Source organism: Gynuella sp. (genome assembly GCF_050297175.1).
GTDB lineage: Bacteria > Pseudomonadota > Gammaproteobacteria > Pseudomonadales > Natronospirillaceae > Gynuella.
The window spans coordinates 57,672-115,342 of sequence record NZ_JBNKSF010000057.1 but is presented as its reverse complement, the minus strand read 5'-3'; the positions used below and the strand labels follow the sequence as shown (position 1 = coordinate 115,342).

At 49.3% G+C, this 57,671-nt stretch carries 57 protein-coding genes (2 of these 57 cut by a window edge); 36 read left to right on the top strand and 21 right to left on the bottom strand.

All coding sequences use genetic code 11. From position 1 onward, the window contains the following. The 7 genes from ACQY6I_RS21755 to ACQY6I_RS21725 form a co-directional block, all read right to left on the bottom strand. Positions 1-22 carry the start of a tetratricopeptide repeat protein gene (locus tag ACQY6I_RS21755; RefSeq protein WP_428243638.1) on the bottom strand. Its footprint begins 545 nt before the window's first position, so 22 of the gene's 567 nt are visible here — the first part of the coding sequence; it begins with the start codon at positions 20-22; the stop codon falls past the left edge of the window. 450 nt (positions 23-472) lie between these two features. Further along, the gene (locus ACQY6I_RS21750; protein WP_428243637.1) at positions 473-1,729 is read right to left on the bottom strand and encodes an NAD(P)/FAD-dependent oxidoreductase; all 1,257 of its coding nucleotides are present in this window, start codon (positions 1,727-1,729) and stop codon (positions 473-475) included. Positions 1,730-1,827: 98 nt separating this feature from the next. Then, entirely contained in the window at positions 1,828-2,544 is a 717-nt protein-coding gene (locus ACQY6I_RS21745; protein ID WP_428243636.1) for an aspartate/glutamate racemase family protein, read from the bottom strand. A gap of 9 nt (positions 2,545-2,553) precedes the next feature. Next, entirely contained in the window at positions 2,554-3,369 is an 816-nt protein-coding gene (locus ACQY6I_RS21740; RefSeq protein WP_428243634.1) for an ABC transporter permease, read from the bottom strand. Position 3,370: 1 nt separating this feature from the next. Continuing rightward, a complete protein-coding gene (locus ACQY6I_RS21735; protein WP_428243633.1) occupies positions 3,371-4,234 on the bottom strand; it encodes an ABC transporter permease in 864 nt (287 codons plus the stop codon). Between the two features lie 70 nt (positions 4,235-4,304). Further along, on the bottom strand, positions 4,305-5,621 hold the full coding sequence (locus ACQY6I_RS21730) for an ABC transporter substrate-binding protein (RefSeq protein ID WP_428243631.1): 1,317 nt from the start codon (positions 5,619-5,621) through the stop codon (positions 4,305-4,307). Between the two features lie 20 nt (positions 5,622-5,641). Next, the gene (locus ACQY6I_RS21725) at positions 5,642-6,661 is read right to left on the bottom strand and encodes an ABC transporter ATP-binding protein (protein WP_428243630.1); all 1,020 of its coding nucleotides are present in this window, start codon (positions 6,659-6,661) and stop codon (positions 5,642-5,644) included. A gap of 243 nt (positions 6,662-6,904) precedes the next feature. On the opposite strand from ACQY6I_RS21725, the gene ACQY6I_RS21720 reads away from it, so the two are divergent. Continuing rightward, entirely contained in the window at positions 6,905-7,612 is a 708-nt protein-coding gene (locus ACQY6I_RS21720; protein ID WP_428243629.1) for a GntR family transcriptional regulator, read from the top strand. 74 nt (positions 7,613-7,686) lie between these two features. On the opposite strand, the gene ACQY6I_RS21715 is transcribed toward ACQY6I_RS21720, so the two are convergent. The 3 genes from ACQY6I_RS21715 to ACQY6I_RS21705 are packed head-to-tail and all read right to left on the bottom strand — an operon-like array spanning position 7,687 to position 11,399. Next, on the bottom strand, positions 7,687-8,856 hold the full coding sequence (locus ACQY6I_RS21715; protein ID WP_428243628.1) for an alanine racemase: 1,170 nt from the start codon (positions 8,854-8,856) through the stop codon (positions 7,687-7,689). A 1-nt stretch (position 8,857) separates the two neighbouring features. Beyond that, positions 8,858-10,144, bottom strand: coding sequence for a D-arabinono-1,4-lactone oxidase (locus tag ACQY6I_RS21710; RefSeq protein ID WP_428243627.1), 1,287 nt, complete (start codon positions 10,142-10,144; stop codon positions 8,858-8,860). A 55-nt stretch (positions 10,145-10,199) separates the two neighbouring features. Continuing rightward, positions 10,200-11,399, bottom strand: coding sequence for an MFS transporter (locus tag ACQY6I_RS21705; protein ID WP_428243626.1), 1,200 nt, complete (start codon positions 11,397-11,399; stop codon positions 10,200-10,202). 514 nt (positions 11,400-11,913) lie between these two features. On the opposite strand from ACQY6I_RS21705, the gene ACQY6I_RS21700 reads away from it, so the two are divergent. Together ACQY6I_RS21700 and ACQY6I_RS21695 are read left to right on the top strand one after the other, a co-directional pair. Next, positions 11,914-12,381: an N-acetyltransferase family protein gene (locus tag ACQY6I_RS21700; protein WP_428243625.1), complete on the top strand. Its 468-nt coding sequence runs from the start codon at positions 11,914-11,916 to the stop codon at positions 12,379-12,381. A 661-nt stretch (positions 12,382-13,042) separates the two neighbouring features. Beyond that, entirely contained in the window at positions 13,043-14,806 is a 1,764-nt protein-coding gene (locus ACQY6I_RS21695; RefSeq protein WP_428243624.1) for an enoyl-CoA hydratase-related protein, read from the top strand. A gap of 201 nt (positions 14,807-15,007) precedes the next feature. On the opposite strand, the gene ACQY6I_RS21690 is transcribed toward ACQY6I_RS21695, so the two are convergent. The 4 genes from ACQY6I_RS21690 to ACQY6I_RS21675 form a co-directional block, all read right to left on the bottom strand. After that, positions 15,008-15,865, bottom strand: coding sequence for a universal stress protein (locus tag ACQY6I_RS21690; RefSeq protein ID WP_428243622.1), 858 nt, complete (start codon positions 15,863-15,865; stop codon positions 15,008-15,010). Between the two features lie 10 nt (positions 15,866-15,875). Beyond that, entirely contained in the window at positions 15,876-17,873 is a 1,998-nt protein-coding gene (locus tag ACQY6I_RS21685) for a tripartite tricarboxylate transporter permease (protein ID WP_428243621.1), read from the bottom strand. Between the two features lie 67 nt (positions 17,874-17,940). Continuing rightward, positions 17,941-19,074, bottom strand: a complete 1,134-nt coding sequence (locus tag ACQY6I_RS21680; protein ID WP_428243620.1) for a Bug family tripartite tricarboxylate transporter substrate binding protein — start codon at positions 19,072-19,074, stop codon at positions 17,941-17,943. A gap of 116 nt (positions 19,075-19,190) precedes the next feature. Continuing rightward, the gene (locus ACQY6I_RS21675; protein ID WP_428243619.1) at positions 19,191-20,291 is read right to left on the bottom strand and encodes a 4-oxalomesaconate tautomerase; all 1,101 of its coding nucleotides are present in this window, start codon (positions 20,289-20,291) and stop codon (positions 19,191-19,193) included. 501 nt (positions 20,292-20,792) lie between these two features. On the opposite strand from ACQY6I_RS21675, the gene gcvA reads away from it, so the two are divergent. From gcvA to ACQY6I_RS21645, 6 genes are all read left to right on the top strand, one after another. Beyond that, complete coding sequence (gene gcvA / locus ACQY6I_RS21670) at positions 20,793-21,713, top strand: transcriptional regulator GcvA (protein WP_428243618.1); 921 nt, start codon at positions 20,793-20,795, stop codon at positions 21,711-21,713. A 290-nt stretch (positions 21,714-22,003) separates the two neighbouring features. Then, positions 22,004-22,150, top strand: coding sequence for a hypothetical protein (locus tag ACQY6I_RS21665; RefSeq protein ID WP_428243617.1), 147 nt, complete (start codon positions 22,004-22,006; stop codon positions 22,148-22,150). Positions 22,151-22,252: 102 nt separating this feature from the next. Next, complete coding sequence (locus ACQY6I_RS21660; RefSeq protein WP_428243616.1) at positions 22,253-23,695, top strand: methyl-accepting chemotaxis protein; 1,443 nt, start codon at positions 22,253-22,255, stop codon at positions 23,693-23,695. A 9-nt stretch (positions 23,696-23,704) separates the two neighbouring features. Next, on the top strand, positions 23,705-24,247 hold the full coding sequence (locus ACQY6I_RS21655; protein ID WP_428243615.1) for an SCO family protein: 543 nt from the start codon (positions 23,705-23,707) through the stop codon (positions 24,245-24,247). Between the two features lie 264 nt (positions 24,248-24,511). Then, entirely contained in the window at positions 24,512-25,279 is a 768-nt protein-coding gene (locus ACQY6I_RS21650; protein WP_428243614.1) for a hypothetical protein, read from the top strand. A gap of 80 nt (positions 25,280-25,359) precedes the next feature. Continuing rightward, positions 25,360-26,223: an LEA type 2 family protein gene (locus ACQY6I_RS21645; protein ID WP_428243613.1), complete on the top strand. Its 864-nt coding sequence runs from the start codon at positions 25,360-25,362 to the stop codon at positions 26,221-26,223. Positions 26,224-26,294: 71 nt separating this feature from the next. Here ACQY6I_RS21645 and ACQY6I_RS21640 read toward each other — a convergent pair whose 3' ends face one another. Together ACQY6I_RS21640 and leuA are read right to left on the bottom strand one after the other, a co-directional pair. After that, a complete protein-coding gene (locus ACQY6I_RS21640) occupies positions 26,295-27,356 on the bottom strand; it encodes a tartrate dehydrogenase (protein WP_428243612.1) in 1,062 nt (353 codons plus the stop codon). A gap of 265 nt (positions 27,357-27,621) precedes the next feature. Continuing rightward, positions 27,622-29,325 carry a 2-isopropylmalate synthase gene (gene leuA, locus ACQY6I_RS21635; protein ID WP_428243611.1) on the bottom strand — a complete coding sequence of 568 codons (1,704 nt, stop codon included), beginning with the start codon at positions 29,323-29,325 and terminating at the stop codon, positions 27,622-27,624. Between the two features lie 439 nt (positions 29,326-29,764). Between leuA and prlC the strand changes: the two genes are divergently transcribed. From prlC to ACQY6I_RS21600, 7 genes are all read left to right on the top strand, one after another. Continuing rightward, positions 29,765-31,780 (top strand): oligopeptidase A, encoded by a 2,016-nt coding sequence (prlC, locus tag ACQY6I_RS21630; RefSeq protein ID WP_428243610.1) that lies wholly within the window; start codon positions 29,765-29,767, stop codon positions 31,778-31,780. Positions 31,781-31,924: 144 nt separating this feature from the next. Further along, the gene (locus ACQY6I_RS21625; RefSeq protein ID WP_428243609.1) at positions 31,925-33,106 is read left to right on the top strand and encodes a glycosyltransferase family 4 protein; all 1,182 of its coding nucleotides are present in this window, start codon (positions 31,925-31,927) and stop codon (positions 33,104-33,106) included. 4 nt (positions 33,107-33,110) lie between these two features. After that, positions 33,111-33,938 (top strand): hypothetical protein, encoded by an 828-nt coding sequence (locus tag ACQY6I_RS21620; RefSeq protein ID WP_428243608.1) that lies wholly within the window; start codon positions 33,111-33,113, stop codon positions 33,936-33,938. 4 nt (positions 33,939-33,942) lie between these two features. Beyond that, the gene (locus tag ACQY6I_RS21615; protein WP_428243607.1) at positions 33,943-34,332 is read left to right on the top strand and encodes a hypothetical protein; all 390 of its coding nucleotides are present in this window, start codon (positions 33,943-33,945) and stop codon (positions 34,330-34,332) included. A gap of 11 nt (positions 34,333-34,343) precedes the next feature. Next, positions 34,344-35,516: a glycosyltransferase family 4 protein gene (locus tag ACQY6I_RS21610; protein ID WP_428243605.1), complete on the top strand. Its 1,173-nt coding sequence runs from the start codon at positions 34,344-34,346 to the stop codon at positions 35,514-35,516. A gap of 13 nt (positions 35,517-35,529) precedes the next feature. Then, complete coding sequence (locus ACQY6I_RS21605) at positions 35,530-36,129, top strand: hypothetical protein (protein WP_428243604.1); 600 nt, start codon at positions 35,530-35,532, stop codon at positions 36,127-36,129. Continuing rightward, positions 36,126-36,986: a hypothetical protein gene (locus ACQY6I_RS21600; RefSeq protein ID WP_428243603.1), complete on the top strand. Its 861-nt coding sequence runs from the start codon at positions 36,126-36,128 to the stop codon at positions 36,984-36,986. The genes ACQY6I_RS21605 and ACQY6I_RS21600 overlap by 4 nt, the downstream gene beginning before the upstream one ends. On the opposite strand, the gene ACQY6I_RS21595 is transcribed toward ACQY6I_RS21600, so the two are convergent. Further along, complete coding sequence (locus ACQY6I_RS21595; RefSeq protein WP_428243602.1) at positions 36,983-37,672, bottom strand: pseudouridine synthase; 690 nt, start codon at positions 37,670-37,672, stop codon at positions 36,983-36,985. The two genes, ACQY6I_RS21600 and ACQY6I_RS21595, sit on opposite strands and share 4 nt — an antisense overlap. 83 nt (positions 37,673-37,755) lie before the next feature. Here ACQY6I_RS21595 and ACQY6I_RS21590 point away from each other — a divergent pair, with 83 nt between their 5' ends. The 4 genes from ACQY6I_RS21590 (at position 37,756) to ACQY6I_RS21575 (ending at position 41,381) form a co-directional block, all read left to right on the top strand. Next, positions 37,756-39,396: a methyl-accepting chemotaxis protein gene (locus ACQY6I_RS21590; protein WP_428243601.1), complete on the top strand. Its 1,641-nt coding sequence runs from the start codon at positions 37,756-37,758 to the stop codon at positions 39,394-39,396. Between the two features lie 96 nt (positions 39,397-39,492). Next, positions 39,493-39,738 carry a YheV family putative zinc ribbon protein gene (locus tag ACQY6I_RS21585; RefSeq protein ID WP_428243600.1) on the top strand — a complete coding sequence of 82 codons (246 nt, stop codon included), beginning with the start codon at positions 39,493-39,495 and terminating at the stop codon, positions 39,736-39,738. 43 nt (positions 39,739-39,781) lie between these two features. Continuing rightward, positions 39,782-40,279 (top strand): 5-(carboxyamino)imidazole ribonucleotide mutase, encoded by a 498-nt coding sequence (purE, locus tag ACQY6I_RS21580; RefSeq protein ID WP_428243599.1) that lies wholly within the window; start codon positions 39,782-39,784, stop codon positions 40,277-40,279. Positions 40,280-40,289: 10 nt separating this feature from the next. Next, positions 40,290-41,381 (top strand): 5-(carboxyamino)imidazole ribonucleotide synthase, encoded by a 1,092-nt coding sequence (locus tag ACQY6I_RS21575; RefSeq protein ID WP_428243597.1) that lies wholly within the window; start codon positions 40,290-40,292, stop codon positions 41,379-41,381. A 49-nt stretch (positions 41,382-41,430) separates the two neighbouring features. Here ACQY6I_RS21575 and ACQY6I_RS21570 read toward each other — a convergent pair whose 3' ends face one another. Beyond that, positions 41,431-42,069, bottom strand: a complete 639-nt coding sequence (locus tag ACQY6I_RS21570) for a hypothetical protein (protein WP_428243595.1) — start codon at positions 42,067-42,069, stop codon at positions 41,431-41,433. A gap of 474 nt (positions 42,070-42,543) precedes the next feature. On the opposite strand from ACQY6I_RS21570, the gene coxB reads away from it, so the two are divergent. The 4 genes from coxB to ACQY6I_RS21550 all read left to right on the top strand — a co-directional run bounded on the left by coxB (position 42,544) and on the right by ACQY6I_RS21550 (position 46,801). Then, on the top strand, positions 42,544-43,686 hold the full coding sequence (gene coxB, locus ACQY6I_RS21565) for a cytochrome c oxidase subunit II (protein ID WP_428243594.1): 1,143 nt from the start codon (positions 42,544-42,546) through the stop codon (positions 43,684-43,686). A 9-nt stretch (positions 43,687-43,695) separates the two neighbouring features. After that, positions 43,696-45,282 carry a cytochrome c oxidase subunit I gene (ctaD, locus tag ACQY6I_RS21560; RefSeq protein ID WP_428243593.1) on the top strand — a complete coding sequence of 529 codons (1,587 nt, stop codon included), beginning with the start codon at positions 43,696-43,698 and terminating at the stop codon, positions 45,280-45,282. An 8-nt stretch (positions 45,283-45,290) separates the two neighbouring features. Continuing rightward, a complete protein-coding gene (locus ACQY6I_RS21555; RefSeq protein WP_428243591.1) occupies positions 45,291-45,848 on the top strand; it encodes a cytochrome c oxidase assembly protein in 558 nt (185 codons plus the stop codon). A gap of 83 nt (positions 45,849-45,931) precedes the next feature. Then, positions 45,932-46,801: a cytochrome c oxidase subunit 3 gene (locus ACQY6I_RS21550; RefSeq protein ID WP_428243590.1), complete on the top strand. Its 870-nt coding sequence runs from the start codon at positions 45,932-45,934 to the stop codon at positions 46,799-46,801. A gap of 10 nt (positions 46,802-46,811) precedes the next feature. On the opposite strand, the gene ACQY6I_RS21545 is transcribed toward ACQY6I_RS21550, so the two are convergent. Further along, positions 46,812-47,030 (bottom strand): DUF2909 domain-containing protein, encoded by a 219-nt coding sequence (locus tag ACQY6I_RS21545; RefSeq protein WP_428243589.1) that lies wholly within the window; start codon positions 47,028-47,030, stop codon positions 46,812-46,814. 73 nt (positions 47,031-47,103) lie between these two features. Between ACQY6I_RS21545 and ACQY6I_RS21540 the strand changes: the two genes are divergently transcribed. From ACQY6I_RS21540 to ACQY6I_RS21520, 5 genes are all read left to right on the top strand, one after another. Next, positions 47,104-47,772, top strand: a complete 669-nt coding sequence (locus ACQY6I_RS21540; RefSeq protein WP_428243588.1) for an SURF1 family protein — start codon at positions 47,104-47,106, stop codon at positions 47,770-47,772. Next, complete coding sequence (locus tag ACQY6I_RS21535; RefSeq protein WP_428243587.1) at positions 47,756-48,346, top strand: hypothetical protein; 591 nt, start codon at positions 47,756-47,758, stop codon at positions 48,344-48,346. The genes ACQY6I_RS21540 and ACQY6I_RS21535 overlap by 17 nt, the downstream gene beginning before the upstream one ends. Before the next feature lie 4 nt (positions 48,347-48,350). Then, positions 48,351-49,421, top strand: coding sequence for a COX15/CtaA family protein (locus tag ACQY6I_RS21530; RefSeq protein WP_428243585.1), 1,071 nt, complete (start codon positions 48,351-48,353; stop codon positions 49,419-49,421). Continuing rightward, complete coding sequence (gene cyoE / locus ACQY6I_RS21525) at positions 49,354-50,250, top strand: heme o synthase (protein WP_428243584.1); 897 nt, start codon at positions 49,354-49,356, stop codon at positions 50,248-50,250. Before ACQY6I_RS21530 ends, cyoE begins: the two co-directional genes overlap by 68 nt. Positions 50,251-50,444: 194 nt before the next feature. Beyond that, positions 50,445-51,077: an SCO family protein gene (locus tag ACQY6I_RS21520; protein ID WP_428243583.1), complete on the top strand. Its 633-nt coding sequence runs from the start codon at positions 50,445-50,447 to the stop codon at positions 51,075-51,077. On the opposite strand, the gene yihA is transcribed toward ACQY6I_RS21520, so the two are convergent. Further along, entirely contained in the window at positions 51,055-51,684 is a 630-nt protein-coding gene (gene yihA, locus ACQY6I_RS21515) for a ribosome biogenesis GTP-binding protein YihA/YsxC (protein WP_428243582.1), read from the bottom strand. The two genes, ACQY6I_RS21520 and yihA, sit on opposite strands and share 23 nt — an antisense overlap. Positions 51,685-51,962: 278 nt before the next feature. Between yihA and ACQY6I_RS21510 the strand changes: the two genes are divergently transcribed. The 4 genes from ACQY6I_RS21510 (at position 51,963) to ACQY6I_RS21495 (ending at position 55,398) form a co-directional block, all read left to right on the top strand. Further along, entirely contained in the window at positions 51,963-52,607 is a 645-nt protein-coding gene (locus ACQY6I_RS21510; RefSeq protein WP_428243581.1) for a c-type cytochrome, read from the top strand. A gap of 138 nt (positions 52,608-52,745) precedes the next feature. Continuing rightward, positions 52,746-53,378, top strand: a complete 633-nt coding sequence (locus ACQY6I_RS21505) for a thiol:disulfide interchange protein DsbA/DsbL (protein WP_428243580.1) — start codon at positions 52,746-52,748, stop codon at positions 53,376-53,378. A 51-nt stretch (positions 53,379-53,429) separates the two neighbouring features. Beyond that, positions 53,430-54,236 carry an endonuclease/exonuclease/phosphatase family protein gene (locus tag ACQY6I_RS21500; protein ID WP_428243579.1) on the top strand — a complete coding sequence of 269 codons (807 nt, stop codon included), beginning with the start codon at positions 53,430-53,432 and terminating at the stop codon, positions 54,234-54,236. A gap of 379 nt (positions 54,237-54,615) precedes the next feature. Beyond that, entirely contained in the window at positions 54,616-55,398 is a 783-nt protein-coding gene (locus ACQY6I_RS21495; RefSeq protein WP_428243578.1) for an MBL fold metallo-hydrolase, read from the top strand. A gap of 30 nt (positions 55,399-55,428) precedes the next feature. On the opposite strand, the gene ACQY6I_RS21490 is transcribed toward ACQY6I_RS21495, so the two are convergent. Then, the gene (locus ACQY6I_RS21490) at positions 55,429-55,836 is read right to left on the bottom strand and encodes a hypothetical protein (RefSeq protein WP_428243577.1); all 408 of its coding nucleotides are present in this window, start codon (positions 55,834-55,836) and stop codon (positions 55,429-55,431) included. 392 nt (positions 55,837-56,228) lie between these two features. On the opposite strand from ACQY6I_RS21490, the gene ACQY6I_RS21485 reads away from it, so the two are divergent. The 3 genes from ACQY6I_RS21485 to atpE all read left to right on the top strand — a co-directional run. Beyond that, positions 56,229-56,654, top strand: coding sequence for an ATP synthase subunit I (locus ACQY6I_RS21485; protein WP_428243576.1), 426 nt, complete (start codon positions 56,229-56,231; stop codon positions 56,652-56,654). A 19-nt stretch (positions 56,655-56,673) separates the two neighbouring features. Continuing rightward, positions 56,674-57,537, top strand: coding sequence for a F0F1 ATP synthase subunit A (atpB, locus tag ACQY6I_RS21480; RefSeq protein ID WP_428243574.1), 864 nt, complete (start codon positions 56,674-56,676; stop codon positions 57,535-57,537). A 100-nt stretch (positions 57,538-57,637) separates the two neighbouring features. Continuing rightward, on the top strand, positions 57,638-57,671 hold the beginning of the coding sequence (atpE, locus tag ACQY6I_RS21475) for a F0F1 ATP synthase subunit C (protein WP_044615776.1). It continues 206 nt past the right edge of the window; the window shows 34 of its 240 coding nt (coding positions 1-34); it begins with the start codon at positions 57,638-57,640; the stop codon falls past the right edge of the window.

Genomic DNA, 57,671 nt, shown 5'->3' with positions numbered 1-57,671 from the left:
TTCCAGAATTTGTTTCGACCATGTCTAAATCCTTTAACCTCCGTCTCATATGCTGAAATTGTTATCCCAGGCGGAATATGGCCCTAAAAAAGGCAGGCCATTATAGACAAGCTGTTGCTTCAATTCATAGCTGGAATTTACTTTTTTTTGTGCACGTTTGTTTCTCATAAAAGAGCTATTACAGTGATGCTGTCTCGAAAAAGGTTGGGAGCAAAACTAATATCAGCAGGGTATACAGAATATACCGATACAGAGTATCCGTCAGTTTTCCAGATGTCTGTTTTCAGCATCTCCGGTCTATAAATGATGAATCGAAGACTGACCAACGTGCGTCGGTGCTCCTTTTGTCAGTCAACATGAAATCAGAAGAACGGTTGAATCATCCAATAGTGATTCAATTGCATCGAACTGCATTCATCCTTCAGTGAAGTCCAATGTGGCGTTCATATACAGTGGGTTGTGAAGGTGTCAGTTACGGTTTTTTGAACCGTTCGGCCCTAAATCCGGACATATCGATGTCTGTCGTCTGGCCGGTCATCATGGCGGCCAGCAGTTTTCCGGTTGCCGGGCCCATGGTGAATCCCTGGTGACCATGGCCAAAAGCGCACCAGAGTCCTGGTGCGCCGGGCAACGGGCCAATAATCGGTTTCATGTCGGGAATACACGGTCTGGCTCCACGCCACGGTTCGGCATCGAGTCTTTCGCCCAATGGAATGAGCTTTCGGGCAATGGCTTCGGCGCGGTCGATCTGTACCGGCGTGGAAGGGGTATCGCGCAGGCCAAGTTCGGCACCGGTGCAGATGCGCAGGCCGGCATCCATCGGTGTCATCATGTAACCTTTCTCACTGTCCTGTACGGCTCGTGTCAGTCGGGGCTGTCCGGCTGGATATTGATAGTGCATGTGATAGCCGCGCTTGAAAAACATGGGCGGCCGGTAACCGAATCTGGCAGTGATTTCTGCCGACCATGGTCCGAGTGCGATGACGATTTCATCTACTTCGAGGAGGGTGTCCTGATGGTCGCGCAGCTGCCAGCTCTGCTGATGACTACGCTTCAGACTGCCGGCATCACCCTGCACAAATACGCCTCCCAGTTGTTTAAACAGGTTGGTGTAAGCTTTGACCAGTTGACCCGGATGCCCGGCGATCCACGGATCCTGCCAGTGCACGCCACCGGCATGATGGCCTTTGATAGCGGGTTCTATCTCTGCCAGCTCGTCACCGTTCAACACCTTGAAATTAACGCCCTGACGAGTATAGGCATCGAGTGTCCGGAGTCCTTTATGCCGGCCTTTTGCTGTGCGATAGAGACTGATCCAGCCAACTTTACGGATCAGTTGTTCTGCCCCGGCGGCGCTGATCAGCTCCTGATGGCAGGCCAGGGTCATATTGATAATGTGTCCGTATTCCTGGGCAATACTCTCATAGCGGCGAGGTGAGCAGTGCCGGAAATAGCTCCAGAGTGGCTGTATCAGCTTCGGTAGGGCTGTCAGGTGGTAGCGTACATCCAGACGCAGGTTGAATGCGGCCGGCAAAAGGACAGATGGTTCGTGTGGAAATTCATAAGGACGCACGGCTTCCTGTTGCAATAATCCAGCGTTGCCATAGGAGGTTTCTTCACCTGCATCGTTGCGATCCATCAACAGCACCGAACGGCCCTGTTGTAACAAGTGTATGGCCACGCAAACACCAACCATTCCAGCACCCAACACCGCGACATCGTATTTCAATTGCGAACCCCCTGGTTATCTGACAGTTGCACTATCTTCCATGACCGATTGTGTCAGCGCCAGTCTATCGCGGGCCTATTTGTCATGATGGATGATGCTTAATCATAGGTTTTGAGTTCTGGGTAACGATAGCTGCCTACCTTGCTGGTCATCAGTTTCAGGTCAATCAGAGACTCGGCGAATTTAATAGCAATACGCACGCCATCCAGCACTGGCATGCCCAAATCCTGCTCCATGGCACGAACCCATTGACTCATACCGGCGCAGCCGAGAATCAGTGCTTCACCGTGACTGTGCTGTAAGGTAGTTCTGGCGGCGGCCAGTACACGGTCATAGCTGTCGGGGTTGCTGTCCAGCTGCAGCACCGGAATGTTTGAGGCAAATACCCCGGCACAGCGATTGGTCAGGCCATATTGGTCAAGATTACGCTGCAGAATCGGTACTGAGCGCTGCAGTGTGGTCATAATACAGAAACGATGACTCAACAAACTGGCCGCGTGCATAGCGGCTTCGCCGATGCCGATGACCGGGCGGTTGGTCAGTTCTCTGGCCGCTTCCAGACCGGTATCATCAAAACAGGCGATGACGTAGGCGCTGGCATGAGAAGATTCGAGGTTGTTCTCGTAGGCACGGATTTTCTCCAGCAGATAGAACGTGGCGATAGCGCCATCACTATGACCTTCTATGCTACTGGGTGAACCGTTGCAGGTTTCGAAATATATTTCGTGGTGCAAACCGTCCAATTGCTGGCATTCCTGCTCCAATTGCCGGGTCATGGAGGTGGATGAATTCGGGTTGATGACAATGATCGCCATAGGATGTGCTCATACCGTTTTGGTCAGGCTGCGGCGCAACAGCCGCACCAGAATAATTGTGATTAAAATACAGGCCAGTGATACCAGTGTGGTTAGTGTGCCCAAGGCATAAAGTACTGGAGTGGTGACGTTGGTGGTCATGGCAAATAGTTCCAGCGGCAGGGTATTGAAACTGCCGGATGTCATCAGGGTGCGGGCGAACTCGTCGTAACTCAGGGTGAAGCCGAACAAGGCCACCCCCAACAGGCTGGGTGCCAGCAGTGGCAACAGAATAAAACGAAATGTTTGCCAGTCGGAGGCACCAAGATCAGCGGAGGCCATTTCATAGGCAGGGTTGAAACGGTTAAACACCGCAAACATGATTAACAGCCCAAAGGGCAGGGTCCAAGTTAGGTGAGAGCCAAAACCGGAACTGAACCACTGTGGTGTCAGATCCAGGCGGTCAAACATGAGTCCTATACCCAGACTGATTAAAATGGAGGGAATGATCAGGCTGGCCAGAGCCAGATAAAAGATCAGTGAGCTACCGGCAAAACGTTTTCGGAATGCCATGCCTGCCAGCAAAGAAAAAACCAGCGTAGTGATCATGACCATGGTTCCCAGCATCAGTGAACGTACTAATGCAGCCCCAAAATCACCGACAGCCTGTTTGACAAACAGCTGTTGAAACCAATGAAGCGAGGTGCCCTGCATGGGAAAAGTCAGTCCTCCTCCTGGTCCTTGAAAGGACAGAACTGCGATGGTGATGGTCGGTCCGTACAGAAATAAAACGAACAGGATAAAAAAACCAGCCAGTATAAAAAATCCGGAACTCCGTTTTTTCATGTCAAAGCTCCTTACGAATATCCACAAGTCGAAACAGAATCACCAGCATCATGATGACGGTGATCAATAAGATCATTGCCCCGGCAGCTGCCGCCGGGTATTGCAGCAGGGAAATCTCGTTGTAAATCAAAATGGCAACGTTGGCGCGTATGCCGCCGCCCATGATTTTGACCGTGACAAAATCCCCCATCACCAGCGTAAACACAAAAATCGAGCCGATAATAATGCCGGACTTTGACAGTGGAATAATGATGTCTTTCAGAATTTGAAACGGTGATGCGCCGGCATCGATTGCTGCTTCCACCAGGTTGTGATCGATCCTCATCATGCTGTTGAAAATCGGGGTTACCATGAACAATGTATAAAGATGTACGTACGCCAGGATGATGGCGAAATCGCTGTACAATAAAAACTCCAGCGGCTGGTCGATGAGCCCTATGGATTGTAATCCGGTATTTACCAAACCGTTGCGCCCCAACAATGGAATCCAGGAAATCATACGAATGATATTGGAAGTTAAAAATGGCACGGTACAGAGCAGAAACAAAATGGTTTGGGTGGCCGATGAGCGAATATGAAAGGCCAGAAAATAGGCTACTGTAAAGCCGATTCCCAACGTCAGCAGCAGTGTCAGAAACGCATACTCGAAGGTCTTCAGGTATGCCTGCCACGTCACCGAAGACGTTAATAGAAATTCATAATTTTCCAGAATGAAATCCGGAATAATAGAGTATTCGTTATAGTCCCAGAAACTGACGATACCAATCACGATAATTGGAAATACCAGAAACAGACACAGTACCAGTGTCAACGGAAAGGACTGCCAGTAACTGGCAACATTTTTTTTGTTGATCAGTGTTGTCATGTTCACATCACTTTCTTGAGTGTTTGACCGGCCAGGCCTGTTTCAGGGCTGGCTGGTCAGCGGTCGCGGGTTACGAAACAATAAATTCATTCCACTTGCGAACCATGTATTTGTTTTCATCCATCACCGAGTTCCAGCACGCGACGTTACCCATACGATCCCAATAAGAACCGCCATCACGTTTGGCGCCTGCTTTTTCCATAATATCTCCGGACGGACTCAGAATATCGCCTTTGGCCTCTTTGCCTTCGATCCAAAAACCCCACTCGTCGTCAGTCATGAATGCTTTGGAGGTTTCCGGTGCAGCGCTGTAATAACCCTGGCGATTGAGATAGGCACCTACCCAGCCGGATAAATACCAATCGATATACTCATACGCAGCATCCAACTCCAGGCCGCTTAGATGCGAGGCCAGGCCAAGTCCGCCACCCCAGGCACGGTAGCCTTCTTTCAATGGCTGATAGACACAGGGAATACCACGACTGCGTACAGCAGCAACGGCTGGAGACCACATGCTCTGGATTACAACTTCACCAGATGCCATCAGGTTGACCGACTCATCAAAACTTTTCCAGAAGGCGCGGAATTGTCCTGAGCGTTTGGCATCCATCAATACTTTCATGGTGGTATCGATTTCCTGGCGGGTCATGTTGCCTTTATCGCCGTACTTGATCACGCCCATGGATTCACAAATCATGGCGGCATCCATGATACCGATGGCAGGAATATTCAGAATGGAAGTCTTGCCTTTGAAGGCCGGGTCCATGATATCGGACCACTGGGTAATGGGCCGTCCCACCAGGTCAGGACGAACACCCAGGGTATCGGCGTTATAGATCGTCGGGATCAGCGTCATCCAGTTGGTTGGGGATTTGGCAAAGGATTTAGACCCTTTCTCTTCCACAAAACCGACCGTATGCGGCGCGGTGCCCTGGGCAATCGTGGAGTCGGGGGTGAGTTTACCATTGATAAACAGGGGTGATATTTTGTCGTAGTTTTTTAACCGGCTAACATCCAGTGGTTGCATGACACCCGATGGAAAAACTTTTTTACAGATCCAGTATTCGATATCAGCAATGTCATAAGATTTTGGCTGGGTCACTGCACGTTGGGTAACACTGTCAGAGTCCAGTGATGTCAGTTGCAGATTGAATCCGAGGTCTTCTTTACATTTTTCGGCGATGGCGTTGAGATTGGAAACACCGGTACCGAATTGTCTCAGCGTAATGTTCTTGATGTTCTGTGCCCAGACCATTGGAAACCCGGTGATGGCTCCGCTACCCACGGCAACAGCCGAGGCGCCGGCGACACCCTTGATGAGGTCCCGGCGGGTGACACCGGTTTTGGTTTCTGTGGAGGTTGTAGGGTTGCTGTCTTTTTCGTTCATGGCGGTACTCCGTTGATCAGTCAGAAAGAGGCAAATAAATTGACGTGCTTTTGCTTCCAGCTCAGCATTACTTTGTTTGAGGGCGTAATGACCTGCTCATCCATTTTTTCTTCAGCGATATAACAGATCACCTTTTCACCGCTATCGAGCAGGATCTCGATGAAGTAAAACTGTGCCTGAAATTCGATATCGATAATTTTTCCGTAAGTGTAATAAGCATCTTCATCCGGACGACTTTGAAAAGCGGAGATGGTTATTTGATCGGCACGAACGGAAAATGGCTGTTGTATGTCAGCGTTGTCGAGTACACCCGGTGACAGAACGTTATGACCACCGATAAAATCAGCAACAAACGCTGAGTTTGGTTTTTCGAAGATTGCTTTGGGATGTCCTTGTTGTTGAATAAGGCCGTTATCCATGACGACTGCCATATCGGCCAGTGCAAATGCCTCTTCCTGCGAGTGGGTAACGTGGATAAATGTCAGACCCAATGTTTTTTGCAGCTGTTTAAGTTCTTTGCGCATTTGTATACGCAGGAACGGATCCAGTGCAGATAGAGGTTCATCCAATAACACGACATCCGGTTTGCAGATTAACGCCCGTGCCAATGCCACTCGCTGTTGCTGACCACCTGAAAGTTGCGATGGTAATTTTTTAGCATGATCCGTCATGTTGACCAATGACAGCATGTCCATAGCAGACGCATGTCGTTCCGCTTTGCTGACTCCGGAAACTTTCAGTCCGTAAGCCACGTTGTCAACACACGACATGTGAGGAAATAACGCATAATTCTGAAACATCATCGCCGTACCACGTTGTCTGGGTGGCAGATCTGTCACGTTGCGGTTATTCAATAAAATATCGCCGTCGGTGACATCCTCATGGCCGGCAATCATGCGCAGAGTTGTACTTTTACCGCATCCGCTGGGGCCAAGCAGACAGCAATAACTGCCTGCCGGAATGCGCAGATCAATGTCTTTGACCGCGACGTGATCATCATAAGATTTACTGAGTTTGATGAGTTCAACTGCGCCTTTCATAGGTTTCTCATAAAAATTGCTAACAATCTTGATCCAGTAAACTGCAACAGCGGTGCCATATTTGCAGTTCTGCCCTTTAAGCGCCTTTTTTGAACTTTTATGCGGCATTTCTGCATCTGTTGTGCACGAAAGTGTTTGTCGTTGTTTCTTTTTGGTGCGCTCTGGAAGCATGGGCCGCCTTCGTAAACGGGCATATTTTGATTCGAGATTGTTAACAATATTTTGATGGGCAGGATGGCAACTATGGGTTTGTCAAAAAAAGAACTGGAAATTCAACGCATCACCGATTCAATCACGCAGGCCGTAGCGGAACAGCGATTACCACCAGGCACCCGGTTGGTGGAAGCGCAACTGGTCGATAATCTAAAAGCCAATCGCAATCATGTCCGTGCCGCCTTACAACGGCTGGCCCTTCGTCATATTGTGACGATAGAAACAAATAAAGGTGCCAGTATCGCCCAGCCTTCGGTTGAAGAAGCGCGTAATATTTTTATGGCGCGAACGATTCTGGAGCGGGGCATTATCGAAATGCTGGTACAGAGACTGCGCAAAATGGACGTAACTCTGCTGAAAAAACAAATACAGCAGGAGCAGAAAGCGATTATGCGGGGAAGGCGTGAGGATATTATCCGTGAGTCTGGAGACTTTCATTTGTTGCTGGCGAGATTGTCCGGTAATCCGGTACTGGTGGATATGTTGAAAAACCTGATTACCCGCAGCTCACTGATTATCTCGCTCTATCAGAAACACAATAACCCCGAGTGTGGCTGTGACGAGCACAACAATATTATTAAGACTCTCGAAAGCGGCAACAGCCACTCGGCCGTCCAGTGTATGAGCCAGCATCTGCATGACATCGAATACAGCTTGAATCTGGATTTCTGGGAACACCGGAAAGTGGATTTGAACTTGGTATTTAATGTGGAGGAGGAAAATATCGACCCGGAATGACCGGTACCGGGCCGATGCTCATTCATTGCCTGATACGAAGCCTGAGCGCACAGGCTTTGTGCTGTTCAAACGAATCAGGCGGTGGGCAGTACCGGCCAGTAGTCCACAATAATGTTGTTTTGGCAGATGGCGATATCACCCAAATATTGCAGCACCGCCTCGCTCTGAGTGGGACGTAAAAACACCCTGTCGTCCGGTTGCAGCGTGTGGTTGTCCGGCAGTGCCATAAACTGCTGATTGGACGACTCCCCCCACAAACGGTTGGCTTTCAAGCCGGCAGGGGATACCGGCTCTGCCATCCACTTACCACCGTAGATAAAACACCCTTTCCGGGGAAATACCCTTAATCGTTGTAGCAGACGGGTTAACCACAATGGTCCGGGCAGTGTTGCATGAACGGTTTTCAGCACAGGTGTCGCAAGGAACAGCGCCGGCTTTAATGCGGTTAGAGCCGGAAGGTCGAAATCCGTGGGCTGTAAAAAAGCGGAGCCTACCGATATTTCGTTGGCCGGCGTTTCGGCCGAATAGGAGAGAATGGTTTTACTGCCGCCGGTATTGATGATTTCGCGGCTGGCTTCCGGCAGACAATTCTGGAAGGCAATTAACTTTTGTTGGCTGCGGTGCAGTTCTTTGGGCGGTCCTCCAAACAGCGCCGGGATTTCCGCCACCTGCGCATCGTAAGCCATGATGCCCCGGCATTTGAGCCGGGAATCGCCTGAAAGAAGCGAGACTGCCTGGGCCAGCATCTGCGGAGTGGCAAAGCCACCACGATGCAAGCCAACATCCACTTCAAATGCGAATGCCAGATCACACCCAAACGATGCTGCCAGCGCATGGTACTGTGCCAGTCGTTCAGGGGTGTCGATCAACCAGGTTGTTTGCTGCAACAGTCGGCGGAACAGGTTGTCCGGGATGGTCTGCTGTGAGCGTCGCAATGCATCTGCGGGCATGGGTTTGCCATACAGGATTTCTGCATCCGGCCAGTGATCCAATACCTGCAGCGTGATTGGCAAGTGAAAGCTCATAATTTTGTGGCTGTTGAGGCTCTGCATGACATGCTTCAACAGTGGCAGGCAGGCCAGTGACTTATCGACGATGCGTAAACTCAGGTGCGATGGCAACCGGCTGCTGATCAGCTGCAGATTGTGATCCATGCGGTCCTTGTCGATTAACAGGGTTGGCCGCCATATACCGGCTTGGGACAAAGCCCCGGCAAGACCACTGAAATACTGATCATGTGCCATATCAGGTGCTCAGAATCTGTTGCAGATAAGGTGACAGAAAGCGTCCTGCCGGATCCATGCTGCGGCGCACTTCCATGGCGTCCTGCCAGCGCGGGTATAGTCGGGCGAAATCGCGGCTGTTGAGGTTATGCATTTTGCCCCAGTGTGGACGGCCGTCATAGCGGCGGAAGATTTCTTCAGCGGCATGGAAATACGGTTGTGGATTCTCGCCAGCCAGGTGGTGTACGGCAATCGAACAAGTTGGTCGTTGATAGAACGGGCTGAGCCAGAAATCATCCGCAGCGACGGCTCTGACTTCGAGAGGAAAATATACCTCTGGAAAGCGGGTCTCGGCCATTTTGATCAACTCGCGCAAGGCACTGGCACCGGCTTCGAACGGCAGATGGTACTCCATTTCATTGAACCGGGTCCGACGGTCAGTGACATACACATTCAGCCATTCCTGGACATAGTCCTCCATCGGTACTTTTGCCAGTGCCGAGCCAATCAGTTTTCTACGCAGCCAAGGGAACCATGACAACCAGTTGCGCAGGGCTTTGAGAGTATTCAGACCGTCTTCATCCTCTTCTGCCGGACGTGAAGAGGGTGGCTGATCCGACAGATCGCTGCTGACATAAAGGGCTTGATCAGAATAAGGAATGACAAAGAACTCGGTGGTGCGATGGGCGCTCATCAGAGTGTCCAGGTTGTTCAGCATATCCGTGACCGGGATGGAGCGTCGCTGCCGGCGCAGGCGATAACCCGGCACGTTCTTCATGGTGATTTGGGTGAGTGCCCCAAAGGCTCCAAGGGTGACGCCAGTGGCATGGATCATGTCGTCGTCCCGGCCCTGAATAAATTCCCGGACATCTCCACAGCCATCTACAAACGTCATAGCTTGTAATTGGGTGTGATAGGCACCCAGGGTGATGCCTGTGCCATGGGTCGCAGTACCCAGCGCACCGGCGATGGTTTGTTTGTCGATATCCCCCATATTTGGCAGACCCTGGCCAATGCTCTGAAGTCGTTTCATGAGATCCGACAACCGGGTGGCTGCACCAATGGTGGCAGTCATTTCATCGGCATTGTGATCCAACAGGCCGGTAAATGCCGATAAATCAATGATGGAACCACTACTGGCGACCAGTGGCGTAAAGGAGTGGCCCGAACCGACAAAACGAAGTGGTGCGGGTGCTTCCCGAATTAACTCCTGTAACGCTTGCTGGTCTGCTGGACGCAGTATTTTTTGTGGACTGGCCGATACATAGCCGGACCAGTTCTGCCATTGAGATAGCGCTGTGGTTGTCATTTTTATGCCTCCCGGATGACTGCAGATTCAATAAATATCGTTGTCGGTTCAGTTGTTATGGTTGCGGTAACAGCCGGCGCTGCTGTCGTTGCTTGAAGATCAGCGAGAGCAGTACGGCGAATGATAGTCCTGCACAAATAGCCGCAAATCCGGCTACTGGTTTGAAATTGTCGGCACTGATAAACGGGGTAACACAGACAGGCCCCAGGGCTGCACCGAATAACTGTGCGGCCGGTACCAGCAACGCAGTTTTGCGAGTGGCATCGCAAGCGACAGTCAGCTGAATTTGAAACGGTACGACAAACAACCAGACAAACCCGATCAATGCAGTGCAAACCCAGAAAGCCTTTAAGCCGGGAGCTGTTGCCAGTACCAGCGAGACACCGATTGCCACCAGTGCACTTATGGCCAGAGGAATCTGAAAATCTACCTTTCGTTCTGCAATGATGGCGGATAACGCTGCCAGTACCTGAATGCCGAGACTGGCGGAAACCATGACGCCGAGCGTGGTAGCCGGAATGTCTGCCTGTAGTCCCAAGGGTTCGAGAAACGCCCACAGGGAGCCCAGAAACATATAAAAAAACAGAATACACAACAGTGATAACAGAGGCTGCCCTTTCCAGCTGGTGGGCGGTTGGTGGTGTGCAGAGGGTGGGATTTTGGCGTACTCTCGTGGCATGACGGTCACACATATCACAGTCAACAGACAGAGGGTCGATAACACGATAAACCCTGCCCGGGAGCCGCCCGTTGGAATTGCCCATTGCGACAGAATAAGCCCGGTAATGCTTTGTGCAATAGTTTGCATGGAAACAAAATAGCCGCCATAGCGGCCGGCATGTACCGCACGGGCGATCAGTTCCACCGCGATAGCCACCATGCCACCTTCGAGTATTCCGGCCAGTCCCCGTAGGACAATCAGTGGTACCGCGCCATCCACCACCGCAGTGCCAAAATCAAAGAAGGCTAACAGAATGACCAGTATTGCAGCTTTGAGCCTCAGGTGACGGCTGGACAGGACAAACGCCCCCAGCACCGAACCGATCCCGATAGCCAGGATTTCCACGGTTGCCATAATGGCCAGTTGGTCATAGGTCACCCTGTTCTCGGTCAACAAGGCACCTAACAAGATAGGTTGCAGACCAAGTATCAAGAGTCCGGTAGAGCCGATCCACAAAGCACTGATCTGAGCTAGGCGGGAAGGATTTCCCACCAGCCATTGAGTGTTTGTTATGGAATGATGATTACCTGTCACAGTACCAGCCTCCTCCTGACAGACAATCAGAGCAGCACACACACAATTTCTATTGATGTCAACCTTGCTCTATAGCATTGGAAAAAGTTTCAAGAATCAAAAATTGAGAACGGTGATTATGTGCCACATTAACGATAAGTCTTTGTCTGTGTGATTGATAACTTGCCGGAAAATTTCCAGATACTGAACTCTGGTGACATGTATTTGGTGATATATATCGGCGCTACCACGTCAACGTTACTCTGAGATGGGAACACGATGTGAACGTGGGAGTGGGGCCAGTTTTCGTTGGTTTTGTACGATTGTCAGAGATTCTTCTGGCAAATTTTCATCGTGACCCGTTGGCTAAATATGAAAAGACAGGCCGTCTATATGCGCGCAGTTAAGCTGGTGGCTTGGCAAACGGGCGATATTTATGTAAAAAACCGGCCTAGGGCCTGTCTACACTGGTTTCGTCGAACCTGTTATTCGCTAATAAGCCTGCGGCGACAAATTTTCACGGAATTATTCGATTATGACAATTAGAAAAGCCACTCCCGCCGATCTTGATGGGTTGGTAAAACTGAATCATCAGATCAGTGAGTATCATCATCTTCATGCTCCTAACGTTTTTACCCCTCCAACCCCTGAAGCGGCGGGGTTTATCAGTAAAGCATTACAGGACAACAGCAGGATATTTTTGGTTTGTGAGTTGGAGAATAAGATCGTCGGTTTTCTGACTGCGGTGGTAGAGCTTAACCAGACGATTCCGTTTTTGGTCGCTGGACCCATCTGTCGGGTAGGCACATTGATTGTGGATGAACGCCATCGATCAAAGGGAATCGGCAAACAATTGATGAGTGAGTGTGAGCGACTGGCGATCGACCAGGGAGCATTAGAGATCAGGTTGGAAGTGATGGAGTTTAACCGTGGAGCTCAGTCTTTTTATGAAACCTTGGGGTTTCAAACACAATCCAGGATGCTGAGCAGGCCGCTCGGTTAGAAAGCGGCTGGTTTTGTCTCCTCGCTGTTTTGAAATGCTGGCAGATGTTTGCAATGCATTATCTGCTGATCCGGAAGTCAAAATCTCCTGAGCGATTGGCATATTTTGCTTCATCCTTTAGTGCCATATCGGAGCATTCTATTCACATAAAAAGCCTTGATTATTGAGCCTTGTCTAAAACTAATTGATGATTCCCGGAGTGGAGGATCGCTTGACAGGGCCCGCTGTCATTTTTATTTCTACACAAAAATTATACGAAATAGTGTCAATAGACCTGCTTGAATGTTGTGGCTGTTAAATTAAATTGTCCTTTGTATGTCCGGTTGTTAGCTACAAAATAATAATAAACTTCGTTAAATTGCCGAATGTCGCATCGAAATTCCCTTAACGGACATAATCAGCACCATGTTAAAAAAAGCGAATCTGTTTTTTAAGGCCGTGTTTGTAATGTTTTTTTAACGACTTACGTCATCGTTGTTGATCGCTCTGATAGAAAAATAATATCGCTTTTTATTCTCAAAATTTCATTTCTATAGTCGTGTTTTTGCATTTATCTTTTCTATTCATTCGATGCTATAAATGATCTTTCGATAGCCGAACAGATATTTTCCATATCGAAAACACCATCGAACATGTTGCTGATTATCGGGAGGGTCCCCATTTGAAAGTTCTTATACTTGCATCTGCTTTCAGTGGTTTAACACAAAGGGTATTTAAAGAGCTGTTGTTGCTTGGGCATGTCGTTGAGCAGCATTACGACCTTAATGAAACGATACTGCGTGACCAGGTGTCACACTTTGAACCCGACATTATTATTTGTCCGTTTTTGACCCAGAGAATACCGGAAGATATCTGGCGTCAGTATCTTTGCCTGATTGTTCATCCCGGCATAGAAGGTGACAGAGGTCCTTCTTCTCTTGATTGGGCCATATTCGAACACATGCCGCAATGGGGTGTAACATTGTTGCAGGCAGATGCGGAAATGGATGCAGGGGACATATGGGATACCCGGGTGTTTGATTTGCGTGAGGCATCAAAACTCAGCGTTTATAAGCGTGAGGTAAGTTCCGCAGCGGTAGATATGATCAAATCAACGCTGAAAAAAATAGAACAGCAACAGATAAGTCCACGCCCGTTGGATTACACCAGGCCAGACGTCAAAGGAAAGCTACGGCCATTAATGAAGCAGGAATTCCGTGCAATTGACTGGCAATCAGATGCCAGTCATGTGGTGGTTGGCAAGATGAACTCAGCAGATACCAGTCCGGGAGTGCTGATTTCTCTTCATGATTATCCGGTCTATCTGTATGGGGCCATCGAAGATGCTTCCCGTAGCGGACATCCTGGTGACATCATCGCTGTTTACAAAGATTCGGTTTGTTTTGCATGCGCGACCGGAAGTGTTTGGATCCGGCAGATGAAATGCAAACAGCACCCGCAACTTCCGGCCATCAAGTTACCTGCGGCTCAGGTGGTACGCCAACTGTTGCCGGCACACATATGGTCGGACGTTAATATAGAGTCAGGTCATTCCGTGGCAGAAGAAATCTATAGTGAACGGGAAGGTGACATCACGTATCTATATTTCAATTTCTACAATGGCGCAATGAATACCCGGCAATGTCTTGATTTGAAAAATGCCCTGGCATCCATCAAACAGACTGACACGAAATACATCGTGTTAATGGGCGGTGAGGATTTCTGGAGTAACGGTATTCATCTGAATTGTATCGAAGCCGCAGATGATCAGGCCGAAGAATCATGGCAAAACATTAATGCCATGAATGATCTGGTGTTGGAAATCATCGACTCACCTGATCACATGACCATCGCAGCATTACGCAACAATGCCGGAGCGGGTGGTGTTATTGCCGCTCTGGCCTGCGATGAAGTTATCATTCGTGATGGTGTGGTACTGAATCCTCATTACCAGCGTATGGGATTATATGGATCTGAATATTGGACATATTTGCTACCTTCCAAGGTTGGTCATCGTCAGGCACAAACAATTACCCTTGACTGTGAACCGATGCTGGCCGCTGAAGCGTTTGAAATCGGTCTGGCGGATACTGTATTCCCGGAAGAGTGGCAGGCATTTCATGAACAGCTTAAAACGTATTGCAGGGATCTGTCACAACAGGTCGATCTACCGGCTTTCTTGAGTAATAAAGGGCAGCAGCGTCAGTATGATGAATCCATCAAACCGTTAGCGCAATATCGCGATGAGGAGCTGACAGAAATGAAGCGTATCTTTGATGATCCGGATAGTCGTTATCATCAGGAACGTCAGGCCTTTGTTTACAAACAGAAAGGCCGTTCTGTCAGAACCAATGCGGATCCATTATACGGGGCGGATTCTCTCCAGGAGCCTGCCGACACATCTGAAAATTCACCGCTGCTATCGACGGCTGGATCCGGGGTGTGAGCCTGAGTTTGCCGGTTGTCTGCACGACATCCGGCAGTATATCTGCCATATCGGGTGTCTCCTGGAAAAATACTATTCCCGGAGCTGGCGTACATGTCAGAGGAGTTGAACCGCGGTGAGCAAGTTGCGGCTGTAGGTTGTTGCTTTAGGAGCCTCGTTTTGAGGCTCCTGCAAGGGTTCTGAAGCTCTGCTCGTCGCAGTTTAGTGGTTCATCAGCAGCGGTATGGGGCTGTGCTGCAACAATCGGCGGGTAACGCCACCGAAGGCCTGCTGTTGCAAGCGGTGGTGGCTATAGGCTCCCATCACAATCAGGTCGCAATTTTGGCTTTGGGCTGCTTTGAGCAGGTCAGTACCATCGGTGCGGCTGCGGTGTTTGACCCGCTGTGGTGTGGCATTGATATGGTGGCAATGCAGATAGGCTTGCAGCGCCTCCGGACCGGGAACCCGATCAGAGGTGGTTTCATGAGTCAGTATTCGCACCTCGTCGCAACGACTTAGCAATGGCAGAGCACTGCGCACCGCCCGAGACACTTCAGGAGTGCCATTCCAGGCGATGGCAATGCGGTGCGGACAGAAATCGGTCTGGATCCGTGGCATGACCAGCACTGGACTGCCGCTTTGCAGAATGGCGGCCTCGAGTGTCGAACTGATCGCACCGCCCTTGCCCTGGGGGATGATCAGCAGATCGGCAACCCGGCCGCGGCGCGCAACCAGTTCGCTGCGCAGGCCCTCGACTTCGTGCCAGCAGGCGGAAGCGTCATCCGGCAACGGAGTTTCGCTGATCGGGACGCCTTCCTGATCAGCCAGCTGTTTAAATAGCTTGAAAAGCTGCTCGGCATCCTGCCGCGATTGGGTACCCGCAATCTGTTCAAGTTCCTGCATGAACTGGCGTGACAGACCAGCGACTTCGTGGGGTACAAATCGGCTGAGGTGGACGCTGGCATGCAGCACCTGGAGCTGGGCACCGAAGTACTTCGCCACCGCCAACGCACCCTGTAACCGTTCAGATACTTCGCCGCTGCTCGACAGCGGCATCAATAATACTTTGGGACTGTTCATCCGTTTCTCCTTAACTCAGGGGCCAGGGCATGTGTACCAGATCCTGCAGCAGTCCGCTGGGCAGGTCCAATACCATGATGTGGGCGAGGATCACGAGGAAGCTCAGTGCTGCGCCGGTTAGCGACAGGGTTTTGACTAGAGAGATGCGCGCCTTGGTCATCAGGAAGGTGACGAAGAACAGGCCGATGGCAATCAGGTATCCGAACAGGTAGCAACCCAGCACCAGCGCAGTCAGCCAGTAGAGGTAGTGTGGCAGACGTGCCACTGTGCTGTCACTGTCATAACCAGCTTCAACTTCGTGGTCGAAGTTGACAGGGTCGTCGACCTGGCCGCGCAACAGCTTGACCAGTATCGTCAAGGACAGCACTAACATCAGGCTGCTGACGCCAGCGGTGAAAACGCCGCCAAGGAAAGAGTGTTGGAGCGCGTCATAGAGTGCGAAGGCAAAGAAGGCAGCAACCAGGGCCGCAAAGGCAGCCTGCGGTTTCAGATTCTGGGCACGACGGCGTGGAGCCTCAGCGACAGTCGAGTCTTCCTGGTTCTCATTACTGCTACTGCGTTTGGAGCGAATAGCAATATAGACCGACAGAACGATGATGGCGGCAATGATCATCACGCCAGGCTTGAGCAGAAAGGACCAGCCGTCGAACTGAATGGCCTGATACAAGTACGTTTCCATGCCGCTGGAAAGGACAAAACCGATGAGGAATGCAGGACGCGGCCAGTCGAAACGCTTCATCAGCACGCCGAGCACCCCTATTGATAACAATGCGACCAGGTCGCCAAGGCTGCGGGTAGCCTGGAAAGCAGCGAAGCAGATGACCATCAGCATGAACGGAGCCATCAGTGCGTAAGGAATCAACGTCAGGCGTGAGACCCATTTTGACAGCAGCAGGCAGGAGCCGGCACCGATAACATTGGCCAGTGCCAGCGACCAGATGATGGTATAGGTAGTGCCTAGCTGCGAGCCGACCATGGCGGGGCCAGGTTCAAGGCCAATCAACACCATGCCGCCGAGAAAAACCGCCATGCTGCCGGAACCGGGAATGCCGAAGAGCAGAGTCGGCACCAGACCGCCGCCTTCTTTGGCGTTATTGGCGGATTCCGGCGCAATGACACCGCGAACGTCACCGTTGCCGAAGCGGGGTTTGTCCTTGGTGGTTTGAACGGCATGGCCGTAGGCGATCCAGTCGACAACGCTGCCACCGAGACCCGGTAAGGCACCGACCAGCGTGCCGATAATGGCGCAGCGAATGGCCAGCCACTTGTTTCGAATAACGTCTTTGAGGCCATCGACCCAGCCACTTCCAAGCTCTGAGGCTTCATTGATGGCGCGGTTTTGGCGCAGCAGGTCGATGATTTCAGGAATTGCGAAAATACCAAGACCGACAACAACGAGCGGAATACCATCCATCAGATAGATGTTGTCAAAGGACATGCGGTATTCGCCGGTAGCGGGTGCACTGCCGAGGCTACCCAGCAGGACCCCGATACCGCAGGCGCTGATGCCTTTTATCAGGCTGTTGCCGGCGAGTACGCCGACCATACTGAGACCTAACAGCGTCAGCATGAACAGCTCGGCGGAGCCGAACGCCAGGATCAGCGGGCGGGCGATCAAAACGAAAGCAGTCAGCGCAATAGCGCCAAGCAAACCGCCCAGGAGCGAGGCGCTGAAAGCGGCACCCAGGGCGCGGGCCGCGTGGCCCTGTTTGGCCATTGGGAAACCGTCCAGCACGGTGGCTTGTGAGGCACTGGAGCCGGGAATACCCATTAGTACCGAAGCAAAGGTATCGGAGGTTGGAATGACAGCAACCAGGCCAATCAGCATGGCCAGTGCAGAGGTCGGTTCCATGCCATAGAGAAACGGCAGTAGCAGCGAGAGACCGGCGATGCCGCCGAGACCCGGGAAGATGCCTATCAGCAGACCGAGGCAGACGCCACCGACCAGGTAGGCAATATGTTCGACGCTGAGCACGATCAGCAGCGAGGAAGTTATTGTATCAATCATGGCAATCACCTTAAAACAGTGCAGGCTGGCCCTTCTGGGTCGCAGCCCACAGAGGCGCCTGTCGGAATCAGTTGGAGCTGAGTTTGAGACCGGCGTTGTATTCGCTATTGAGCCAGTTGATGACCCAGGTCTTGGCAGCCTTGTCCATCTTCAACGCTTCGGCGAACATCATCTCGGCATCGTTGCCTATGGCCTGCTCATAGTTGCCGAGTACGTCTTCGGATTCGGAGGCAAAGCCCGGTTGGGCAATCACGTTTGCTGCCGCTTCACGGTAAGCTTGTACGATGTTGTCAGGCGTACCTTTGGGTAGGAACAGGCCTTTTTGCGCTGCATAGCCGGCGACGAAGAAGGATTTCCAGGCGTGGAATGCTTCCCCGTCCGGAGCTTGGCCATGAACCATCTCGTAGGCTTCGACGAAATGTGGCAGATTTGGGAAGTTCGGATCGCGTTTGATCTTGCCATCCTTGCCCAGTACGCCGTAGCTGAATAGCGGAATTGCCTTACCCTCATCTACCAGGGGCTGCACTTTCTTGATAAAAGCAGAGGTTGTCTGGGCATCGATGTTGACCTCGCCCCGCTCAAATGCCAATCGGCCTTCGCCGCGACCTCTCATGCCGAAAACGGCTTTTACGTCCATATCCAGCAGATTGAATGCAAGCAGTGTCACCAGGTCCATGCTGGTGGCTCCCTGGCTGGCAAACATCAGATTTTTATCTTTGAGTTTGGCGATATCAGCAACTGAGTCGATCCCCAGGTCCGGGCTGACGTAAACCACGCCACCGGTGGGTGATGCCAGCACCGCAGACCATTCTTTATAGTCATAGCGTACACGGCGGTCACCGAGGATGTAGGGAAACATGGTCGAGGCCGAGGAGGCGAGCACGTCTCCTCCATCCGGTTTTGCCCGTAGCTGGAACTGGTTGGCTCCACTGGTAGAACCGCCGCCCGGAATGTTTTTGACAACCATAACAGGGCTGCCCGGCAGTTGCTCTGCAAGCTTCGGAGCGTAGAAACGGCCCCAGGTATCGGAACCGCCACCTTCCTTGAAGGGCATGATCATCTCAATACGGTTACCGGAAAAATCTACTGCCAGTGTCAGAGGAGCAAGGGCAACGGCCCCAACGCCGATGGTAACGGCGGCCAATGACTGGCGGAGTGAGCGGGTGATGCTAGAAATAAACGTTGTTTTTAGGTTGTGCATTGTTCTCATCTCTTATTGTTATGGCCGGAACGGATATGAGGTTGGGCGTCCGGCGTGGTTTTAAGGTATCCCCTGAAGCTATCAACTGGGTACCTGAGCGTGAATTATTTTTTGGATCAGGAAGCCTTGGAATGGTTCCCGGTCCAGATAGAACTGGGTACATAGAGCTCGCCGCGAAACAGCATACGGGCGGTACGGACGACGCCTGCGCGGCGAATCTCGACACCTTCAGCTGTGGAAACCGCATCGAGCATAATGTCGATCTGACCGCTTGGGTGTTCGAGCCGTATCAAATCATTGGTCTCCACCTGACCGGCCAATGATGCTGATACCGACCCTGGCAGCAGAATCGAGGAGCTCACACAGATGGCACCCGTTACTGCATGGCTGGCATGACAGTTGTCCGGAACAAAATAGCGCGATGTCAGGGTGCCGCCATGGCGAGGAGCGCTCACCAGAGCAACCTTCGGCACTACCTTGCCCTTGGCATCACCGAGACCCATCTTCCAGGAAGCTGCCACGCGGATTTTCTCAATGCGTGCCAGCAGGTCGGTGTCACTGTCGAGTTCGGTTTTGGATTCGGCACCGGTTTTACCCAGTGAATGGGCGGCTATAAGCACCATTGGTACCGCTGCATCGATGCAGCTGACTGGCACACCTTCTATGATGTCCACGACGTTGCCGGTTGGTAACAGGCTGCCAGTCTTGCTACCGGCCACATCGAGGAAGTTCAGTAGCACCGGCGCTGCTGTTCCCTCAACACCATCGATGCGGGTATCGCCTTCGTATTCGACCTGACCATTGGGGGTCTTTACGCGGACCTCGATCAGCTTGTCTGTGTTGACGTTGCGCACGCGCACGATCGTTTCGTCCTCGGTCGCTTCTACCAGGCCGGCGTCTATCGCGAACGGACCGACACCGGCGAGTATGTTGCCGCAGGACGGAGCAATATCGACGTACAGTCTGTCGATGCCAACCTGGGCAAACAGGTAGTCGACATCGGCTTGTGGGTGGCTGGAGCGTGACAGAATTGCAGCTTTGCTGGTGAGCGAAGTTCCACCGCCGATACCATCTATTTGCTGACGGTTGGGCGAACCCATCGCGGCCAGTAGTACCTGCTCCTGGGTGGCCCAGTCGTCTGGCAGGTCGGTGGCGAGGAAGTAGGGGCCGCGGGAAGTGCCGCCTCTCATCATGGTGCAGGGAATGGCTGTCTGCATGGTCTTGTTCTCAGTTGAGCGGTTTATTATGGTTTAAAATTTCTAGCTCTAGAGCGGCGCTGGCTTTGTCCATAAGCCCTGCTGATAACAAAGATACGACATGCACAAAATATGAACAAACCATATATATTTTCAGTTAGATATAGAAAAACTAAACAAAAATATACCTGTGGCTTTCTCGATACCTAAGTTGCGATGAGTACTGGCTTACGATTTTGTTTAAATCAATGGGTTGGAAGGCTTTGATTTTTGGTATGGGTAATGGAAATAAACGATATAAAACAATGAGTTATGATGTTAATTGATTGTTCTGTTAGCAACCTAAAAAGACAGCCATGTTTCGCTGGCTACTGACATTCAACCACTATTAGGACTAGAATTGCTAAATCAAAAATTTTGAAGCTCGATAGCATGCTAAAAGATGCGGTTGAGTTTTAAATGAACAGACGTGTATCAGTACGTTTTATATTTTCTACATCAAAAGGGTTACCGATGAGACGAATGCCGCCACTCAAGGCTCTGCGCACCTTTGAGGCCGCTGGGCGTCTTGAGAGCTTGAAGAAGGCCGCAGACGAACTGCACGTCACGACCGGTGCTGTCAGTCAGCAGATCAAGCTGCTGGAGGAATTTATCGGTGTCGACTTATTCAAGCGTCAGAATAAGTCCGTCCGGCTGACAGAAGCCGGACGTGAGGCGCTGCCGATTGTCGAGGAGGCATTCGAACTGCTGAACCAGGCGGTGATCAAGGCGCAGGAGTTTGGTAACCAGAAGCTGATCACCGTGAGTGTCGCGCCATCATTTGGTGCCAAGTGGTTGTTGCCCAGGCTCGAATTGTTCCGTCGTGGCCATCCCGACATCGACCTGAGGGTCGATGCATCGACGCGGTTGGTGGACTTTTCCCTTGAGGACGTGGACCTTGCGATCCGCTACGGTCCTCCCAAGGAAAGGGGGCTGCACCTTGAGCTGCTGACCGATGAGGAACTTTTTCCGGTCTGTAGCCCCCGGCTGTTGGAACGCGGCCAGGGCTTCGCCTCCCCGTCGGATCTGGCGGGTCAGACGCTGCTCCATTTTGGGGGGCGTGCCGATGACCGTGACTTTCCAGGTTGGAGTCAATGGCTGGCCGCGGCAGGTGTCGCGGGTCTCGAAGTGGTTAACGGGCCACGCTTCAGTATGTCGAGTATGGTGTTACAGGCGGCGATGGACGGACAGGGAATTGCCCTTGGCAGCAGCGTGCTGGCGGCTGACGATCTGCGTGCGGGACGTTTGGTGCGATTATTCGAGGTCAGTGTTCGGGCCGAACACAACTACTACTTGATTTGCACTCGCAATACTTTCAACCGATCAGACATTCAACGTTTCGTACGCTGGATAAAGTCCGAGATGGGCGGAGACAGTGATGAAGGTTCCGATCATCGAGTGTAGTGTCTCAAATAAAACGCATATTTAAATGAGCCGCCGAATTCACTTCGCAACTCTACGTTGAGTTCAGCAAACGGCGTCCCATTCTTCGAGAAGCCCTCAAGACGCCCATCGCTTCGTTCCAGTTCTTGACATGCGAATGACCATTGCCTGGGAGCTGCGCCTCGCTTTGAACATCTTTTAATATAGGTTTTATTCAAGACACTACACTCGGATGACAGTATTTTCGAAGAAGCTATGAGTCGGTATTTGCAGAAGCTCGGGAAGTCCTACTTTTGGATGAATGGGTGTTGATGCCGAAGTCGTTTGATTTAATCATTCTGAATCTTAACCTGTCCGGGCTTGATGGCGAGGCGCAGTTTGCGTGGCGCGCACTTGGCCGAAATAAAGGTGAGCCGGGAGTCCGTAGCCGAGTTGGTTCTGGAAATAATCTGCAGTGACTGAGTAAGAATTTGTCCATTGGCCGGTTAGTGACAAACCCCATAATTCGTCTATGCTGAGCCAAAATAAATTGGAAAACTACAACCGCCACGAGGAAAGAAATGTCCGTTGCAGATGATTTAAGTAAGAGCAAACTGATAGAGGACAACGTTCAGGCAGATCGCTTGTTCTTATTCTTGCTTGCAGGTCAGTGGTTGATGGCTGCAACTATCATGGGTGCTGCGTATAGTACTTATTGGTTTGGTGTGATTTCCGGAGGCGGACTCTTTCTTGCTTCCTACGTTGCTTACAAACTTGCGCCTGGCAGCACTCAAAGTCAGGTGGTTATCGCTTTTGCGATGATGGGGTTTTCGATGGTGTTCATACAACAGCATTTAGGACGGATCGAATATCATTTCCATATTTTCGGTGTGCTGGCCATCATGGCTCGCTATAAAAGTATCGTGCCGTTGCTGGTTGCTGCAGCCGCCATCGCCGTACACCATGTTATCGTCCACTATCTGCAGGTACAGGGGGCAACATTTGCCGGCATGCCGGTAATCATATTTAACTATGGGCATGGTTTTAACATCGTATTACTGCATGCGGCGTTTGTGGTGGCGCAGGCTGCGGTGATGATCTTCATTATTCGAGGTAACAGCCAGCAGTTTATTCACAATGTTGTCAGTAATGAGCTGTTGTCAAAACAGTCAGCGGAACGTGAAGCGGTGTTGAAATCACTGGCTGACAGCAACCAGACGCTTAAGCAGCTGAATCATAATCTGATTCATTCTGTTGCGGTTATGGCCGACAGCATCCGAGAACAAAAACATGCTTGCAGCGAAGCCGGTGGCCAAAGCATTCATGCCAAAGATCTTTCCAGCACAACTATCGACAGTGTCAATTCTTCTTCAGAACATATTTTGCAAGATACATCGGTGGCCAATCAGCTGGCGGAACAGATGAATCATCATGCCGAAAGCGCCAGTCAGTTGACTGACAAAACCAAGAGTCTGGAAAATAATCTGAATAACCTGAAATCCCGTGCTGCGGCAATTGACGACATTGTCAGTATTATCGCCGGCATTGCCGATCAGACCAATCTGCTGGCACTGAATGCATCCATTGAAGCCGCACGGGCAGGGAATGCCGGACGGGGCTTTGCGGTGGTGGCAGATGAGGTCAGAAATCTGGCTCAGCGGACCCACGAAAGCACTATGGAAATCAGCGATACTGCGGCAGAAATTTCCCGCAGTATTGAAAATATTAATCGGGATATCTCAACCTATTCAAACCAGACTCAGACACTGTCAACGGATTTCCATGGTTTGTCAGATGAGATCAAGAAACTTTCCAAAAGTCTGGCGGCTACTCTGGATATCTCCAAATCGGCGGCCGACGCGATGCGGGCAATTGGTGAAGATATTTCTACGGCTGAACATTGTGTGGAAAATATTGTCTCCAATACCGACCAGCAGTCCACCATGATCGCCACTATTCAGGAAGCTTCGAACCAGGTCAGTGACGTGATTCAACAGATGCAGCGTCATCTGAAGACAGATTAATACGGAACGATGGATCAACGTCTCAAACGTTTACTGGGCTGGATAATTCTGCCGCCACTGACTTTTTTCTGGCTGTTTATTGCCGGCTGGTTATCGGGTCTCGGTAATGGCCTGCATCCGGATCGGCCTGTCGATCAAATGGACGGTATTCTTCAGGGCAGCGATGAGGCATTAGTGTATTTCGGATTTGTCAGCTGCAGTACGGTGTGTCCGGTAGCGCTGGCCAATATGAGTACCATGCATCGCAATGCTCTCCATCCGGAACACAGCCGATTAGTATTTATCAGTGTGGAACCTTACGTCCCTGCTGAGTCCAGTCAGGCATTTGCGCAATACTTTGATGCGGATTTCCAGGCCGTTCAACCGGACGAACAACAACTCGATAACTTGCTAACTGCATTCAATGCCTCGGCATCTACGTCAGTTCGTAAGCCCGGAGATGTTGATCATCTTGATGTGATTTATCATCTGAAACGTGATCAAGGTCAATGGTTGATGGCAGGTATTTATCCGGGAAATACCACCGTCAATCCCTTGAATCTGAGCCCTTAAAACCTTTCAAATCGAACAAAAATATCTATCTACTACTAATTGACGAAATATTCTTTTGGACGAGTGTTCACATAATTGCGAAGTTCTCTGTCATGTATATACGTTTCTGTACAAAATCAACTGCAATCAGGTTGACGCATATATGCCGGTTCCGGGTAGCTTGGTAACCGATTCTGATTGAAGCCGTGTTATGGATATTTGTTCGTTCTGCTGTTATACGGCATGATGCGTTGCTTCTAAATGACCGTAAAAAGGAAAGTCTGAATGGACAGAGAAAGCTGGCTGTTTTATGTAGTGCTTTTCATTTTCACAGTAACCGCCATCGTCACGTTGCTGGGGATCATTCAAAAACTATCCATCAAGGAACAATATCTCAACAAGCTGTTTACCACACTGGTACTGGAGTTGGTGACGGCTGTGCTTTATATGTTCAGTCAGACGGATTTTTTCGGTACCTATCATGAACCGGACATGATTGTGCTGGCCAGAACGGAGCTGGCAGATACTTATGCAGATCGTTCGGCTCAGGAGATTGCCGATGTTTTGAATGAATTACCGGAGATGCAACGCAAATTGCAACAGACAGAACAGGAGGTTACTCAGCTCACTCAAGTGCTCCAGCTGCAGCAACCCGGTTATGACGAGGTGACGCTTGCTCTGGCGGATACCCGGAAACAGTTATCGCAACTACAATTACAGTTGACGGATACCCTGCCTTATAAAAGTAAGTACATGGCGTTACAGAAGCAGTTTCTGGTCCGGATGGCGCATTTGAATGCGCTGATCTCTGAGTGGGGAACCTCAATCAACTTCCGTTATCGACCAGAAGAGAAAAAAGAAGTGGCGTTATTGTTGCAGGAGGCACTCAAGGAAATCGGTTTTATGGATGCTAACCTGTTGCCCGATGATGATCCGGTCAAGAGCTACGAACTGCTGGTGGCTTATCAAAAGAAAAAGCGTTTTTCAGAAGTGGGTTATCTGACCAGTGCAGTGGTTGCGTTTATTATTCAGGATTATCTGGCGGTTGTCTGAATGAACCATAAATCATAGTTCATACCCGAACCTTCCCGGTGTTAGACTCCCAGCGCTGTCTAACAACCCAAGGGATCATTATGTCTGCACGTCAATTGCGCCGGTTTTATACGCCGTTGTGTCTGCTCCTCTTTACCGCACTGACTGCCTGTAGTTCGCTCCAGCAGATCGCCGATGTACAGAAACCGAAGGCTTCCGTGACAAGTGCATCAGTCAAATCATTATCGCTGGATCAGGCGACTGTACTGGTGGATGTGGTGCTGACCAATCCCAATCCGTTTACGTTGCATGCGGTCGGGTTTGATATGAACATGGCCATTGATGGTCACCGTCTAGCGGCAGTCAGTCAGCCCGATTCTAAGCTGGCAATTCCAGCCAATGGTCGTAATAAGATGCAACTGCCGGTGACTTTACGTTATCAGGATGTCATCGCCGCAGTGGGCAGCATTGCCAATGAGAATGCATTGAATTATGCATTGGATGGTACTGTATTTGTCGATGTACCTGTATTGGGGAATCTGGGATTGCCATTGAAATTTACCGGTTCGCTACCGGTTCCCCGATTACCGCAAATCACGCTTAAAGACATCAGCCTGGAATCCATCAATCTCAGTGGTGCAAAACTCAAAGTCGACCTGGATGTGACCAACCCCAATATCTTTGATGTAAACCTCAAATCGGTGAATTACGATTTAATGGCCAATGGCAAATCCTTGACTGATGGTGCCCTGAAACAAATCAAGTTGCGTCAGGGGAAGACCCAGAACGTGACCATTCCGTTGTCTGTCAGTACGACCAATATGGGTCTGACACTGTATCGCTTGTTGTCCGACTCCAACTCGGTGACCATGGGCGTTAAACTCGGAGCGGACATCGTGCCGGGTATCTCTGCATGGCAGCCCGGCCCCTTAAAGTATGAAGCGCAGCGGACTTTGAATCGTTGATGAGTTAACCGGTGGATAATCGCCTGCCCGTAGAAAATGATGATTTTCTACGGGCGTTACCGGAATCAGGTTCAGCCTATTTCCGCTGTCACCGCATCGCCCAACTCCCTGGTACTGGCGTTGCCCCCCATATCGCGAGTCAGCGACTGTGCTTTTCGCAGTACAGTTTCTACTGCCTGTAACAAGACATCGTGAACATCCGGATAACCCAGATGTTGCATCATCATGGCACCGGCCCAGATGGTACCAAGCGGGTTGGCGATACCCTGTCCGGCAATATCCGGTGCAGAACCATGAACCGGCTCAAACATCGATGGAAAGTGTTTTTCCGGATTGATGTTGGCTGATGGCGCGATGGCAATGGTACCGGTACAGGCTGGGCCCAGATCAGAAAGAATGTCCCCAAACAGATTCGACCCGACGACTACGTCAAAATGCTCAGGCATACGCACAAAATTGGCGGTCAGAATATCAATGTGATATTGGTCCACGTGAACATCGGGATAAGCTTTTCCCACCTCCTGAACACGTTTATCCCAGAATGGCATGGAATGATAAATGCCATTGGACTTGGTGGCGGATGTCAGGTGTTTTGCCGTGCGGTTCTGTGCCATTTGAAAAGCGTAGTGAAGAATTCGATCCGTACCTCTACGGGTAAAAATACTCTGCTGCACCACGACTTCGTGTTCGCTACCTTCATACTGGATACCACCGATGGACGAATATTCACCCTCTACATTCTCTCGTACCACCAGGAAATCAATATCGCCAGGTTGCTTGCCGACCAGCGGGCATGGCACACCTTCAAACAGGCGAACCGGGCGTAAATTGACGTACTGATCAAATGCCCGGCGGATCGGTAACAACAGTCCCCATAAGGAAATGTGATCGGGTACTCCTGGATAGCCAACCGCTCCAAGATAGATCGCATCAAATCCGCTCAGTTGTTCGATGCCGTCTTCCGGCATCATGCGTCCGGTCCGATGATAGGTTTCGCAGGACCAGTCGAAATAAACCCAGTCAAAGTCGATTTCAAACTGTCTGCCCGCCGCTTCCAGTGCTTTGATACCTTCAGGTATTACCTCCTTGCCAATACCGTCTCCTGGAATAACCGCAATCTTCAACTGAGGCATATACCATCTCCCGTCTATGTTACCGTGTGGTTTTCGCGGCGAAGTCTAGCCAAGACCCTGAGCATACACAATTCACAGGATCGTTGGGGGTTAACGCGAAAGGTGTTCATGAAGCTGCTGCTGCAACCGGGTAAACTGGTTTGAAAGAGACGGGAATGAGCGGAGTTTTCGCGGATCTCAGGCAGGTTAAACGGTGATCAGGCGAAAAAGGCTGAACAATAAGTGGCTCTCTCCAGAAGAGAGCCACTTTGTCATGATCGTTATATCAGGCGCTTTGCCCTTCGCTGACTGGCGTGACCCAGCCGGCTTTCACAGCGTTATTCACTGCATGTAACAATGCGATGAGTGACGCCATAACAATGTCGGGGTTTTCGCCCACACCAAAACAGACATTACCGTTCACCCGGATCTGCATATAAGTCACCGCCATGGTGTCTTCACCTTCACCGATGGCATGTTCGTTATAGTCAACCAGCTCGAACTCAATACCCATCTGCTTGCGGACAGCACTGGCAAAGGCAGAAATAGGGCCATTACCGGTACCGGTCAATACTCGTTTTTGACCCTCACCATCAATGACGGCCTTGATCTGATCTGTTTGTTTATCCACATCCCGCTGAATGCTGTACTCCTTGAGAGTGAATGGTGCATCCACCTCGACATAGGAGCTGCGGAAGTTCTCCCAAATGGTTTGTGGACTGACTTCTTTCCGAGTCTGTTCGGATACCCGTTGAATCACCTGGCTGAAGTGAATCTGCAATGGTCTTGGCAGGCGGTAGCCATGATCTTGTTCCATGACATACGTGACGCCACCCTTACCGGATTGACTATTGATCCGGATAACTTCTTCGTATTTACGGCCAAGGTCGGCCGGATCGATGGGCAGGTAGGCCACATTCCAGTGGGATTCATGCTGTTGATCTGAAAGACACTTGCGGATGGCATCCTGGTGGCTGCCGCTGAAAGCGGTAAAGACCAGTTCACCTGCATAGGGATGGCGAGGATGTACTTCCAACTGATTACAGTATTTATAGATCTGGATGATGTGATCCATGTTTGAACAATCGATGCCGGAATCAATACCCTGGGAATACAGGTTCATTGCCATGGTCACGATATCGAGGTTGCCGGTGCGTTCGCCATTGCCAAACAAGGTGCCTTCAACCCGGTCAGCACCGGCCAACAAGCCAAGTTCGGAAGCAGCAACGCCGGTGCCCCGGTCATTGTGAGTATGCACAGACACGATGACGGCATCACGATGATGCAAGTGGCGGCACATCCATTCAATCTGGTCGGCAAAAACATTCGGAGTACTGACCTCTACAGTTGCCGGCAAATTGATGATACAGGGCTTTTCCGGGGTGGGTTGCCAGACTTCAATGACGGCATTGCAGACATCAGCGGCAAAGTCCATTTCGGTACCGGTGAAGCTTTCTGGAGAATATTGAAACTGCCAGTCGGTATCTGGATGTCTGGTGGCGTATTCCTTCACCCATTTTGCACCCTGAACAGCAATATCGGTAATGCCCTGACGGTCCAGACGAAAGACTTTCTCGCGCTGAGTGGTGGAGGTGGAGTTATAGACATGAACGATGGCTTTTTTGGCGCCTTTGAGTGCTTCAAAGGTTTTGCTGATCAAGTGCTCACGGGCCTGAACCAATACCTGGATGGTGACATCATCCGGGACCAGTCCGTCATCAATGATTTTCCGGACAAAGTCGTAATCGGGCTGGGAGGCAGAAGGGAAACCGACTTCTATTTCTTTAAAACCCATACTGACGAGTAAGTTCCACATGCGGGTCTTCTGTTCGACCGTCATGGGTTCCACCAAAGCCTGATTACCGTCACGTAAATCGACGGAACACCATATCGGGGCTTTGGTAATTGTGTTGTTAGGCCAGGTACGGTCGGTCAGATTCAATGTCTGGAATGATCGGTATTTACGAAAATTGTAGCCTGTATTGGTCATGGTTAACTCCGAAACTCTAACTAAAAATAATGCTGAAACAATAATGACGTGTGGCTTGAATGAGTAAGGCTATCTGACACCACGCTCGAGGTCAGACAACCGCGCATCAGTCGCAGTCGTAACAGAATGAGTTTTTGGAGTTTGAGAATAAGAGGATTTGATTTCACTTCGTTTTCAACCGTCTGCTTTGATATTTGAGTATTGGTGTTGGAATTGAGAGGCAAAACACCGATTGCCAGGTCGTTTTTATAGACCTAGTAGCAGGGGCAGTCGTAGTAGTGATAGAGAAGTGAATGTGTTCATGGCTGGAAGAGTAGTTTCTTGATTCCATGGCGTCAACCTGTTATTTGAAGGAATTATCATTTTTATTCTCGGGCCGTTGAACCCTTGCCCCCACGGCACCATTTATTTTCTGGCATCTTATTAAAAGGAAACGATCATGAGTAATCCGCTACTGGAGTCCCACCTACTGCCGCCTTTTAGTCGCATTCGCGCTGAACATGTGGTACCGGCCATCGGTCAATTGATCGAACAGAACCGAGCTGAAATCAATGCGCTGGTCAACAGTCCGGAAATACCTGATTGGGAAACTTTTTTGAATCCGGTTCAGCAACTGACCGACAGACTGGAGCAGGCATGGTCTCCAGTGGGCCACCTGGCACATGTGAAAGATTCCGAAGAACTTCGTGAAGCCTATAAACAGGCCCTGGAGATGATGTCGGCCTACAGCACTGAGTTTTATCAGAACGAGGGGTTGTGTCAGAAATACCAGCAGATCGATCTCGATAAACTGGATTTGCCGGCCCGCAAGGCGGTTGAAAATGCGCTGTTGGATTTCAAGCTTTCTGGCATCAGTCTGCCTCAGGAACAGCGGAGCCGGTATGCTGAAATTGCTCAGCGTCTGTCTAAGCTCGGCAGTCAGTTCCAGGAGAATGTGTTGGATGCCACGCAGGGATGGAGCAAACACATCATCGATCAGAAAGATCTCGCCGGGTTGCCTGAATCAGCGTTGGCAACTCTGGCACAGAATGCCAGAAATAAAGGTAAGGACGGTTGGCTGATCACATTGGAGTTTCCATCCTATCTGCCGGTCATGACCTATGCAGATAATCGCAGTCTGCGCCGTGAAGTGGCCACCGCATTTTCAACCCGTGCATCTGACCAGGGACCGAATGCCGGTCAGTGGGATAATGCCGGAGTGATGGCTGAGATTCTGAATCTGCGCACTGAAGAGGCGGATTTGCTGGGATATAGCAATTATTCCGAATTGTCCTTGGCCAAGAAAATGGCCAAATCGCCCAAGCAGGTACTTGATTTCCTCAATGAATTGGCCGACAAGTCTTATCCCCAGGCAGGAGAGGAGTTTGCAGAACTAACAGCTTTTGCCCGCGAACACTTGGGCGTCAGCAAACTGGAGCCCTGGGATGTTGCCTATGCTTCTGAGAAGTTCAAACAGCACAGCTTTAGTATTTCCCAGGAAGAACTGAAGCCGTATTTTCCGGTCGACAGGGTAATCAGTGGTTTGTTTCAAACCGCGCAACGATTATTCGGGGTTGAATTCCGCGAACAGAAGGATTTCGACACCTATCATCCGGATGTGAAGTTGTTCGAAATCACCAGCCAGGGGGAGCATGTTGCCAGTTTTTATTTTGATCTTTATGCCCGTGAAGGCAAACGGGGTGGTGCCTGGATGGATGTCTGCCGGTCCCGTATGCCGGGCCAGCTGCCGGTGGCATATCTGACGTGTAACTTTACGGCTCCGGTGGGCGATAAGCTGGCGTTGTTGACGCATATGGAAGTGACGACACTGTTTCACGAGTTTGGACATGGTATTCACCATATGCTGACTCAAGTGGAAGTTTCGGCCGTAGGAGGCATCAACGGTGTTGCCTGGGATGCGGTTGAGCTGCCCAGTCAGTTTATGGAGAACTTCTGTTACGAACCTGAGGCCCTGGCATTTATCTCCGGCCATTTTGAAACCGGTGAACCATTGCCGAAGGAACTGCTCGATAAAATGCTGGCCGCCAAGAATTTTCAGTCCGCCATGCAAACGGTCCGTCAGCTTGAATTTGCATTGTTCGATTTTGAACTCCATACCCAGTATCGGCATGGTCATCCGGAGTGGATAAGAACCGTCATCGAATCGGTCCGTGAGCGGGTCAGTGTGGTTCCTATATTGCCGGAAAACCGCTTTGAAAACAGTTTTAGCCATATTTTCGGAGGTGGTTACGCTGCTGGTTACTACAGCTATAAATGGGCGGAAGTGCTCAGTGCTGATGCTTTCTCTCGGTTTGAGGAAGAAGGGGTGTTTAACGCCGAAACCGGCCTCAGCTTCCGGCGGGAAATCCTTGAAAAAGGGGGTAGTGAGGACGCCATGACGCTGTTCAAGAACTTCCGTGGTCGTGAGCCTTCAGTGGATGCGTTATTGCGTCATTCCGGTATAAAAGCTGCCTGAGTCATTACCCGTATCCGGGTCATTGTTGAAAATCTATGACCTGGATACCTCTGCCATAGACAGTAATGTCTGCTACTATTCCTTCCCGGCCGGCAGCCTGCTGCCACAATCGTTGTTCTGTGGACCTAACTATCTGTTGTAATCATGACCATCACTCTGAAGGCTCATCCGTCACTGTATTCTGCATTTGATGTTTATCCGTCTGCCAAAGGGGCTGCCACACATATCCATCAGGCTGCGGGCACTCTGTTTGATCGCTCCGGTGGAGGACTGCTTTATACGCTTGGTAATGAGGAATTGCCCCGCTATCAGCGTGAACCCGGCAATATTGAAATTTTGCGTTTTGGTGGACTGGTGGAAAACTATCTGCACCGCGCGCTGTCCTTCAGTGCGGAATTATCGAAGGTTTTGAACAGTGGATTGAAGGACAGTTTGAAAATAGCCCAGTTTCGTGATCCTTGGAGTGGGTTGCCATTGTTACGTCATGGCGAGGGGCGCTTTCCAACCATTTATGAAGTCAACGGTTTGCCTTCGATTGAACTGCCAGCGGCATTTCCCAATGTTTCCGCAGCAACCTTGCACAAGTTTCTTAAAATGGAAGACGAGTGTCTGGCTCGGGCTACCCGGATAGTCGTGCCGTCGACGATTATTCGTACTCACCTGATTCGCCGTGGAGTATCCGGAGCCCGTATCGATGTAATTGCCAACGGTACCTATACTACAGAGGTACAACCCCGTCCGGCAGAGGCACCAGCGCGTTACATTTTGTATTTTGGTGCTGTGCAGGACTGGCAGGGGCTGGAGGTATTGTTGCATGCCTGGCGTCAGTTGCAGGATTTGCCGAATTTACAGTTAGTCATCTGTAGTTCGGTCAAGTCCAGGCGTGCCAAGGCTTATCAAAAATTGGTGCAGCGACTGGGGCTGGAAAATCACGTGCAATGGCACTTTCAGTTATCTAAAGAACAATTGGCACCCTGGATCAGCAATGCTTACCTGACAGTCGCGCCGTTGACTGAGTGCCCGCGTAATATTGAACAAGGTTGCTGTCCGTTAAAAATTCTGGAATCCATGGGCGCAGGAGTGCCGGTCGTTGCGTCCGATCTGCCGGTCGTACATGAATTGGTTCGGCACCGCGAAAATGGCTATCTGGTGGCTCCGGAGCGCCCCTCGGAACTGGCCAGAGCATTAAGGATTTTGTTGGAATATCCCGACACAGTCGCTGAGCTGGGACAGGCGGCCAGGCAGACAATTGAAAATGGTTTTTTGTGGCCGCAGGCCAATGAACGATTGGGAAAAATACATATGGAACTGTTAAAGGAGAACTAATGTTATGACTGGACAAACGGTCACCAATGAAGAAATGAAACGGTTTTACCGTACGCTAGTGGATCGGCATCACTATAGTGGTGAATACTGCATCGAGGATTGGTTGCGGTGCTTTCGTTATCTTCAGACTCAGGGGCGTAAAAGGGCCAAACTGGCGAAAATAAGCATTTATCTGCTGGTAGCGATTGTGGTGATTGGTGTTGTTTCGTTGGTTCAGCACTGGCCAATTATTCCGTTGATGATTGGACTGTTGGTATTGGATATTGTGTTCCTGATAGCGATGAGGAAACATCAAAAAGTGTTCGACCGCCTTCGTCATACCCTGTTGCCTTTTTTAACGGTGCTGCAGCAGGATTCCAGGTCAGATCAACCATTGTCTATGGAACTGGATTTGCGAGGGTTTGATCAGGTCTCTAAGCGGGTTCGACATACGGCTGCCGGAAAACAATACCCGAGAGTTGAGGAGTCTCTGTTTCAGGATCCCTGGTGTCGGGGACAGCTGACTTTATGTGACGAAAGTGTACTTTCCTGGCAGGTGCAGGAAATCGTGCGTGAGCGCAAAATCCGGAAAAAAAACGCTCGCGGCAAAATCAAATTTAAGACCAAATATAAATGTCGCACGCGCCTGAATTTCTCTCTCAGTTTTAAACATAATCGCTATCAGCTCAACGACAGTGCTGCCAAATTGCAGATCAAGCAAGGGGAGCGGAGAACGGTGCTGAAAAGTCGTCAAGTCTTACCAATAACCCAACAACCAGGTACGCCGCTGCCCTTCCGGGAGCTGTTGCTGGGGGTGTCAAACCTATTTAAATGCTTAAAACCACAGGGGTGAAACCATGTCAGCATGTGAGGTAAAAGCAGGTTTTTTTGTATTGCGTCAATGTGGGGATCCTTCCGAGGGGCTCTGCGAACAATGTGGCTGCGCTGTTTGCGGTCTGCATATGGTTGAGGTTGATGGTCAGATGCTCTGTACGGACTGTGCCGCTGTTCAGGATGAAACCGCCGAAGAAGATGAAGCTGGTAGTCATATTGCCGAAGGTGATGACAGTGATTCCATGATCTGGGCTTATGGTTATCGCCGTCACTACTACCATTCTTATCATGATCATAACCGGCTGGATGATCAGCAGACTTTTGACGGTGATGATGTGGCGGCATTCTCCTCGGCTGCGGATATCCGCGACGATGCGCAGGATGATGATGCCCCCAGTTTGTTTGACAGTTAGGGATCACACATATGTCAGGATCTCTACTCTGGTTAACACAGAATTATCACCCTCAGCAGGGGGGGATGGCACAAAGTTGCGACCGTATCGTTTCGGGTTTAAGAAAACGTGGATGGCGGATTGATCTAGTTCATTTCAGCAGTCGCTGGACGGAGCTGGTTTCACAGAAAAAACTGGCCGGGATGGACATTCGTTGTCCGCTGGAGGCGGACATCAACCATACTCTGAATTGTCTGTGGTGCGCGCTGCCTTATCTGGGCAGTGGTGAATATGATGGCATTGTGGCATTTGGTGGCTATGTACCTATGTTGGCTGCCCCTGTGTTTGCTGCCTGGCTGCAAAAGCCTCTGTTTACGCTGATTCGCGGTAATGACTTTGATACGGCGGTTTTCGATGTTAAGCGGGTTGGAATGCTGGAGCGGGCACTGAAAGCATCGTCTCGGGTTGTCGTGGTGTCTCAGGACAAGCAGGCACGAATAGCGGGCCTCTGGCCCGAAGTTGCGGTTGAGTGGATCGCCAATGGGATTGATCATGAATCCTGGCAGCCATTATCTTCAGACCGGGATCAGGCAGCTGCTTTACGGGACCAGTGGCAGGAAAACCGAAACGTGACAGTGTTGGGTATGTTTGGTCATATCAAACGCAAAAAGGGCGGTGGTTATTTTATTGATGCATTATTGCGTTCCGGGCGGGCGTCTGAAGTACATTTACTGGTCGTCGGGGATATGGAGCCTGATCTGAGTGATAAACTGAATCAACAATCGCCGCAGCTGAGTTATACCCATATTCCCTTTGCAGATCGCTATTCGCTGATTCCGTACTACCTCGCCTGCGACTATGTGTGCATTCCCTCTTACTATGATGGCATGCCCAATGTCATGCTGGAGGCTGCTGCACTGGGTATCCCAATGCTGGCATCCAGGGCTGGGGGGATGGCAGATATGCTGGAGGATGGCCGACATGGTTATTTGTTTGCCCCTGGGCATACCGATGATTGTGCCCGGGCCATAAGTACCGCTTGTAGTACTGAGACGCAACAGCATCAGATTTTATCCGAGGCCTGCCAGTCCCTGGTTACGGAGCATCTGAATCAGACGATAGAGTTGAATCGATATGAGCAGTTGTTTGTTGCAGAGCTTGGGCAGAGCAAGCTTTCGAATCATCTGCGGGTTATCAGGGAGTAATGGAATGAGGTTGTTGAGCAAATTTTTAGCTGTATGTCTGTTGATGTGGGCGCCCATGGCAATTGCCTGGACCTGGACGTTGGAAGATGGCCAGGGCAATGTACGCAGCGAATTCACACTTGCCAAGGATCAGGTCAGTATCCGTTGTCAGTGTGAAAACGGCCGCCTGGTTCTGCACTCTGTCAACAAAGGCGATAAACGCCAGTATTTTGATGGCAATGGTAAGCTGGTTGCTGAAATAAAAAGCGATGGAACTGAAAAGTTCAAATTGCGTACCCCGAATCAGGCTGGCGAGATCAAGGTCAAAGGGGATCTCGAAAAGCTCAAAATTATTGTGAATAACAATGAAGACCGTCCGCTGAAGATCAAGCGTAAAAATGAAAAGCTTAAAGTGTATGAAGTGGATGGTTTTGGTCAGGAGCAGTTTCTGGGGCAAGTTCAAATGGAACCCGAACGTAAAGGCATTCGTGTAAAGGATGGCGATAAGATTGTGCGTTATCGGACCGATGAGTTGCAGTTTTCCTCTGCCTACGGGGCGTTGCTGGATCAGCGAATCAGCGATGAACTCCGTTATATCCTGGTCGCTGAAATCATGATCCGGCAGGCATTGTGACCTTTATTTATGCCCTTGGAGGCGGCCTTGGACACTATACCCGGGCCAGGGCATTGATTAATACACTGAATATCTGCGGGCCGGTGACTCTTGTCGTTACACAGCCGACATGCGGATCATTGGCAGGCTTCGGGCCAGAATTGCAGGTTCTGTCGCCTCCCAAAGCCATGGCAATGAATCCAGCACTCCTGCGTCAGTGGCTGATGCAGAGCCTGAAACAACAGCTATGTCGACAGATTGTGGTCGATGCATTCCCAGCCGGATTGTTTGGAGAACTGTGTGATTTTCCATTCCCAGAGGGGGTCGAGCTGTTACATGTCGCCCGCTTGTTACGCTGGTCGAAATATCAGAAAGTGCTTCAGGGCAGGTTACCAGCTTACCATTGCACATATGTGGTTGAAGCCCTCACGGCTGTTCATCATCAGGCCTTGGCCGGATGTTCGCAGACTATGCTTGAACTGACTTTGCAGGATCCATTGCCAGGACCGACGATGGCGATTGATCGGCGGGATAATACCGAAACGCCACTCTGGTTGATTGTTCACAGTGGTCCTGAGGACGAAATATTGGCCTTGTTGGCCTTGGCTGGAAGTATGGCTGAAGAAGAAGGCTTGCAGCCGAAGCGGCTGCTGTTATCGCCTGTCCGACCAGCACAACTGCCGAGTGATATTGATCATATTCATGCCTGGCCGGCGCAGCCATGGTTTGAACTGGCTGATCGCATTTTTACTGCATGTGGATTTAACAGTATGCGACAACTGCTTCCCTATCGTCATAAACATGTCTTTATGCCGATGGAGCGGCGCTTTGATGATCAGTTTTTGCGAGCAGCCCGTGCCCGTGAGTGTTCAACTTAAACCGGCCAGTTAAGTTGTTCCGGGCGACGCCATGGATCATCTTCCGATAACAGAAGCCCTTTGAACAAATCCCCTGTCTCTGGTGGGAGCCAGTGTGTGTAGAGTTGCTGCTGAAAATAAAACTGCAGATAGCAGGCATGCAGGTACATCCGGTCTGCGTTATTTCCGCCATATCGAGGATCACCAAGCAACGGTGCGCCGAGAGATTTGGCAATGACCCTCAGTTGATGTGTTTGTCCGGTTAATGGTTTAAACAGAAGCGCACGATATCCTGGTTGTAGTCCGCGGCTGAAGAAAAATGTAACAGATGGGTTATTTCGTTCTCTTGTTAACTTATAGTTTCCGTTGCGTGATTTTTTCAGGTCACCGAGTACCTTTCCCTGAGATTTCCCGGGTCGAGCGGTACTGACTCCAAAGTAGTATTTTTCCACTTTACGCAGAAAAAACTGCTGTGATAACTCAGCTGCTGCTGTGTTGTTTAATGCCAGCAATAACAGCCCACTGGTATCCTTGTCCAGCCGGTGGCATGGAAAGACTTCCCGTTGTAAATACAATTGCAGCAGATTAACTACAGTGTTGTGTTCTCCATGAACTGGGACTCCCGGCGGCTTATCAATGACGATGAAGTCAGTGTGAGAAAAATGTAGCTTCATGCCAGCCAGTTCCTGTTCTTCAAACTTTTTCATCCTTTTCTCTGTTATAAACCTATCGATCTTTAGATTTTATCTATAATAACTATTAATACCAAGCAGTAGAGGGGTACTGATCAATGAGATGGTTAAGCACTATACGTGGGAAGTACACTCTGATTTTCAGTTTGCAAACACTCTTTTTTGTGTTCGTGTCCGCTGTCAGTTTCAACTTAACGAGGCATCTCGAAAACGATGTCAGCTCTCTTGGCGGTAGTTATGCCCCTGCTCTATCTCTGGCCCTAAATGCGGATCGGGACTTATATCAGGCGCTGGTTGCTGAGATTGAAGCATTTAGTAATGTAGATAACAAAACTGCATTTGACAGTCTGAAAATGGATTCAGATGAGAATGTACAGCAGGCTTATGATCGAATGCAGGAATACTGGCAGATCATGAAAGACATGCCTGGTACTTCAGGTAGTCTGAATATTTCGGATTTTGAACAGCAGTTTCAATTATGGAAGCAAGATAACAATAAGGTATTCCAATTGCTGGCGGAGAAAAATATTGCCGCTGCCGTTGTGTTGCATGATGGGAGTGCTGCGAAAAATTTTTCTGCACTTAGGGAGTTTTATAATCGAGCCGCAGAACTGGCTGATCAGTTGATTTCCGATGAGCAGTCGAATGTCAGTGAGTATACGAATACGTTTAACAAATTTTTGGTTATTCTGGTTGCTATCGTTGTGGTTATCAGTGCGGCTTTGTCCTGGTTCGCTCCTCGTCGGATATCTTCAGCTATTCTTGATGTTGTGTCTGCCATTTGTAACATAAATTCCGGTGAAGGGGATTTGACCAAAAAAATTAACAGCACCCGTGAAGATGAGGTTGGTCGGCTGGCAAGAGAGTTTGATGATTTCGTGAGTTCCTTACGTGACATGGTTGTTGCCGTACGAACTCAATCTCAGAAAGTTCTGGATCAGATGAGCGGACTGATTGAAGTGGTTCATAACTCAAAACATCTCAACAGTGAACAGACTCACTCAATGGACTTGATTGTCACGGCGATTAATGAAATGAGTGCTGCAGTCAGGGAAGTTGCCAATAATGCCAGCGGCACCGCACATGAAATGACAGAAGTAGAAGCGCTGACCAACAATGGTAAATCCACGCTTGGAAAGTCGATTGATCAGATCAATTTGCTTTCCACGCAAGTTGGCTCGGCGGCTAAAGTCATGGAGGAGTTGTCTGCCAATTCTGATAATATTGTCAGTGTCCTGGATGTGATTCGTGGTATTGCTGAGCAGACTAACCTGTTGGCCCTGAATGCTGCCATTGAGGCTGCCAGAGCCGGTGAACAGGGCCGTGGTTTTGCAGTGGTCGCTGATGAAGTTCGTAATCTGGCCAGCAAGACCCAGCAGTCCACTACCGATATTCAGGAAATGATCACCACCCTTAGAAACGGTGTGCAAAGTGCCGTGGAGAACGTTAAAGCCAGTGAGGGAGCGGCACAGTCGACTGTTGAACTATCTGCCAATGCCAGTAGCGCCTTGGACTCTATCATTCAGGCGACGATTAAGGTTCGGGATATGTCCACGCAAACGGCAACTGCCACAGAGGAACAAAGTCATGTGGCCGAAGATATCAATACCAATCTGGTGACGTTATCTGATTTGACCAAAGAGACCACTCAGCTGTCCAACACGGTGAATGAGTCTGTGGAAGTGACGCAGAAATATTCTCAGCAGCTGATGGAACAGGTTGGCCGTTTTAAAGTCTGATTTTACCGGCAGGTAGTGGATGCCTGCCGGTGTTTATCCTTTTAATATCAACTGTCACTGCTATAATGCGCGCCTTTTCTAGAACGGGTAATACCGATGGTTAAGCGCTTTATTGCCGGGGCTGTTTGCCCAAAATGCGGTGCCAGCGATGCTGTCCGTGCTGAACGGGACGAACAGCGCCGGGTCATGATGCGAGAGTGCGTTGAGTGTGGTTTTACTGATGAACTCTACGATAATCCTCCGGAAGAGCTCAGTACTCGGGTATCACCAGTAGCCGATGACGGTGACGAACAGGTCCTCAGGATTTTTCCCCTGGATAATTCTTCTCATACCAAACACTAACCATACAGACAATAATGGCCCGAAACAGATGGCGGAGAATCAAATGACTATAAAGGTTGGCGTGATCATGGGATCCAAATCTGACTGGTCCACCATGGAACACTGCATTCAAATACTGGAAAAGCTGGGTATTGCCCATGAGGCCCGAGTGGTCTCTGCTCATCGGACTCCAGATCTGTTATTTGAATATGCTGAACAGGCCGCAGACCGGGGGATTGAGGTGATTATCGCTGGTGCGGGAGGGGCTGCGCACCTACCGGGTATGTGTGCGGCCAAGACCCACCTGCCGGTTCTGGGGGTTCCCGTGCAGTCTTCCATGCTCAGCGGAGTGGACTCACTACTGTCTATCGTGCAGATGCCGGCTGGTATTCCTACTGGAACTCTGGCCATTGGTAAAGCCGGTGCCGTTAATGCGGCATTGCTGGCTGCCAGTATCCTGGCCAATAAATATCCCGATATCCGCACAGCGTTGATCGAGTATCGCAAACAGCAGACCGAAACGGTTCTGGCCAGTCCTGACCCCAGAAGCATAGCAAACTGACGGAGTGGATATGAAGATTGGAGTAGTAGGTGGGGGCCAGCTGGGCCGGATGATGGCATTGGCTGGCACGCCTCTGGCCATGAGATTGACGTTTCTGGATCCGGCAATTGATGCCTGTGCCGGTCATGTCGGAGATCTCGTGAATGCTGCTTATGATGATCCCGCTGCAATAGATGCGCTAGCCGACGCAGTCGATCTGGTGACGTTTGAATTTGAAAGTGTCCCACCGGAAACCGTGGAGCGGATTGCCGCGCGCTTGCCAGTGTATCCGAATGCTAAGGCTCTACGCATTGCCCGCGACCGCTGGTTTGAAAAATCACTTTTCAAAGACAACACCATTCCTATCGCACCGGTGTTTCCTGTGGATTGTCAGCAGGACCTGGAAGACGGTGTCCAGCATGTGGGCTTGCCGGCTGTGGTTAAGACCCGGACTCTGGGCTACGACGGCAAAGGCCAGAAGCGGCTTATGACCGCGACAGATGTTGCAGGCACGTTTGCTGAATTAGGTTCTGTTCCATTGATCCTGGAAGGGTTCATTGATTTTGATTATGAAGTCAGCTGTATCGGTGTTCGTGGCCGTGACGGACAGACAGCGTTTTATCCTCTCATCCACAATGAACATCGTCAGGGTGTTCTGTATCGGTCGGTCGTTACTGAAGCGCATCCTCTGCAACAGCAGGCGGAAGACTATGTTCATAAAGCAATGGACGCACTGGGTTATGTTGGGGTGTTGACGTTTGAGTTTTTCGTGAAGCAGGATCAGCTGATTGCTAACGAAATCGCGCCAAGAGTGCATAATTCAGGGCACTGGACCATTGAAGGTGCGGAAACCAGCCAATTTGAGAATCATCTGCGTGCGATTGCCGATATGCCGTTGGGCAGTACTCATCGGCTTGGCCATGTTGCAATGTATAACATCATTGGCCGGATGCCGGATACTAATGCAGTGCTTTCCCTGCCGGCAGTCAGTCTGCACAGCTATGCCAAATCAGAAAAACCGGGGCGGAAGATTGGTCATATCACGGTTCACAGCACGGATCAGGACCGTTTTAACCAGGCTTGTCAGCAAGTAGAGCAGATGCTTGTGAATACGCTGGCGTAAATTGAGCTGAGGCGGGGCGTCGCCTGACAGTTGCGACGGCCCGGCTGTATCAGGCTCGTACCTTCTCAAATAAATCCAGATTCAGCTCCATCGTCAGAGAATCCCAGTGTTTGGGTGTGTCCTCACGGGAACTAGCGACAAACTGCTGAAACGCCTCGCTCTGAAACACTTCTGTTTTTTCGGTAATCTGCCTGACCAGTTCCTCGGCTGTCTGATCAAGGTCGTTGCTGTGAGGTTCGCCGATCAGCTCATGCACCAGTAGATTCGACATGGTCATGTCGAGAGGAATCAGCGGAAACTGGGTCCGTGACATAAAAATATCATTGACTTCTTCGATGAGCCGATGGGTGACGTATGCACCACTGATCAGTGTATCCAGGCTATGACGGCCTTGGGTAAATGAGGGGGGCGATACGATAAACGCCTCTGCTACTGTTAAAAATGGTTCGACAAAATTATAAACGCCGGCCTGACTGGAGACGGCTCTAACCTCTGCGATACAGTCAGGCAGCGCAGCAATATACGATTTTACAAAGTTAACGATTTTGGTAACCGGATCTTCACTCGGCAGGCGTACGCAATGATGCAACAGGTTTAGCCGTGCCATCACCATTTTACGCATATATCCTGCGGTATCTTCCAGTTCTATGGCTTCTTTAATGATAGCCCTTAACTGCGGGACGGACATAAATGAAAAATACTCATACTAACATTGACCCAGAAGTGAGGTCGGATGATCGATGATATGTGCAAAAACTCCAACTTTCGCCAGAACATCGCCCAAGGTCTGTTTGTCCAGATTTTTATACACATAAACCCCTAAATAACTGATAACAGATCCTATTCATTAAAAGTAGCAGAATTGCCTCAGTTTGCTTGCTTCTAAGTCTTTGATTTTCAAAAAAATACAAATTGGAACGAATAAAAAAAACTAATCAACACTTTATTCACGCTAAATTTGGTGTTTATACTGATTTAACTCAATATTAATACAAAAAGATATTAAGGTATTAACGTTTAGGTAACACATCCGTAAGGAGGAGTGGAAAGCTAGAAATACAGATCAGTCCGGTTTGTTTGCATTTTGATGCAGGCCGCTTACCTGCCCAAAAACGAATCCAATCCAGAAGTACAATAACAATTAAGAAAACTGAGGTGGAGAATGCAAAAACTGAAAGCCTGGCTATGGTTGTCAGCCGGTGTCCTTCTATGGGGTCTATCGACATATGGTCATTCTGAATCCAGATGGAATATGACTGAAGGAGTGACTGAAATCAGCCGCGCAGTCTATCGTTTACACATGTTGATCTTTTGGGTTTGCGTTGGTATCGGCATCATTGTGTTTGGCATCATGATTTATTCCATGCTTATGCATCGCAAGTCCAGAGGTGTACAGGCCGCCAACTTTCATGAAAGCACGCTGGTGGAAATTATCTGGACTATCATTCCATTTGCCATTCTCATTGCTATGGCTATCCCGGCAGCCCGGACCCTGGCTCAGATTTATCAACGGGAGCCAGCTGAAGTCACAATCGAAGTTGTCGGTTATCAATGGAAATGGCAGTACCGCTATGTCAGCGATGCCAATGATGCCAAAGTTGCTTATTTCTCCACGCTCGCCACGCCCCCAGAACAAGTTGCCAATAAAGTCGCCAAAGATGAAAACTATCTGCTTGAAGTGAACGAACCTTTAGTGATTCCTGCTAATCAGAGGGTTCGCTTATTGATTACCTCCAATGATGTGATTCATTCCTGGTGGGTGCCTGCTTTAGGTGTCAAGAAAGATGCTATTCCCGGAATTGTTAATGAAAGCTGGACCAAGGTTGAGCAGACTGGTCTGTACCGCGGTCAGTGTGCAGAGTTGTGCGGTAAGGACCATGGCTTTATGCCAATTGTTGTGGATGTCCGGGAGCCAGATGAATTTCAAACCTGGCTTGCGGCGAAACAAGATGATGCACGGAAAATGGCCGAGTTGACCAACAAGACCTGGACACTGACTGAACTCGTCGATCGAGGTGAAAAAGTCTACGGACAATTCTGCGTCGCCTGCCATCAGGTTAATGGTATGGGTGTTGAAGGCGCATTCCCTGCATTAAAGGGGAGCCTGATAGCAACCGGTGATATCAACAAACATATCGACACTGTATTACATGGCGTCAACGGTACTGCCATGCAGGCATTTGAAAAACAGTTGTCGGAAGTTGATCTGGCAGCGGTTATTACCTATGAGCGTAACGCCTGGGGTAACAACATGGGGGATATGGTTGCACCCCTGGATATCGTTAAATTTAAGTCCGGACAATAGGAGTGAACCATGACTGCGATCAGCCATGAACATGATCATCATGAAGAGCACCACGGTCCGGCCAAGGGCCTGACCCGTTGGTTATTTACCACCAACCATAAAGACATCGGCACGTTGTACTTGTGGTTCAGTTTTTCCATGTTTTTGCTTGGTGGAACATTTGCGTTGGTCATCCGTGCTGAGTTATTTCAGCCGGGTTTGCAATTGGTTCAACCGGAATTTTTTAATCAGATGACTACCATGCATGGCCTGATTATGGTGTTTGGTGCAGTCATGCCAGCCTTTGTCGGCCTGGCTAACTGGATGATCCCGATGATGATCGGTGCACCGGATATGGCTTTGCCCCGCATGAATAACCTGAGTTTCTGGATCCTGCCGTTTGCTTTTGCCATGTTGGCCAGTACGTTGTTTATGGAAGGCGGGGCTCCTAACTTTGGCTGGACCTTCTATGCGCCCTTATCTACTACTTATGCACCGCCGAGTGTGACGTATTTTATCTTTGCCATTCACATTATGGGCGCATCTTCGATTATGGGCGCAATCAATATCATCGCAACCATCTTTAACCTGCGCGCGCCGGGCATGACGTTTATGAAAATGCCCCTGTTTGTCTGGACTTGGTTGATTACCGCCTATCTGCTTATTGCCGTGATGCCGGTACTCGCCGGTGTGGTGACCATGATGTTGATGGATATCCACTTCGGGACTTCATTTTTTAATGCGGCTGGAGGAGGCTCTCCTGTTCTGTTCCAACATGTGTTCTGGTTTTTTGGGCATCCAGAAGTGTACATCATGATCCTGCCAGCCTTTGGAGTGGTGTCTGCAATTATTCCGGCATTCGCCCGTAAACCTTTGTTTGGTTATACCTCGATGGTGTATGCCACTGCGTCCATTGCATTCCTGTCTTTTATTGTTTGGGCTCATCACATGTTTACGGTCGGTATTCCGCTGGTGGGTGAGTTGTTTTTCATGTATGCGACGATGTTGATCGCGGTTCCCACGGGGGTGAAGGTCTTCAACTGGGTGGCTACCATGTTTCGTGGCTCGATGACGTTTGAGACACCTATGTTGTTTGCCTGTGCGTTCGTGATTCTGTTTACCATCGGTGGCTTTTCGGGATTGATGCTGGCAATCGCTCCTGCTGATTTTCAATATCACGATACCTATTTTGTTGTTGCCCACTTCCATTATGTGTTGGTGCCTGGAGCGGTATTTTCGATCATGGCTGCCACGTATTACTGGTTACCAAAATGGACTGGTCACATGTACGACGAAACACTTGGGAAAGTGCATTTCTGGTTGTCGTTTATCGGAGTCAACATTACGTTTTTTCCGCAGCATTTTATTGGCTTGGCCGGCATGCCCCGAAGGATTCCTGACTACAATCTGCAGTTTGCGGATTTCAACATGATTTCCAGTATGGGAGCTTTCCTGTTTGGCATCAGTCAGTTGGTATTTTTGCTGGTAGTCTTCAAGTGTGTTTTTTCGGGTAAAAAAGCACCCGCCAAACCCTGGGAAGGGGCGGAAGGTCTGGAGTGGACTGTACCTTCGCCAGCGCCGTATCACACCTTCACCACACCACCAAAAGTGGATTGAGGGAACAGATGGGAACAACAGCCGATAAACCCGAAAGCCATACCCGCGTGGTGGTCATCCTGCTTGGAGTTGTGGTAGGGATGATTATCTTTCTCTTTGTGGGTCTCGTGCCTATGTATAACCTGTTGTGTAATTTGACCGGTATTACCGGCAGGACCGGTGGTCCTTATACCCAAACGTCACAACAAGTCGATGCTCAACGTGTCATCAAGGTGCAGTTTCTGAGCCACAACAATGAAGGTATGCCGTGGGATTTTTATCCGGAAACTGTCTCCGTGGAAGTTCATCCCGGAGAACCAGTGACTGTTTTTTTTAAGGCACGGAATAATTCCGGTAAAGACATGGTTGGTCAGGCTGTGCCCAGTGTCAGCCCTTTTGAAGCGACTAACTATTTCCATAAAACAGAGTGTTTCTGTTTCAGCCAGCAACCACTTGAAGCGGGAGAAGAAAAAGAAATGGGTGTCAGGTTTCTGGTGGATCTGGATGCACCGGACTTTATCGACACGATTACTCTGTCTTATACCATGTTTGATGTCACTCAAATGGCAGCCAACGAAGGTACGTAAATTACGTCGGTTATTTTTATAAGGCAGAACATGCTGTCGCCTGAAGGTTTGAAAATATAACAAGAATCATAATGGAGACCTCAATGGCTAATACGTCAACCTATGAAAAGTATTTTGTTCCGGCCCAGAGTCGCATGCCTGTGCTCATGGCATTTTCGATGTTCTTATCAGTCTATGGTGCTGGACGATGGCTCAACGGTGGTACGGCAACTATTTTTATGCTGGGTGCATTATGTCTGGCATTTACCATGTTCAACTGGTTTTCCAAAGTCATTGGAGAAAACCTTGCCGGCTTGAACAGTGATCAGCTCAAGCGCTCGTATGTGTGGGGCATGGGGTGGTTTATTTTTTCCGAGGTAATGTTCTTCGCAGCGTTTTTCGGTGCATTGTTTTATGTACGAGCTTTGAATGGTCCGTGGCTTGGCGGTGAGTTTGGTGACAGTCTCAGTTATTTTGGTAAAGATTTTACCTTTAACTGGCCCATGCTGGAGAACCCCAACAATGCTGTGTTTACCCCGCCTGAAGGCGTGATCCACGCCATGGGTTTACCGCTTTGGAACACCATTATTCTGATCAGCTCCAGTGTCACGGTAACCATCGCACACCATGCACTGATTGCTCAAAAACGACAGCAGTTGAATATCTGGCTGGGGTTAACCGTGTTACTGGGATGTGTATTTCTGTATTTCCAGGCAACTGAATATCATGAAGCCTACACTGAACTTGGTCTGACGTTGCATTCCGGTATCTACGGTACGACCTTTTTTATGTTAACGGGTTTTCATGGTGCTCATGTCACGATTGGCACGTTCATGTTGCTGATGATGTTTATACGTAGTCTTAAAGGGCACTTCAAACCCAACGATCATTTCGGTTTTCAGGCGGCTGCATGGTACTGGCACTTTGTTGACGTGGTATGGATCTGTTTGTTTGTGTTTGTGTACTGGATTTAATGCGCGGGTGTCAGTAGTGGCCGGACCAAGGTGCGGCCATGTTCAGTTGGCCTGAGAAATAACCGAACATCAAAAGACATACGATCAACACAGCCAGACATATGCGTACCGTTAATAAATAGACCATGGTTTTGGAATCGTTAGGAAACCGGAACAGAGTGTAGAGTGCGCCGCTAAGTGAGAACAGCATCAACACGATTAAGAAAATGATCAGTATTTTCAACCACATAAATCAGCAACAAATTAGTGTGTGAATGATAACGGCAACGACTTCAGAAAAATCTTTTCAACCAGGCAGAGCAATGACGATTTTTGTCGTTATTTTTTTGCCACTGACGGTTGTCCTGGGTTTCTGGCAGCTTAGCAGAGCTTCTTGGAAATCACAGCTTTTACAACATTATCAGGTGCTGTTGAGTAGTGCACCGGTATCGTTGAACAAGGATTGCTGTGAGTTGTTTTCTCAGGTTGTAGTCAGAGGTGAACCTCTGGCTCAATGGCACTATCTGGTTGATAACCGTACCTCTCGTGGTCAGGCTGGTTATGAAGTCGTTGTGCCTGTGCGTCTTTCGGAGGGTAGCTTTGATTATGCCTGGGTTAGTTTGGGGTGGATTGCTGGAAACCCTGATCGTCGCTTGCTTCCTGAGATTGGCCATTTGCCAAGGACTATCGAATGGCAAGGCACTGTGCGTCGGGTGAGCTGGCAGGAATCCGATCCTATGACGAAAGTGTCAACCGGCTACCGGCGCTTGCTACCCGGTGCTGACCGCTATCGTGTTTTCCCGGAATTGATCCAATTGAATGACGCCCAGCCCTACGTACTGACTCATATTTGGCAACCTAGCTCCATTCCACCTGCCCGACACTTTGGTTATGCCGTGCAATGGTTTGCTCTGGCGCTGACGTTGGTGTTGTTATATTTAAAACTTGGTTTTAAGCATCCAGTCGAGGAATCCCGTGAATCCCAGTATTGAAACATCTGCTCAAATAGCAAATACCCGTTCTCGCCTGACGGCCTCGTTAATCCTGATGCTACCGGTGCTAGTGCTGGTTGTAGCAACAGTGATGTATCAGACTGGGTTGATGAATCCTGGTGAAAGAAATAATCAGGGAAACCTGTTGTCGCCGGTACTGCAGCTTAAGGATCTGTTGCCACAGGACTATCAGCGACTTCAGGGTCATTGGCAATTGATTCTATTTGATGATGGTGCAGCAGATGGCAGAACCCATGAATGGCTTTACTGGACCCGGCAGATCCATGTAGCACTGGGGAAGTATATGCCCCGGGTGCAACGATTATTGGTTACCACTCAGGTTGAGCCTCCTGCCAGGGTCAATGAGATCGGAGGTTATCAGACGTTAAGGGTTGATCAGGGGCAGCTTGATGCTTTTGTACATGGCCAGTTGCAAGGTGACCCGGTAAAAAGCGCTTATCTGATGATTGCTGATCCGTTGGGCAATGTCATGCTCTATTACACTGCTGAGCACAATGGCAAGCAGGTGACCAGTGATCTTAAAAAACTGTTGAAGCTGTCTACCATAGGTTAGTGCCATGACTCGTTTAGCTAATGTGCGACCCGGTTTCAGACTTGCTTTGTTTGCCACTGCGTTTGCACTTGCGGTGGTTGCACTGGGAGCTTTTACCCGCTTGTCTGATGCTGGACTGGGGTGTCCGGATTGGCCGGGTTGTTATGGTCATTTTTGGGCGCCTACGTCAGATACGGCGATTGCGAAGGCCAACCAGAGTTATCCTGACATGCCGGTGGACCTCAGTAAAACCTGGCCGGAAATGGTACATCGTTATCTTGCTTCAGGTCTGGGGGTGTTGATCATCGCCTTGACGGTTGTTTGTATTTATTTCCGTCGGCTGGATGATCAACCGGTCAAGTTACCGGTGTTGTTATTGTTGTTTGTGGTTCTACAGGGTTTTTTTGGGATGTGGACCGTTACATTAAAATTATGGCCCCAAGTGGTGACTGCTCATCTACTTGGCGGTTTTACCACTTTCTGTCTGCTGTGGCTGCTGACATTAAGGTTATCCGGCTGGCAATCCGGCTCCCACAGTCAGATAAATTTACCCAGAAAGATTGCAATGATCGCGTTGGGATTGGCCATTTTCCAGGTCATGCTGGGAGGCTGGACCACCTCCAATTATGCCGCGCTGGCCTGCTCAGATTTCCCTTTGTGTTATGGCGATGACTGGTGGCCGCAGGCCGATTTCAGTCATGGCTTCAATATATTTCAGCACATTGGTCCGAATTATCTCGGTGGCGCTTTGCATGCGGAGGGTCGCATCGCCATCCATTGGAGTCATCGTCTGGGAGCTGTGCTGGTGGGGCTTGCCTGTTATTGGCTGGCCTGGCGGTTATGGCAACAGCGTCTGGCTGTGCTGGCCGGGGTGCTTGTTACGGTGGTGTCGGGCCAGATTCTATTGGGTATCAGTAATGTTGTCTTTGTATTGCCACTACCGGTTGCAGTTGCCCACAACGTTGTTGGGGCGGTGTTGGTCGCCACATTGGTAACGGTAAATTATCGTTTATTTCAGGAGGTAAAACATGGCTGTAGCAATTATCCAGCATCGTCAAGCGATATGGCGAGACTACTTGGAGCTGACCAAACCTAAGGTTGTAGCTCTGATGATTCTTACCTCTGTGGTAGGCATGCTGCTGGCGGCAGATGGTTGGTTGAGTCTGCACGTGTTGATTATTGGCAATGCCGGTATTGCACTGGTTGCTGCGGGAGGAGCGGCCATTAATCATCTGGTTGATTCCCGTATTGATCAAATCATGGCGCGCACCCGTAAACGTCCGGTCGCAGAAGGCCGGGTATCGGTGATGCAGGCGGCTTTGTTCGCCGCTTTGTTGACCGCTTCTGGCATGTTGCTGCTGATATTGTTCATTAATGCGCTGACAGCTTGGTTGACCTTTGCGTCACTGATTGGTTATGCGTTTATATATACGGGATTTCTGAAACGGGCGACCCCGCAAAATATTGTCATTGGTGGACTGGCGGGAGCGGCTCCGCCGTTATTAGGCTGGACTGCCGTCACTAATTCGGTAGACGCATTTCCCATGGTATTGGTGCTGATCATTTTTGCCTGGACCCCTCCTCATTTCTGGGCATTGGCAGTACATCGTGAGAAAGAGTATGCCAAAGCCGAAATTCCAATGTTGCCGGTGACTCACGGTGGGGCCTATACTCGTCTGCATATCTTGTTGTACACCCTGATTCTAACGGGAGTTACTTTATTGCCCTTTGCTGCCCGGTTGACGGGATTGGTCTATCTGTTAGGGGTGGTATTACTCAATGCCCGCTTCTTGCAATGGAGCTGGTGGTTGTATCGGCAAAGTCGCGACTATGCTGCTTTTAAGACTTTCAAATATTCGATTACCTATTTGATGCTGTTGTTTCTGGTGCTTTTGATAGATCATTACCTTCCAGTTATGTTGTAACCTGTTGGGGCTCTAAAAATAGGAATAGTTTTGATGCAGGTTAGGAAGCACCGCTCGCAAAACCACCGTTTACTGGTGTAAATGAGGATTTGAATGGGCGTGTCGCCTCCGGATGGAGCTGACCAGGTCCTGCGCGAAAATAGGCCATTTTTCAGAGGTGCCTATACAAAATCTATTTCTTCATGGGAGGTCATTTGAATAAAAGTATTCGTAATACAGTCGTCTCTTTGGCTGTTATTGTCGTTGGTATCTTTGGCTTGCAGTTCTGGTTGTATTCACGTAGCCAGACATTGAATGACGATCAACTTAAATCGATGAACGCAGTGATGTTTGCCAGCCCCAGAAACATTCAGCCTTTTCAATTGCTGGACCAGGATGGCCAGACGTTTGTCGCAAATGATTTCAAAGGCCATTGGTCACTTGTTAACTTTGGCTACACCAATTGTCCGGATATCTGTCCGACTAATATGATGTTGTTGGGACAAGTGGCCAAGCAGTTAAAAGAGCAGCAGAAACCGATGCCGCAGGTATATATGGTAACGGTTGATCCGGAACGTGACACGCCTGAGCTATTGAAAAGCTATATCGGTTATTTTAACCCGACATTTAAGGCTTTGAGTGGTGACGAGTCAGTCATCGCCAATCTGGCCCGTCAGTTGAACAATTTATTCAGCCGGGCACCAGGTGGCGATGATGATGTGTATTTCGTTGATCACAGCGACAATATGGCTATTCTCAATCCGGAGGGCCAGTTTGTTGGAATATTCAGACCACCTCATAAGCTCAGTGATCTGACAACGGTGCTTACGGATCTGATGGCTCGTTAGGGACGAGCCATTGATTCAGCAACTCAGACAGTTCATCAATACCCTGCTTTTTCAGTGAAGAAAACAGTTGGACTGTAACCAGCTCTCGATGACGCGTCAGTTCTTTCTGCACTTTGAGCAGTTGGGTCTTTGCGGCGCCAAACTTAAGTTTGTCTGCCTTGGTTAACAGGATGTGACAAGGCAGTCCTGATTCGTAGGCCCATTCCACCATCTCCTGATCGAACTCTGTCAACGGGTGGCGGATATCCATTAACAGAATCAGGCCTTGCAAAGATTTCCGTTCCTGCAGGTATTGTTCAAGGTGGTAATCCCAGTCCCGTTTGGTTTCTTTGGATACTTTGGCAAAGCCATATCCTGGTAGATCAACGATACGAAAGGCCGGGTCATTCAGGACAAAGAAGTTGATTAATTGTGTCCGTCCGGGAGTTTTACTGGTCCTGGCCAGTTTATTTTGACGGGTCAGTGTGTTCAGGGCACTGGATTTACCGGCATTGGACCGCCCGGCGAAGGCAACCTCTGCGCCAGTGTCCTCTGGACATTGATCAAGACGAGCCGCGCTTTTTAAGAAGCGGGCGGAATGAAAATTAATTGCTTTAAAATTAGACATATTTTTTATGCTGTCTTCTCTTTGCGGGAGCTTATTTACTATAATGCGGCGCCAGTTTGCAAAGGGCCTGTGAGCCCTGGTAGGAATTGAGACGTGTTGCATTGCAGCGAGTACACGCACAAAAAGGCTGAAACATGATATTCAGATCATCTTGGATCCGTGTTTTTTGCCCGAATTGTACGCTACTGAAGCAATGTAGAGCGTTTTTCAAAAACCTACTGGCCACCCCGGAAACTACCTTGGCCATGCTGATAAAATTCACAAAATCAGGAAATCCAATGAAAAAACAGCTCATCTCTTTCCTATTTCTGTCCCTGGTGCTGTCTGGAGCCGCCAGCGCCGCAGGAGACATTGAGGCCGGCAAGGCACTTTCCCAGTCTGCAACCTGCATCGCCTGTCATGGCCCGGATGGTATTGCAGCGATTCCCAATTATCCATCATTGGCGGGGCAGGGCGAAGCTTATTTATTGAAACAGCTGCGTGATGTTAAGTCAGGTGCTCGCGTGATTAACGAAATGGCGGCAATTGTTGCGCCGTTGAGTGATCAGGACCTGCAGGATCTGGCAGCATTCTTCTCTTCTTTGAATGGTCCCACAGGCCAGGCTGATCCGAAACAGGTAAAACTGGGCCAGTCTCTGTTCATGGGAGGGAATATCGACACGGGCGTAACTGCCTGCGCTGCCTGTCATACTCCGACAGGTATGGGTAACCCGGTTGCTGTATTTCCAAGGCTTGCTGGTCAGAACCCCGCCTATATTGTGGCTCAGTTGAAGAAATTCCGGGAAGGTTATCGTCATACAGGGGCTCAGGTTGCAGAAGCCCGTACGAATGACGGCGATACCAAAATGATGCGTGACGTCGCATTCCGGTTAAAAGACTTTGAAATTGATGCTCTGGCCAGTTATATATCGGGTTTATACTGATGAAGGCTAGGGCGCAAAGATAATGAAAAAGCGGCTGATGCCGCTTTTTTTGTTTTCAAAACCCGACAATAGTTACACCTATGTTCATTTACTACCATGCAAGATAGGCATGGTCCACATCAACCTTTGGAGAAAAAGATGCGCTTTCTGAAACTGTTTGTCATGGCAGCTGCAATACTGTTCACAGGCCATGCTCTGGCAGCCGACAAGTATATTGAGGGAAAACACTATAAACTTCTGCCCAACCCTATATCTGTTGCTTTGGAACCTGGAAAAAAAATTGTTGTCTGGGAGTTCTTTTCCTATACCTGTCCACACTGCTATCACCTCGAACCAGCTTTACAGGAATGGATCCCTACTCTGGCTGATGACGTACAGTATGAACCGGTAGCCACACCTTTTTCACATTGGATTCCAATGGTTAAGTCTTACTATGCGGCTGAACTACTGGGTGTTGCCAAGACAGCCCATGAAGATGTCTTTAATGCGATATTCGTAAACAAAGCACCTGCTAGAACAGTAGAAGATTTTGCGAACATCTATGCAAAACTCGGTGTAGATAAAGAGAAGTTTCTTAAAACCGCAGAGTCTTTTGGCGTGAATACCAAGCTGAAACAGGCTGAAATGCTGACTAAAGGGTCGGGTATTATGGGTACACCAAGTATGGTTGTTGCCGGCAAATATCTGGTAACTGGTGAAACCGCCGGCTCTAATGTGGGTATGATTGACGTGGTGAATTTTTTAATCGAAAAAGAACGCTCTGAGAGTTAATGGTTATACTTCTCCTGGTAGGTTAGATTTGATACTGCCAGGAGATTTTCGATGCGTCGTAGTCATCAATTACATTTTCCAGAAAATCCGGCACTCTACTATGAGGCCAGGCCCGCCAACCATTTGCGAATGTTGAGTTATAATGTTCAGGTAGGTATCCGCACTGAGCACTATCACCACTATATAACACGAGCTTGGCAACACATTCTGCCTTCTTCTGCCCGCTTGAAGAACCTCGATTCCATTTCTGCCCTGCTTAAAAATTTTGATTTGGTCGCGCTTCAGGAAGTCGATGGTGGCAGTTTCCGCTCCGGTTTTATCAATCAGATCGAATACCTTGCAGAAAAAGCCCATCACCCTTACTGGTATCAACAATGCAACCGCAACTTTGGTCCACTGGCGCAGCATAGTAACGGCGTCCTGTGCAAGCATAAGCCAATTAAGGTAGTGCAACATGAGTTGCCAGGCAAAATACCAGGGCGTGGTGCTATAGAGCTGGTCATGGGGCAAGTGGAGTCACCGTTGACAATCATTATGGTGCATCTTGCTTTGGGGAAAAGGGATCAGAATCAACAGCTAAGCTATATTCGCGATCTGGTCTGTGATCGTGCAAACTTCATTCTTATGGGGGATCTCAATGTTCGTGCGGAAAAGTTGGTGGCTCATCCGGCGCTATCCAGCCTTCCTCTTTATGTTCCGCTTCACACCAGAACTTACCCCAGCTGGAAACCTACCAAGGCCTTGGATCACATCGTATTGTCGAACCATATAAAGGTCCATCATCTGAATGCATTGGACCATCCGGTATCTGATCATCTGCCAGTGGCGATAGATTTTGAATGGCCGCACGCCGGCTGAGAATATTTTGAGGTTGTTCATATCTCTTATAAAGACTGTGACCAGCGAGCCAAGCGTAATCAGGAAGAAGCATTGTGGTGCCAGGTAAGCCAGAATGTGTACCAGTTTCTCATTAAGGTAACTTGGTCTTAAATGCAGTTTGCTGGATGTGCGGTAAACCAGATTAGTTATTATATTCGCTGGAGTTTGGGCTTTTTAGGATGCCTAACCCTGTCTGCGATGGTTATATCATCGTTACAACCTGTATATGCAAATGGATTATGGCGATACTGATTAATGCGTGAATATATGCTTTTCAGGAGCCGGGGACATGGTATTTGCATTCATTTTCGTTGCCCTCTAAGCTGGTCGGATCTATAGAGAATTATGGGCAAAGCATATGGCGACCATCCTCTACAATAATAATCAACATAAAGTCATATTGTTCAGCGATTTGGTTAAAGGGTCCGGGGTCCAGGCTAATCAGTTTCTAATTGTTGATCATGATCGTTGTGCCGTGCTCGACCCTGGAGGAGAGCTTACATACACTCCGTTGACGATTGAGTTATCAAAACTCGTTTCTTTGGACCATGTCGATTATGTGCTTGCCAGTCATCAGGATCCGGACATTATTTCTTCTCTTCCCCGGTGGTTGATCCATACGCCGGCAAAAGTGGTGGTAAGCAAACTATGGCAGAGATTCTTGCCTCATCTGGCCTCCAGCTATGTGACCAGTCGCAATAATACTGATATCGACAAGCGTATCCTTGCTGTTGATGACCGAGGTGGCCGTATAAAAATTGGACGTCAACCATTTATGGTTTTACCGGCTCACTTTCTTCATTCGGTTGGTAATTTCAGCTTTTATGACCCAGTTTCGAAAATTCTCTTCAGCGGTGATATTGGTGCTTCTGTGGGAGGAGGTAATGCTAGCAGTGCCGTGACCCATGACTTTGATGGCCACACTCAATATATGCGGACATTTCATCAACGCTATATGACGTCCAATAAAGCTTGTCGCCTTTGGGTTAACATGGTTCGTGACCTTGAGGTTAATATGATTGTTCCTCAGCATGGGGCAAGATTTGAAGGCCCGGCCATCAATAGTATGCTGAATTGGCTCGAAAACTTGGATTGTGGTGTGGATCTGCTGGAACAATCCCACTATCAGATACCTCGATAATTCCCTCTGTGCGGTTCAACGGGTATGAGGTTATTGTGGTAGTGGATAGTTTATGTTCTGCTTCGCCAGTTGGCTGATACAGCGATGGCGAAGATAGCGGCGAATCGATGTTCCTTTTGGCTTTGTTAGATAATACAGCAGAAAGGGTTCTATATTCAGGGCGCGGGACAGTCGCTCAATCTCAAGAAGAGGATTGTGGTGTGGATCACTGAGTTCCGCCAAAACCTGCCTCTTTATTTCCTCATAATGTCGTTTGAAGCTCTCCAGAGAGGCGAGAGGGGGCTGGTTTCGCAAATCAGCAAAGCCGGTCAAACATGCTGCCTTGTATACTGCTGGGTGAGACCAGTTATAACACTCCGGGTCTCCATAACACCGTAATGCCTCGTGAAATGCATCGATCACGTCAGGTAAACCGGAGTTGGTTCGAAATGTATTCATTTCAGATACCCCCTGCTCATAATATACTGTATATATATACAGTATATATAAAAATGCAGGCTTGCAACTATTAATGTGAGAATATTTTCTATTATTTCGGTCTGATGCAGGTTGATTGATGAACAGTCATTTTCCTGGATAAATAATGATAAAAGAGCAACAAGTGATGGTGCTATGCGAGTATTTACAATGCTTGTTAACGCCGTCAAAATGCAGTCTTGTAGCCTGTTTTTACGTAACACAAACAATAATTGCCAGTTAGACCTTTGGCTTTATTGATCATCTTTGAGCAACCCCCTATACTTTCGCGGCTTTTGAGTCAGGAACAACCTGTTTTTGGGGGACTGAGATTTTCAGTAAAAACAGGTGAGTAACCTAAAGTAGGGGATGGAGTGAGTCATTTTAAGCCCTGGGATGAAAGGTCAGAACAATTAACATCATCCATTCCGAGACCACCATTGCTGCGAGTGACACTGGTTCAGTGTTGTTTCTTGCTTTTATGTTTTGCAGCAGTTGGGGTTTTTAATAGAAGTATTGCCTTGGCATTTGTGCTGGGAGCGGCGGCACATATTATCCCCCAAACGTATTTTGCATTACGGGCATTTCGCTATATAGGCGCAAGAAATATCCGTAAGGCTGTAAAAATCACCAATCAAAGTGTTCTCGGCAAGCTGGTCCTTACCGCCTGTCTGTTTGCACTTATATTCAGGTTTTCAACTGATGTGAATCTATGGGCCCTGTTTTTGGGGTATATGGTTTTCCAGTTGAGCTCACTGATGTGGTATCCGATTTTAATTAATCGACCGCAAATGCGGTAAACTGAGGAATGAGAAACAAATGGCGAGTGGCACTCAAACTTCGACTGAATATATTCAGCACCACTTAACCAATCTCGTATTTGGTATGCATCATGACGGGCATTGGGGCTTTGCTCACAATGCTCAAGAGGCAACCGAGATGGGGTTTTGGGCAATTCACGTGGATACTATGATGTGGTCCATCATTCTGGCAGCTGTGTTTTTGTGGTTGTTCAAAAGAGCGGCAGGCAAAATCACTATGGAGGCCCCCTCCGGTTTTCAGAATTTCGTGGAAATGTGTGTGGATTTTATTAATAACCAAGTGAAAGATGGTTTCCATGGTCGTAATCCACTGATTGCTCCGTTGGCATTGACTATCTTTGCCTGGGTTTTCCTGATGAACCTGATGGACCTGTTACCGGTCGATTTGATTCCCTATATCGTACAAAAGATTTTTGGCGCCCATGCCTATCAGAAAATTGTTCCCTCCACAGACCCCAATGCAACGCTTGGTATGGCTCTTGGTGTGTTCATTCTAATGATTTTTTACGGCATCAAAGTTAAGGGAATCGGTTTTGTAAAAGAGCTGACCCTACAGCCGTTTTCTTCAAAAAATCCTGTCGTACAAACCATCTTTGTCCCAATCAATCTTTTCCTTGAGCTGGTTTCGCTAATTGCCAAACCTTTTTCGCTGGGACTGCGGTTGTTCGGGAATATGTATGCAGGTGAAATGATTTTTATCTTGATTGCAATCATGTACAGCGCGGGTCTTGTGCTGGGAGTGATTGCAGGTGCTCTGCAGTTAGGCTGGGCCATATTCCATATTCTGGTGATTACGCTGCAGGCGTTCATCTTTATGGTATTGACCATTGTCTATTTGAGCATGGCTCATGAAGATCACTAGACATGTCTGGTCTTCTGCTTTGGCAGAGGCTCAACGTGTCTTTGAAACCTTTGAACTTCGGAAACTTAAACTTTAATTTTCTAACTTAGGAGAGAGAAAAATGGCTCTGACTTTTATTGCAGCTGCAATCATGA

Bases quoted from the DNA above. Each gene is read 5' to 3' on its own strand.
- ACQY6I_RS21745 (WP_428243636.1), bottom strand. From the start codon at position 2,544: ATGGCGATCATTGTCATCAACCCGAATTCATCCACCTCCATGACCCGG.
- ACQY6I_RS21740 (WP_428243634.1), bottom strand. From the start codon at position 3,369: ATGAAAAAACGGAGTTCCGGATTTTTTATACTGGCTGGTTTTTTTATC.
- ACQY6I_RS21735 (WP_428243633.1), bottom strand. From the start codon at position 4,234: ATGACAACACTGATCAACAAAAAAAATGTTGCCAGTTACTGGCAGTCC.
- ACQY6I_RS21730 (WP_428243631.1), bottom strand. From the start codon at position 5,621: ATGAACGAAAAAGACAGCAACCCTACAACCTCCACAGAAACCAAAACC.
- ACQY6I_RS21725 (WP_428243630.1), bottom strand. From the start codon at position 6,661: ATGAAAGGCGCAGTTGAACTCATCAAACTCAGTAAATCTTATGATGAT.
- ACQY6I_RS21720 (WP_428243629.1), top strand. From the start codon at position 6,905: ATGGGTTTGTCAAAAAAAGAACTGGAAATTCAACGCATCACCGATTCA.
- ACQY6I_RS21715 (WP_428243628.1), bottom strand. From the start codon at position 8,856: ATGGCACATGATCAGTATTTCAGTGGTCTTGCCGGGGCTTTGTCCCAA.
- ACQY6I_RS21710 (WP_428243627.1), bottom strand. From the start codon at position 10,144: ATGACAACCACAGCGCTATCTCAATGGCAGAACTGGTCCGGCTATGTA.
- ACQY6I_RS21700 (WP_428243625.1), top strand. From the start codon at position 11,914: ATGACAATTAGAAAAGCCACTCCCGCCGATCTTGATGGGTTGGTAAAA.
- ACQY6I_RS21690 (WP_428243622.1), bottom strand. From the start codon at position 15,865: ATGAACAGTCCCAAAGTATTATTGATGCCGCTGTCGAGCAGCGGCGAA.
- ACQY6I_RS21685 (WP_428243621.1), bottom strand. From the start codon at position 17,873: ATGATTGATACAATAACTTCCTCGCTGCTGATCGTGCTCAGCGTCGAA.
- ACQY6I_RS21680 (WP_428243620.1), bottom strand. From the start codon at position 19,074: ATGCACAACCTAAAAACAACGTTTATTTCTAGCATCACCCGCTCACTC.
- ACQY6I_RS21675 (WP_428243619.1), bottom strand. From the start codon at position 20,291: ATGCAGACAGCCATTCCCTGCACCATGATGAGAGGCGGCACTTCCCGC.
- gcvA (WP_428243618.1), top strand. From the start codon at position 20,793: ATGCCGCCACTCAAGGCTCTGCGCACCTTTGAGGCCGCTGGGCGTCTT.
- ACQY6I_RS21665 (WP_428243617.1), top strand. From the start codon at position 22,004: ATGCCGAAGTCGTTTGATTTAATCATTCTGAATCTTAACCTGTCCGGG.
- ACQY6I_RS21660 (WP_428243616.1), top strand. From the start codon at position 22,253: ATGTCCGTTGCAGATGATTTAAGTAAGAGCAAACTGATAGAGGACAAC.
- ACQY6I_RS21655 (WP_428243615.1), top strand. From the start codon at position 23,705: ATGGATCAACGTCTCAAACGTTTACTGGGCTGGATAATTCTGCCGCCA.
- ACQY6I_RS21650 (WP_428243614.1), top strand. From the start codon at position 24,512: ATGGACAGAGAAAGCTGGCTGTTTTATGTAGTGCTTTTCATTTTCACA.
- ACQY6I_RS21645 (WP_428243613.1), top strand. From the start codon at position 25,360: ATGTCTGCACGTCAATTGCGCCGGTTTTATACGCCGTTGTGTCTGCTC.
- ACQY6I_RS21640 (WP_428243612.1), bottom strand. From the start codon at position 27,356: ATGCCTCAGTTGAAGATTGCGGTTATTCCAGGAGACGGTATTGGCAAG.
- leuA (WP_428243611.1), bottom strand. From the start codon at position 29,325: ATGACCAATACAGGCTACAATTTTCGTAAATACCGATCATTCCAGACA.
- prlC (WP_428243610.1), top strand. From the start codon at position 29,765: ATGAGTAATCCGCTACTGGAGTCCCACCTACTGCCGCCTTTTAGTCGC.
- ACQY6I_RS21625 (WP_428243609.1), top strand. From the start codon at position 31,925: ATGACCATCACTCTGAAGGCTCATCCGTCACTGTATTCTGCATTTGAT.
- ACQY6I_RS21620 (WP_428243608.1), top strand. From the start codon at position 33,111: ATGACTGGACAAACGGTCACCAATGAAGAAATGAAACGGTTTTACCGT.
- ACQY6I_RS21615 (WP_428243607.1), top strand. From the start codon at position 33,943: ATGTCAGCATGTGAGGTAAAAGCAGGTTTTTTTGTATTGCGTCAATGT.
- ACQY6I_RS21610 (WP_428243605.1), top strand. From the start codon at position 34,344: ATGTCAGGATCTCTACTCTGGTTAACACAGAATTATCACCCTCAGCAG.
- ACQY6I_RS21595 (WP_428243602.1), bottom strand. From the start codon at position 37,672: ATGAAAAAGTTTGAAGAACAGGAACTGGCTGGCATGAAGCTACATTTT.
- ACQY6I_RS21590 (WP_428243601.1), top strand. From the start codon at position 37,756: ATGAGATGGTTAAGCACTATACGTGGGAAGTACACTCTGATTTTCAGT.
- ACQY6I_RS21585 (WP_428243600.1), top strand. From the start codon at position 39,493: ATGGTTAAGCGCTTTATTGCCGGGGCTGTTTGCCCAAAATGCGGTGCC.
- purE (WP_428243599.1), top strand. From the start codon at position 39,782: ATGACTATAAAGGTTGGCGTGATCATGGGATCCAAATCTGACTGGTCC.
- ACQY6I_RS21575 (WP_428243597.1), top strand. From the start codon at position 40,290: ATGAAGATTGGAGTAGTAGGTGGGGGCCAGCTGGGCCGGATGATGGCA.
- ACQY6I_RS21570 (WP_428243595.1), bottom strand. From the start codon at position 42,069: ATGTCCGTCCCGCAGTTAAGGGCTATCATTAAAGAAGCCATAGAACTG.
- coxB (WP_428243594.1), top strand. From the start codon at position 42,544: ATGCAAAAACTGAAAGCCTGGCTATGGTTGTCAGCCGGTGTCCTTCTA.
- ctaD (WP_428243593.1), top strand. From the start codon at position 43,696: ATGACTGCGATCAGCCATGAACATGATCATCATGAAGAGCACCACGGT.
- ACQY6I_RS21555 (WP_428243591.1), top strand. From the start codon at position 45,291: ATGGGAACAACAGCCGATAAACCCGAAAGCCATACCCGCGTGGTGGTC.
- ACQY6I_RS21550 (WP_428243590.1), top strand. From the start codon at position 45,932: ATGGCTAATACGTCAACCTATGAAAAGTATTTTGTTCCGGCCCAGAGT.
- ACQY6I_RS21545 (WP_428243589.1), bottom strand. From the start codon at position 47,030: ATGTGGTTGAAAATACTGATCATTTTCTTAATCGTGTTGATGCTGTTC.
- ACQY6I_RS21540 (WP_428243588.1), top strand. From the start codon at position 47,104: ATGACGATTTTTGTCGTTATTTTTTTGCCACTGACGGTTGTCCTGGGT.
- ACQY6I_RS21530 (WP_428243585.1), top strand. From the start codon at position 48,351: ATGACTCGTTTAGCTAATGTGCGACCCGGTTTCAGACTTGCTTTGTTT.
- cyoE (WP_428243584.1), top strand. From the start codon at position 49,354: ATGGCTGTAGCAATTATCCAGCATCGTCAAGCGATATGGCGAGACTAC.
- yihA (WP_428243582.1), bottom strand. From the start codon at position 51,684: ATGTCTAATTTTAAAGCAATTAATTTTCATTCCGCCCGCTTCTTAAAA.
- ACQY6I_RS21510 (WP_428243581.1), top strand. From the start codon at position 51,963: ATGAAAAAACAGCTCATCTCTTTCCTATTTCTGTCCCTGGTGCTGTCT.
- ACQY6I_RS21505 (WP_428243580.1), top strand. From the start codon at position 52,746: ATGCGCTTTCTGAAACTGTTTGTCATGGCAGCTGCAATACTGTTCACA.
- ACQY6I_RS21500 (WP_428243579.1), top strand. From the start codon at position 53,430: ATGCGTCGTAGTCATCAATTACATTTTCCAGAAAATCCGGCACTCTAC.
- ACQY6I_RS21495 (WP_428243578.1), top strand. From the start codon at position 54,616: ATGGCGACCATCCTCTACAATAATAATCAACATAAAGTCATATTGTTC.
- ACQY6I_RS21490 (WP_428243577.1), bottom strand. From the start codon at position 55,836: ATGAATACATTTCGAACCAACTCCGGTTTACCTGACGTGATCGATGCA.
- atpB (WP_428243574.1), top strand. From the start codon at position 56,674: ATGGCGAGTGGCACTCAAACTTCGACTGAATATATTCAGCACCACTTA.